This is a genomic window from Flavobacterium sp. PL11 (assembly GCF_035985025.1).
Lineage (GTDB): Bacteria > Bacteroidota > Bacteroidia > Flavobacteriales > Flavobacteriaceae > Flavobacterium.
Window position 1 is genome coordinate 1 of sequence record NZ_JAXCIA010000018.1, and the last position, 57,671, is coordinate 57,671.

General features: G+C 32.2%; 47 protein-coding genes (1 of these 47 running past the window's edge). All 47 read left to right on the forward strand.

Going from position 1 to position 57,671, the window contains the following annotated elements; genetic code table 11:
• Positions 1 to 1,738 precede the first annotated feature (1,738 nt).
• Positions 1,739 to 2,203 (forward strand): UpxY family transcription antiterminator, encoded by a 465-nt coding sequence (locus tag RCH18_RS10495; RefSeq protein WP_326936710.1) that lies wholly within the window; start codon positions 1,739 to 1,741, stop codon positions 2,201 to 2,203.
• 374 nt (positions 2,204 to 2,577) lie between these two features.
• Complete coding sequence (locus tag RCH18_RS10500; RefSeq protein ID WP_326936711.1) at positions 2,578 to 3,582, forward strand: mannose-1-phosphate guanylyltransferase; 1,005 nt, start codon at positions 2,578 to 2,580, stop codon at positions 3,580 to 3,582.
• A gap of 1,078 nt (positions 3,583 to 4,660) precedes the next feature.
• A complete protein-coding gene (locus RCH18_RS10505) occupies positions 4,661 to 5,644 on the forward strand; it encodes an SDR family oxidoreductase (RefSeq protein WP_326936712.1) in 984 nt (327 codons plus the stop codon).
• Between the two features lie 214 nt (positions 5,645 to 5,858).
• Positions 5,859 to 7,133: a nucleotide sugar dehydrogenase gene (locus RCH18_RS10510; RefSeq protein WP_326936713.1), complete on the forward strand. Its 1,275-nt coding sequence runs from the start codon at positions 5,859 to 5,861 to the stop codon at positions 7,131 to 7,133.
• Positions 7,134 to 7,227: 94 nt separating this feature from the next.
• Positions 7,228 to 8,352: a DegT/DnrJ/EryC1/StrS family aminotransferase gene (locus tag RCH18_RS10515; protein WP_326936714.1), complete on the forward strand. Its 1,125-nt coding sequence runs from the start codon at positions 7,228 to 7,230 to the stop codon at positions 8,350 to 8,352.
• The gene (locus RCH18_RS10520) at positions 8,352 to 9,839 is read left to right on the forward strand and encodes an O-antigen translocase (RefSeq protein ID WP_326936715.1); all 1,488 of its coding nucleotides are present in this window, start codon (positions 8,352 to 8,354) and stop codon (positions 9,837 to 9,839) included. Before RCH18_RS10515 ends, RCH18_RS10520 begins: the two co-directional genes overlap by 1 nt.
• Before the next feature lie 156 nt (positions 9,840 to 9,995).
• Complete coding sequence (locus RCH18_RS10525) at positions 9,996 to 10,148, forward strand: hypothetical protein (RefSeq protein ID WP_326936716.1); 153 nt, start codon at positions 9,996 to 9,998, stop codon at positions 10,146 to 10,148.
• A 99-nt stretch (positions 10,149 to 10,247) separates the two neighbouring features.
• Positions 10,248 to 11,117, forward strand: coding sequence for a sugar 3,4-ketoisomerase (locus tag RCH18_RS10530; protein ID WP_326936717.1), 870 nt, complete (start codon positions 10,248 to 10,250; stop codon positions 11,115 to 11,117).
• Positions 11,118 to 11,119: 2 nt separating this feature from the next.
• Positions 11,120 to 11,566: an acyltransferase gene (locus tag RCH18_RS10535; RefSeq protein ID WP_326936718.1), complete on the forward strand. Its 447-nt coding sequence runs from the start codon at positions 11,120 to 11,122 to the stop codon at positions 11,564 to 11,566.
• Positions 11,567 to 11,574: 8 nt separating this feature from the next.
• A complete protein-coding gene (locus RCH18_RS10540; protein WP_326936719.1) occupies positions 11,575 to 12,699 on the forward strand; it encodes a DegT/DnrJ/EryC1/StrS family aminotransferase in 1,125 nt (374 codons plus the stop codon).
• 88 nt (positions 12,700 to 12,787) lie between these two features.
• The gene (locus RCH18_RS10545) at positions 12,788 to 14,227 is read left to right on the forward strand and encodes a lipopolysaccharide biosynthesis protein (protein ID WP_326936720.1); all 1,440 of its coding nucleotides are present in this window, start codon (positions 12,788 to 12,790) and stop codon (positions 14,225 to 14,227) included.
• Positions 14,224 to 15,303 (forward strand): DegT/DnrJ/EryC1/StrS family aminotransferase, encoded by a 1,080-nt coding sequence (locus RCH18_RS10550; RefSeq protein ID WP_326936721.1) that lies wholly within the window; start codon positions 14,224 to 14,226, stop codon positions 15,301 to 15,303. The genes RCH18_RS10545 and RCH18_RS10550 overlap by 4 nt, the downstream gene beginning before the upstream one ends.
• Positions 15,300 to 16,004 (forward strand): WbqC family protein, encoded by a 705-nt coding sequence (locus RCH18_RS10555; protein WP_326936722.1) that lies wholly within the window; start codon positions 15,300 to 15,302, stop codon positions 16,002 to 16,004. Before RCH18_RS10550 ends, RCH18_RS10555 begins: the two co-directional genes overlap by 4 nt.
• A gap of 983 nt (positions 16,005 to 16,987) precedes the next feature.
• Positions 16,988 to 17,809 (forward strand): aldolase/citrate lyase family protein, encoded by an 822-nt coding sequence (locus RCH18_RS10560; protein WP_326936723.1) that lies wholly within the window; start codon positions 16,988 to 16,990, stop codon positions 17,807 to 17,809.
• A 6-nt stretch (positions 17,810 to 17,815) separates the two neighbouring features.
• Entirely contained in the window at positions 17,816 to 18,283 is a 468-nt protein-coding gene (locus RCH18_RS10565) for a MaoC family dehydratase (RefSeq protein WP_326936724.1), read from the forward strand.
• Complete coding sequence (locus RCH18_RS10570) at positions 18,273 to 19,181, forward strand: HpcH/HpaI aldolase/citrate lyase family protein (RefSeq protein WP_326936725.1); 909 nt, start codon at positions 18,273 to 18,275, stop codon at positions 19,179 to 19,181. Before RCH18_RS10565 ends, RCH18_RS10570 begins: the two co-directional genes overlap by 11 nt.
• 6 nt (positions 19,182 to 19,187) lie before the next feature.
• Positions 19,188 to 19,859 (forward strand): acetyltransferase, encoded by a 672-nt coding sequence (locus RCH18_RS10575; RefSeq protein WP_326936726.1) that lies wholly within the window; start codon positions 19,188 to 19,190, stop codon positions 19,857 to 19,859.
• Between the two features lie 153 nt (positions 19,860 to 20,012).
• Positions 20,013 to 21,008, forward strand: a complete 996-nt coding sequence (locus RCH18_RS10580) for a glycosyltransferase family 2 protein (RefSeq protein WP_326936727.1) — start codon at positions 20,013 to 20,015, stop codon at positions 21,006 to 21,008.
• A gap of 23 nt (positions 21,009 to 21,031) precedes the next feature.
• Positions 21,032 to 21,991, forward strand: a complete 960-nt coding sequence (locus tag RCH18_RS10585; RefSeq protein ID WP_326936728.1) for a glycosyltransferase — start codon at positions 21,032 to 21,034, stop codon at positions 21,989 to 21,991.
• Between the two features lie 4 nt (positions 21,992 to 21,995).
• Complete coding sequence (locus tag RCH18_RS10590; protein ID WP_326936729.1) at positions 21,996 to 22,994, forward strand: glycosyltransferase family 2 protein; 999 nt, start codon at positions 21,996 to 21,998, stop codon at positions 22,992 to 22,994.
• A 186-nt stretch (positions 22,995 to 23,180) separates the two neighbouring features.
• Entirely contained in the window at positions 23,181 to 24,836 is a 1,656-nt protein-coding gene (locus RCH18_RS10595; protein WP_326936730.1) for an asparagine synthase C-terminal domain-containing protein, read from the forward strand.
• A complete protein-coding gene (gene wecB / locus RCH18_RS10600; RefSeq protein ID WP_326936731.1) occupies positions 24,833 to 25,924 on the forward strand; it encodes a non-hydrolyzing UDP-N-acetylglucosamine 2-epimerase in 1,092 nt (363 codons plus the stop codon). Before RCH18_RS10595 ends, wecB begins: the two co-directional genes overlap by 4 nt.
• Positions 25,917 to 27,047 (forward strand): glycosyltransferase, encoded by a 1,131-nt coding sequence (locus RCH18_RS10605; RefSeq protein ID WP_326936732.1) that lies wholly within the window; start codon positions 25,917 to 25,919, stop codon positions 27,045 to 27,047. Before wecB ends, RCH18_RS10605 begins: the two co-directional genes overlap by 8 nt.
• Positions 27,040 to 28,290 carry an EpsG family protein gene (locus tag RCH18_RS10610; protein WP_326936733.1) on the forward strand — a complete coding sequence of 417 codons (1,251 nt, stop codon included), beginning with the start codon at positions 27,040 to 27,042 and terminating at the stop codon, positions 28,288 to 28,290. Before RCH18_RS10605 ends, RCH18_RS10610 begins: the two co-directional genes overlap by 8 nt.
• Positions 28,290 to 29,381 carry a hypothetical protein gene (locus tag RCH18_RS10615; protein ID WP_326936734.1) on the forward strand — a complete coding sequence of 364 codons (1,092 nt, stop codon included), beginning with the start codon at positions 28,290 to 28,292 and terminating at the stop codon, positions 29,379 to 29,381. The genes RCH18_RS10610 and RCH18_RS10615 overlap by 1 nt, the downstream gene beginning before the upstream one ends.
• The gene (locus RCH18_RS10620) at positions 29,378 to 30,511 is read left to right on the forward strand and encodes a hypothetical protein (protein ID WP_326936735.1); all 1,134 of its coding nucleotides are present in this window, start codon (positions 29,378 to 29,380) and stop codon (positions 30,509 to 30,511) included. Before RCH18_RS10615 ends, RCH18_RS10620 begins: the two co-directional genes overlap by 4 nt.
• Complete coding sequence (locus RCH18_RS10625) at positions 30,492 to 31,499, forward strand: ATP-grasp domain-containing protein (protein WP_326936736.1); 1,008 nt, start codon at positions 30,492 to 30,494, stop codon at positions 31,497 to 31,499. The genes RCH18_RS10620 and RCH18_RS10625 overlap by 20 nt, the downstream gene beginning before the upstream one ends.
• 7 nt (positions 31,500 to 31,506) lie before the next feature.
• Positions 31,507 to 32,409 carry a GT-D fold domain-containing glycosyltransferase gene (locus tag RCH18_RS10630; RefSeq protein ID WP_326936737.1) on the forward strand — a complete coding sequence of 301 codons (903 nt, stop codon included), beginning with the start codon at positions 31,507 to 31,509 and terminating at the stop codon, positions 32,407 to 32,409.
• Positions 32,410 to 33,474 carry a glycosyltransferase gene (locus RCH18_RS10635; RefSeq protein ID WP_326936738.1) on the forward strand — a complete coding sequence of 355 codons (1,065 nt, stop codon included), beginning with the start codon at positions 32,410 to 32,412 and terminating at the stop codon, positions 33,472 to 33,474. It begins immediately after the preceding gene.
• Complete coding sequence (locus RCH18_RS10640) at positions 33,474 to 34,529, forward strand: glycosyltransferase (protein WP_326936739.1); 1,056 nt, start codon at positions 33,474 to 33,476, stop codon at positions 34,527 to 34,529. Before RCH18_RS10635 ends, RCH18_RS10640 begins: the two co-directional genes overlap by 1 nt.
• The gene (gene asnB, locus RCH18_RS10645) at positions 34,530 to 36,401 is read left to right on the forward strand and encodes an asparagine synthase (glutamine-hydrolyzing) (protein ID WP_326936740.1); all 1,872 of its coding nucleotides are present in this window, start codon (positions 34,530 to 34,532) and stop codon (positions 36,399 to 36,401) included.
• Complete coding sequence (locus RCH18_RS10650; RefSeq protein ID WP_326936741.1) at positions 36,401 to 37,525, forward strand: glycosyltransferase family 4 protein; 1,125 nt, start codon at positions 36,401 to 36,403, stop codon at positions 37,523 to 37,525. Before asnB ends, RCH18_RS10650 begins: the two co-directional genes overlap by 1 nt.
• The gene (locus RCH18_RS10655) at positions 37,522 to 38,601 is read left to right on the forward strand and encodes a CapA family protein (protein ID WP_326936742.1); all 1,080 of its coding nucleotides are present in this window, start codon (positions 37,522 to 37,524) and stop codon (positions 38,599 to 38,601) included. Before RCH18_RS10650 ends, RCH18_RS10655 begins: the two co-directional genes overlap by 4 nt.
• A 4-nt stretch (positions 38,602 to 38,605) precedes the next feature.
• Positions 38,606 to 39,883: a CoF synthetase gene (locus tag RCH18_RS10660; RefSeq protein WP_326936743.1), complete on the forward strand. Its 1,278-nt coding sequence runs from the start codon at positions 38,606 to 38,608 to the stop codon at positions 39,881 to 39,883.
• Complete coding sequence (locus RCH18_RS10665; RefSeq protein WP_326936744.1) at positions 39,883 to 40,488, forward strand: sugar transferase; 606 nt, start codon at positions 39,883 to 39,885, stop codon at positions 40,486 to 40,488. Before RCH18_RS10660 ends, RCH18_RS10665 begins: the two co-directional genes overlap by 1 nt.
• A gap of 1 nt (position 40,489) precedes the next feature.
• A complete protein-coding gene (locus tag RCH18_RS10670) occupies positions 40,490 to 41,113 on the forward strand; it encodes a NeuD/PglB/VioB family sugar acetyltransferase (RefSeq protein WP_326936745.1) in 624 nt (207 codons plus the stop codon).
• Positions 41,114 to 41,136: 23 nt separating this feature from the next.
• Positions 41,137 to 41,883 (forward strand): YdcF family protein, encoded by a 747-nt coding sequence (locus RCH18_RS10675; protein WP_326936746.1) that lies wholly within the window; start codon positions 41,137 to 41,139, stop codon positions 41,881 to 41,883.
• A 274-nt stretch (positions 41,884 to 42,157) separates the two neighbouring features.
• Positions 42,158 to 42,745: a sugar transferase gene (locus tag RCH18_RS10680; RefSeq protein ID WP_326936747.1), complete on the forward strand. Its 588-nt coding sequence runs from the start codon at positions 42,158 to 42,160 to the stop codon at positions 42,743 to 42,745.
• A 582-nt stretch (positions 42,746 to 43,327) separates the two neighbouring features.
• Positions 43,328 to 44,539, forward strand: a complete 1,212-nt coding sequence (locus RCH18_RS10685) for a DegT/DnrJ/EryC1/StrS family aminotransferase (RefSeq protein WP_326936748.1) — start codon at positions 43,328 to 43,330, stop codon at positions 44,537 to 44,539.
• Positions 44,540 to 44,767: 228 nt separating this feature from the next.
• The gene (locus tag RCH18_RS10690; RefSeq protein WP_326936749.1) at positions 44,768 to 46,750 is read left to right on the forward strand and encodes a polysaccharide biosynthesis protein; all 1,983 of its coding nucleotides are present in this window, start codon (positions 44,768 to 44,770) and stop codon (positions 46,748 to 46,750) included.
• Positions 46,751 to 47,911: 1,161 nt separating this feature from the next.
• Positions 47,912 to 48,688, forward strand: a complete 777-nt coding sequence (locus RCH18_RS10695) for a polysaccharide biosynthesis/export family protein (RefSeq protein ID WP_326936750.1) — start codon at positions 47,912 to 47,914, stop codon at positions 48,686 to 48,688.
• Positions 48,689 to 48,701: 13 nt separating this feature from the next.
• Positions 48,702 to 51,098 (forward strand): GumC family protein, encoded by a 2,397-nt coding sequence (locus RCH18_RS10700; protein ID WP_326936751.1) that lies wholly within the window; start codon positions 48,702 to 48,704, stop codon positions 51,096 to 51,098.
• 982 nt (positions 51,099 to 52,080) lie between these two features.
• Positions 52,081 to 54,480 (forward strand): SLBB domain-containing protein, encoded by a 2,400-nt coding sequence (locus RCH18_RS10705; RefSeq protein WP_326936752.1) that lies wholly within the window; start codon positions 52,081 to 52,083, stop codon positions 54,478 to 54,480.
• 87 nt (positions 54,481 to 54,567) lie between these two features.
• Positions 54,568 to 55,632, forward strand: a complete 1,065-nt coding sequence (locus RCH18_RS10710; RefSeq protein ID WP_326936753.1) for a Wzz/FepE/Etk N-terminal domain-containing protein — start codon at positions 54,568 to 54,570, stop codon at positions 55,630 to 55,632.
• Between the two features lie 10 nt (positions 55,633 to 55,642).
• Entirely contained in the window at positions 55,643 to 56,593 is a 951-nt protein-coding gene (locus RCH18_RS10715; RefSeq protein WP_326936754.1) for a GDP-L-fucose synthase family protein, read from the forward strand.
• A gap of 226 nt (positions 56,594 to 56,819) precedes the next feature.
• On the forward strand, positions 56,820 to 57,191 hold the full coding sequence (locus RCH18_RS10720) for a GxxExxY protein (protein WP_326936755.1): 372 nt from the start codon (positions 56,820 to 56,822) through the stop codon (positions 57,189 to 57,191).
• Positions 57,192 to 57,421: 230 nt separating this feature from the next.
• On the forward strand, positions 57,422 to 57,671 hold the start of the coding sequence (gene gmd, locus RCH18_RS10725) for a GDP-mannose 4,6-dehydratase (RefSeq protein ID WP_326936756.1). Its footprint extends 824 nt past the window's final position; 250 of the gene's 1,074 nt are visible here — the first part of the coding sequence; the start codon lies at positions 57,422 to 57,424; the stop codon falls past the right edge of the window.

Consider the following 57,671-nt stretch of genomic DNA (forward strand, 5'->3'; position numbering starts at 1 on the left):
CTATATAAAAACAAATAATATTAATTTTGTTTGTAAAATGGTATGCAATACAACTCTTGAATCAAGACCGCGCGTCCCTTCGAGTTTTTTTGGCTAGCAGGATTATGAATAGAAACGAATGTATGTAGCCAAAAAAATATCGAGAAGTCGATACAATTTTTAAAGCTACAGCAACTCATTGATTGACAAAAATACAATTAGCTTTAAAAATCACTCGAACAGACGCGAGTAAGGTTTGAAAGTCTGAATGTGCAAAAGTCTATATTACCGTCCCTTCGAGTTTTTTTGGCTAGCAGGGTTTTGTTTAGAAAGTGGACTTAGTCTAGCCAAAAAAGTACCGAGAAGTCGATACAATTTTTAAAGCTACAGCAACTCATTGATTGACAAAAATACAATTAGCTTTAAAAATCACTCGAACAGACGCGAGTAGAATTTGAAAAGGCATTAAGTATCAAGTAATTTCAATTAAAGTTTAAATTTAAGTGTTTCTACTTAATATTTGAATCAAGACCGCGCGTCCCTTCGAGTATTTTTGGCTATCAGGGTTTTGTTTAGAAAGTGGACTTAGTCTAGCCAAAAAAATATCGAGAAGTCGATACAATTTTTAAAGCTATAACATTCCGTTAATCATGAACATAGTAATGGCTTTAAAAATCACTCGAACAGACGCGAGTAAGGTTTGAAAGTCTGAATGTGCAAAAGTCTATATTACCGTCCCTTCGAGTTTTTTTGGCTATCAGGGTTATGAATAGAAACGAATGTATGTAGCCAAAAAAGTATCGAGAAGTCGATACAATTTTTAAAGCTACAGCAACTCATTGATTGACAAAAATACAATTAGCTTTAAAAATCACTCGAACAGACGCGAGTAGGGTTTGAACAGATGATAAGTAGCGTTCGAAAGTATGCAATTGGCGACAGAGTAGATGTTAGGTAAATCTATATAAAAACAAATAATATTAATTTTGTTTGTAAAATGGTATGCAATACAACTCTTGAATCAAGACCGCGCGTCCCTTCGAGTTTTTTTGGCTAGCAGGGTTTTGTTTAGAAAGTGGACTTAGTCTAGCCAAAAAAATATCGAGAAGTCGATACAATTTTTAAAGCTACAGCAACTCGTTGATTGACAAAAACACAATTAGCTTTAAAAATCACTCGAACAGACGCGAGGAGAATTTGAACAGATAATAAGTAGTTTCAAAGAAAGTCCAAATTTAAGTGTTTCTACTTAATATTTGAATCAAGACCGCGCGTCCCTTCGAGTTTTTTTTGGCTAGCAGGATTATGAATAGAAACGAATGTATGTAGCCAAAAAAGTACCGAGAAGTCGATACAACTTAATATAGCCATTAAATGTAGTCGCTTGGTTACGTATATAACCTTAATTTGAAAAAAAAATTATCGTTTAATCCTATGTTTTCTGAATATTGTTAAAGATCACATCTAAAACTTAGATGGCTTATATGTCAAAAAAAATGATAATATCTTCCTCTAATTACCTACTTCTTACAATTTAAAAACTTCAAAAAGTCAACAAGAGAATTCTAAACTTTAAAACGTAAAGCTATATCGATTATAATTTGTTAATTTGCGCTAAAAGTTAAATTTGCTGAATTTAATCAGTGCAAGCGCTTAAAAGATAAATAACCAGAAGCGCAATAAGCTTTTGGAGCCGTTTTTTATTAAAACAAGGATAAAATATAAATAAACTTTTGTTTCACCATAAAAAAAGAAAAGGATGAACTGGTATGTAGTTTATACAAAACCTAAATGGGAAAAAAAAGTGGCAGAGCAATTAGCAAAAATTGGGGTCGAATGCTATTGTCCTTTGATTACACAAATACGGCAATGGACTGATCGTAAGAAAAAGGTAGAAGTGCCTCTTTTTAATTCTTATGTATTTGTACAATTAGAGCCAGCACAACGCAGTTCTGTATTTGAATGTTCTGGGGCAATCAGATATTTATTTTGGCTTGGACAACCTGCTATAGTGCGAGATGAGGAAATAAGCGTTATCAAAAAGTGGCTTAACGCCCCAGAAAGTGGCGAATGTATGATAGAAACCTACAAAATTGGCGATGCTATTCAATTAGAATCAGGTCCGTTTTGTGATCAAAAAGCAATTGTCCAAGAAGTCAATAATACACATTATGTATTAGTCTTAGAATCGTTGGGATGTGTGCTGAAGATGAAAATAAAGTAGTCTAAAATATAATTAGAAATTAGAATTAGACTTTACGATTATAAGAGATAAGAAAAGGTTACATTTTTAGAATAATAATCTTTTAAATTTTCTCTAATAGATTATAAATTTAATTTTTTAAATGCATTTTTATTAAAGTTTTAATGAATTAATAAAATGATTAAATCCAAATAGAAAAAAATGATGTAATTAAAAGTAACATTAGAATACTTAAAAATTTAATAAAAAAAGTAACGAGTTCAAAGATCCCTTTATATTTGATAAAATAAATGAATTTGAATTAATAGAATCAATTATTATTTGCTAGTTGACAATAAAAAGTATGTGAAATAGTATAAAATAGTAAAGGAATTTAAAATTGTAAAAAAGCAATTATGGAAAAGCATTCAATCACGCATGTAATACTTACTGGAGGAATAGGAAGTCGATTATGGCCTCTATCACGTAAAAGCCAACCTAAACAATATCTTAATATTTTCGACGGTAAATCATTATTTGAAATTACAGTAGATCGCAATCGTGGTATTGCTAATCAAGTTATGGTTGTAGGAAACATGGACAACTGTCATTTAAGCAAAGCTGTATTAGCCAAATCAGATACAAATTACATTGATATTATAGAATCTACTCCTAGGAATACCGCTGCAGCAATTGCTTTTGCGGCATTTGCATCACAAGAAGACGATATCTTAATTGTTACTCCCTCAGATCATATTATAGGAGAGAAAGAACGTTATAATGAAGCAATGCAAGAAGCAATTCAAAAAGCTGCTGCTGGCGCCATTGTAACTTTTGGAATTGTACCTACTAAACCTGAAACAGGTTATGGATATATTGAACGTAAAGGAGATGAGGTACTTTCCTTTAGAGAAAAACCCGATCATGCCACTGCACTAGATTTTATTGCTAAAGGAAATTTTCTTTGGAATAGTGGTATGTTTTGTTTTAAGGCTAGTGTGTTTTTAGATGAGCTAAAGCAATACGCACCAGAAGTTTATTTAAAATCAAAAATCGTGTGGGAAAATAATAAAGCTGGAAATCTAGATTTAAATTTGTCACTCGATATTCCATCTATAAGCGTCGATTACGCTATAATGGAAAAGTCTAAAAAAATAAAAGTCGTTGCCTCACAATTCCAATGGTCTGATTTAGGTTCTTTTGAATCGGTTTATGATTATTTAATGGCAAACGGTCATCCTGTAGATGAAAATGGAAATATGGTTATTGGCACTTCTAACTATACCGCATTTTTAGGAGTAAAAGACACCATTTTTGTACATACTGCTACTGCTAATTTAATACTTCAAAAAGAATTTTCACAAGATGTTAAAAAAGTATATCAAGCTTTGGAAAAAATAGAATCTCCATTGCTAGAATAGATATATCGATTAAATAATATCGTTAAGATTAACCAAATAATAGGAATCAATTGTTTTTGCAATTAAGATCTAAATAAAAAGTAATCTATCGCTAACGAATTTATCTTTACGTATCACGCTAAATGCTTACCTGAAATTTGATTCCAGTTGTGTTTGAAGCTTACGGTGATAAAAACATTCCAATTTATTAATTTGCGTATAGGCACAGCTATTTTTTATAAGCAGTGCTTAATCTTTACTACACTTCCTTTGACAATAAATAAATTAGTATTTTCAAAATTAAGTGTTAGCAAGCATACAACTAGCGCGTCTTTAACTGCGCTAAGCGAAGAGAAAATGAAACAGTAAATCATTTTAATTTTTCCGTAAAACCAAAAGTTTGTAATCGTTATTTTATCAAGAAAACAATAAGTAGGTTATTACAAACAAATTTAACCCCAACGGTTTGATCTTTGTCAATGGGAATGAAATCTAACGCAAACAATTTAGCGCGCTTCAACTTTGCTCAGTGCGACAAAAAAACTACATCAGATCATTTTCATTATTTGGTTAGTTTGAACAATAAAGTAACTTTATCTGCCAGTTTTCTTCTATAATTTAATATAATTTTCTACTAAAAAGTTTAAACTTAATATATATTAAAAAACTTACAATGTTTATATTTTCTAAATTGCTTCCAAAATAAAAATAAAATATGAATCTTTAAGTAGTCATTTGACTGTTAGATAATTATAAAAATAGTGTATTAAAATAATCTTAAAGTCATATTGTAAAAACTTGTTATTAGTTATGTAACTAAATAATTTACTATTACATTCGCACAAAATTTAAAAAGATCTAGCTACCTAAATGGGAGTTGGAGGGGCGAAGCCGTGAAGATTTTTAATCAAATAGCAACATTTTTTGTTCTTGGTTATGTTATTTTTAAACTAAACTTTTTAAAATTTCAAAAAAAGCATTTTAATTTTTTAAATTTTAGTCATACAGCACAGTAGCAATTTAACCTTCAAATTGTTGCCTAAATTTTCATCTGTCAATTATAATAATTAAGAAACTTACAAACGAGTTAACTTCATAAATGAAACAAATAGAAAACAGTACCATTTTAGTAACTGGTGGAGCAGGATTTATTGGATCCAACCTATGTGAATATTTGTTACAATACAACAACAAGGTAGTTTGTTTAGATAATTTTGCCACAGGCAGAACAGTAAACATTCAACATCTCTTAAGCCATCCTAATTTTACATTAATTGTGGGTGACATTCGTAATTTAAGTGACTGTCACAAAGCCGCGACAGGAGCTGATTATATTTTGCATCAAGCTGCACTAGGTTCTGTTCCTCGTTCTATTAATGATCCTATTACTACTAATGATGTTAATGTTTCTGGTTTTCTAAATATGTTAGTAGCTGCTCGCGATGCCAAAATTAAGAAAATGGTTTATGCCGCTTCCTCATCCACTTATGGCGACTCTGAAAGTTTACCAAAAGTAGAAGATGTGATCGGCAAACCTTTATCTCCTTATGCAATTACTAAATATGTAAACGAATTATACGCAACTATTTTCCAACGTACTTATGGATTAAACACCATCGGATTACGTTATTTTAATGTATTTGGTCGTAAGCAAGATCCTAATGGTGCTTATGCAGCGGTGATTCCAAAATTTGTAATGCAATTAATGGATCATCAAAGCCCAGTTATTAATGGCGATGGAAACTACTCTCGTGATTTTACCTATATAGACAATGTAATTCAAATGAATGTTCTAGCCATGGCTGCTGAAAATCCAGAGGCAATGAATACGGTTTATAACACAGCGTATGGAGATCGAACTACCTTAAATGATTTAATAGCATCGCTTAAAAAATATTTATCTGATTTTGATCCTAAAATTGCAACAATTGAAACTATTTATGGACCTAATCGTGTGGGAGACATACCGCATTCATTAGCTAGTATTGATAAGGCTAAAAATCTTTTAGGCTACCAACCTCAATTTTCTATGCAACAAGGCTTAAAAGAAGCAGTAGCGTGGTATTGGGAGAATTTGAAATAATAGAGTCGTGAGTCGTGATTCGTGATTCGTGAATCGTGATTCGTGAGTCGTGAGTCGTGAATGGTGATTCGTGATTCGTGAGTCGTGATTCGTGAGTGGTGAATGGTGATTTGTGAGTGGTGATTAGTAAGTAGTAAAGATTTAGAATTAAGAAGTAAGACGATAATTGTTTAGAAGTTAGAGATCGTTAAACAAGAAAATAAGAAGTAATAAGATGGAAAAAATAGCAGTAATTGGTTTAGGATATGTTGGATTGCCGTTGGCGCGCCTATTCGCCACTCAATATCAAGTGGTGGGATTTGATATTAATAAAACTAGAATAGCAGAGTTAAATTCAGGTAATGATAAAACATTAGAAATTAGCGATGATGTTTTAAAAGCGGTTTTAGTGGCTGATTTTAGCGACGAGCAGGCAGGATTAATCTGTTCTTCGACACTTACTGATATTGCCGACTGTTCTTATTATATCATTACTGTTCCCACGCCAGTGGATAAAAATAACCGTCCTGACTTAACTCCGCTTTACAAAGCAAGTGAAACTGTGGGGAGCGTATTAAAAAAAGGTGATATTGTTGTTTATGAATCAACGGTATATCCAGGCGCTACTGAAGAGGAATGTATTCCAGTTTTAGAGCGTGTTTCAGGTTTGGTATTTAATGTAGATTTCTTTGCAGGGTATTCGCCAGAGCGTATTAATCCTGGGGATAAAGAACATACTGTAGAAAAAATTCTAAAAGTAACCTCTGGCTCTACTCCAGAGATAGGAATAAAAGTAGATGCTTTGTATAAAAGTGTGATTACTGCTGGTACGCACTTAGCGCCAACTATCAAAGTGGCGGAAGCTGCAAAAGTAATCGAAAATTCACAGCGTGATATTAATATTGCTTTTGTAAACGAACTCGCCAAAATCTTCAATTTACTTAATATTGATACGCACGCCGTTTTAGAAGCTGCTGGTACTAAATGGAATTTTTTACCTTTTAAACCAGGGCTTGTAGGCGGACATTGTATAGGTGTAGATCCATATTATTTAGCTCAAAAAGCACAAGAAGTAGGCTATCATCCTGAAATTATCCTGGCGGGACGTCGCTTAAATGATTCTATGGGAGAGTATGTAGCTTCACAAGTGATCAAAACGATGTTGCGTAAAGACATCAAAGTAAATGGTGCCGAAATACTTATTTTAGGAATCACCTTTAAAGAGAATTGCCCTGATGTTCGAAACACTAAGATGGTCGATGTTATCAAAGCATTAGAAGATTATAATGTAAAACTAACTATTTATGATCCTTGGGCAAATCCTGTTGAGGTGATGCATGAATATGGGTTAACAGCAAAAAATACGATACCTACTCAAAAATTTGATAGTATTGTGTTAGGTGTCGCTCATAATGAGTTTTTAGCATTAGACTTGGTTTCTTTAAAAAAAGAAAATGCAATTGTGTATGATGTAAAAGGAATCTTGAAAGACGCGGATTGTAAGTTGTAAGTAAGGAACACTATAATATATTCAAAAAATCTCTTTTAGTAATCAGTAGAGTAAGAATTTATTAATATAAAATTGTAAATCAGTTGCTTCAGAGATGATTAAATTTTTAGACTTACAAAAAATTAATGCCCAGTACGCTGCTGAATTAAAACAAGTAGCAGCAGATGTTATTGATTCAGGTTGGTTTTTAATGGGAAATCAATTAGCAAATTTCGAAAAGCAATTTGCCGCGTTCAATAATGTAAAACATGCCATAGGAGTTGCAAATGGACTAGACGCATTGCGGTTAATCTTAAAAGCATATATAGATTTAGGTATAATGCGAGAGGATGACGAGGTAATTGTTCCTGCTAATACCTACATCGCTTCACTACTAGCTATTTCAGATAATAGATTAGTCCCTGTTTTAGTTGAGCCTAACGAAAAAAGTTTTAATCTAGACCTCGATTTAATTGAGAAGCACATTACGCCAAAAACCAAAGCCATTATGGTGGTGCATCTTTACGGACAAATTTGCTGGTCAGAACAATTAAGTGAGCTGGCTAAAAAGTATAATTTAAAAATCATTGAAGACAATGCCCAAGCAATTGGAGCTGTTTGGAATGGTATCAAATCAGGAAGTCTAGGCGATGCAGCTGGCTTTAGCTTTTATCCTAGTAAAAATCTTGGCGCTTTAGGCGATGCTGGTGCAGTAACAACTAATGATGATGCATTGGCAACTCAAATTCGTACTTTAGGAAATTATGGTAGTAAACAAAAGTATATCAATGAATATAAAGGGCTCAACAGCCGTTTAGACGAAATCCAAGCCGGATTTCTATCAGTAAAGCTTAAATATATAGATGCAGAAAATCAATATAGAAGACAAATAGCCGAGCGTTATTTAACGGAAATAAAAAATCCTCTAATTCAACTTCCTTTTCCAGTTAATACATCATATATAATAGCTGAAAATCAAGAACATCTTTGGCATTTATTTGTTGTTAGAACTAATAATCGAGAAGCGTTACAAAATTATTTGGTAGATAACGGTATTCAAACAATAATTCATTATCCTACGCCGCCTAATAAACAATTAGCGTACAAGGAACTAAATAATGTAGATTATCCTATAACGAATATAATTCATGATCAGGTATTGAGTTTACCAATAAGTCCTACCCTTACAAATGAAGAGGTTAGTCATATTATAACAACTTTGAATAGGTATCACTTGTAATGTCAGACACAAAGTCATCATATCGGCAAGTGATGAAAGCAACCTCTATTTTTGGAGGAGTTCAAGTATTCCAGATTATTATAGGAATTATTCGGTCTAAATTTATTGCAGTGCTTTTAGGTCCTACAGGGATGGGAATTGCAAGCTTATTACATTCGACTTTGTTATTGATTGCTAGTTTAACCAATTTTGGATTAGGAACCAGCGCTTTAAAAGAAATTGCTGCCGCACACAGTTCGGGTGATGAGAATCGTTTAAGTATAGTTTCAACGGTATTTAAAAGATGGGTTTGGGTTACAGGCCTATTAGGGGCAATAGTAACAGCCATTTTAGCACCATGGTTAAGTGAATTTACCTTTGGAAATAGAGATTTTACCTTTGCTTTTATATGGATTGCAATAACATTATTGTTTAACCAAATCAGTACGGGTCAAGATGTGTTACTGCGTGGCATGCGACAAATAAGGTATATGGCACAATCAGCAATGATTGGAAGTGTAGTAGGTCTTTTTACAACTATTCCTCTTTATTATTTTTATGGAATTGATGGAATAGTACCAGCGATTATAATTTCAGCTATTTCCTCTTTAGTGTTAACATGGTTTTATGCAAGGAAGTTAAAAATAAAATCCGCATTTGTTTCACAAGCTCGTACCATTCTTGAGGGAAAGGGAATGCTGAAAATGGGATTTCTTATCAGTTTGAGTAGTTTAATTACAGTAGGGGCATCTTATATTGTTAGAATTTTCATAAGCAATAACGGGGGCGTTGAACAAGTGGGTTTATACAATGCAGGCTTTGTGATTATTAATACTTATGTTGGGATGATTTTTACGGCTATGGCAACTGATTATTATCCGCGTCTTTCGGCAGTAGCGCATAGTAATTTACAAACCAAAATAGTTGTAAATCAACAAGCCGAAATTGCTTTACTTATATTAGCACCTATCTTAATTGTTTTTTTGATATTTATTAATTGGATAGTAATCATTTTATATTCAACACAATTTTTAGCAGTTTCAACAATGATTTACTGGGCGGCTTTAGGTATGCTTTTCAAAGCAGTGAGCTGGAGTATTGGATTTATATTCTTAGCCAAAAGCGCTACTAAATTATATTTCTGGAACGAATTAATTACAAATATTTATCTGATACTTTTAAACATTGCAGGGTATTATTACTGGGGATTAACGGGATTGGGAATGTCATTTTTAGTTTCCTATTTTTTATATCTGCTTCAAGTATATTGGATTGCAAAATGTAAATTTGAATTTTCTTTTAACAATGATTTTTTAAAGATATTTCTACTACAATTGGTATTAGCGATACTGAGTTTTTTAACAGTTCAATATTTTAATGCTTTTTGGGCGTATGGAATAGGAATTATTTTAATACTTATTTCTAGCGGGTATTCTTGGAATGAGTTGGATAAAAGAATGGATTTAAAAGGGATACTTTTAAATATAAAAACAAAATTTAGAAAATGAAATCTGGGTGCTACAATTAATATTGACATCATCTAAAAATTCATTGTACTAGTTTTATAAGAATATAATTATTTTGCAAAGTATATAAATATAAGTTTTGTGTAGTTAGGATATAGGTTGACAATTTATGATACTTAGACAAACCCTACTTAAGTGATGAATAAGTACAGGATAACTGCAAAAACAGCGAGACCAAATCAAAAATTTGATAGTATTGTTTTAGGTTTAGCACACAACGCTTTCTTAGATTTAGATCTAACTGAATTGAAAAAAGAAAGAGCAATTGTAAATGATGTCAAAGGAGTCTAAAAGACGCGGATTGTAAGATGTAAGTAATCTATAATCCCTAATTTTTACATATTTATAAATATTAATTATTTAATAAAATCATAAAGCGTTAGCTATAAAATGGGAAATGTAAAAATAATTGAACTACCAAAAATTCAAGATCCTAGAGGGAATTTAACATTTTTGCAAAATCCTGATCATTTACCTTTTGAAGTAGAGAGAGTATATTGGATTTATGATGTACCTGGTGGTGAAACTAGAGGTGGGCACGCATTTAAAAAACAAGAGGAACTAATAATTGCAATTTCAGGTAGCTTTGATGTCGTAATAGATGACGGTAAGAAAAAAGAAGTTTTTCATCTTAATCGCTCGTATGAAGGACTACATATTCCCGCAGGAAAATGGCGTAGTATGGAGAATTTTTCTACTAATTCCTTAGCTCTAGTTTTGGCATCTACTCCATTTGATAAAGAAGATTATATTCGTTCGTATGAAAGTTATTTAAAATTTACGACTTCTGCAAAAGAGCAACAAATAGTAGCGCATACTGCAATTAATAAAGTTTTTGTTGATATGGTTAAAACTACAATTAACGATTGTAAAGTTTTAGAATTAGACAAAAACCACCGAGACAAAGGCAATATTACGGTGGTTGAAAACAAAAGTCAAGTGCCATTTGATATCAATAGAGTGTATTATTTATACGATGTTCCTGGTGGTGAAGATAGAGGTGGACATGCTCATAAAGATTTATATCAATTAATTATTGCGGCAGGTGGAAGTTTTGATATTACACTTGATGATGGCGTCAATAAAAAGAAGATCACTCTAAATCGTCCTTACCAAGGATTGTATGTTGTGCCGGGAATTTGGCGCGATATTGATAATTTTTCTTCAGGATCAACTTGTTTAGTTTTGGCTTCAGAAAAATATGATGAGAATGATTACATAAGAGATTATAATGATTTTACAGAAATTAAAAATTTATAAATATGATTCATCCATTATCAGATGTACAAGCAGAAATACCTGAATCTACACGAATTTGGCAGTTTGTAGTCATACTAAAAAATGCAGTTATTGGTAAAAACTGTAATATCTGTAGCCATTGCTTTATAGAGAATAATGTAAAAATAGGAGATAATGTTACTGTAAAATGTGGTGTTTCGCTTTGGGACGGAATTACAATTGAGGACAATGTTCAAATTGGTCCTGATGTTACCTTCACTAATGATAAATATCCAAGAGCAAAACAGTCCTTTGTATTACAAAGAACCACAATCAAAAATGGAGCGTCTATCGGTGCCGCTTCCGTACTATTAGGAGGAATTACTATTGGTACTAATGCCATGATAGGAGCTGGAAGTCTAGTGACTAAAAACGTTCCAGATAATGAATTATGGTACGGTCGACCTGCTAAATTTGTAAAAAAAATATAATTTCGATTATGATTAAATTTCTAGACTTACAAAAAATAAATGCCCAATACGCTGCTGAATTAAAGCAAGTAGCAGCAGATGTAATTGATTCAGGTTGGTTTTTGATGGGGAGCCAACTAGAGAATTTCGAAAAGCAATTTGCAGCGTTTCATAATGTCAAACACGCTATAGGAGTTGCAAATGGATTGGATGCTTTGCGCTTAATTCTAAAAGCATATATTGACCTAGGTGTTATGCAAGAAGGTGATGAAGTGATTGTTCCTGCAAATACATATATCGCGTCGTTACTAGCTATTTCAGATAATCGACTAGTACCGGTTTTAGTTGAGCCTAATGAAAAAAGCTTCAATCTGGATATCGATTTAATCGAAAAACATATTACCACTAAAACTAAGGCCATCATGGTGGTACATCTATATGGTCAGATTTGCTGGTCAGAACAATTAGTTGAATTGGCTAAAAAATACAATCTAAAAATTATCGAAGACAATGCTCAGGCAATTGGAGCCGTTTGGAATGGTATCAAATCAGGAAGTCTAGGCGATGCCGCAGGATTTAGTTTTTATCCTGGTAAAAACTTAGGTGCTCTTGGTGATGCCGGTGCGGTAACTACAAATGATGATGCTTTAGCCACACAAATTCGCACTTTAGGAAATTACGGTAGTAAACAGAAATATGTAAATGAATTTAAAGGCCTAAATAGCCGTTTAGATGAGATTCAAGCAGGATTTCTATCCGTTAAGCTTAAATATATTGATGCAGAAAATCAGTGTAGAAGGCAAAGTGCGGAGCGCTATTTATCTGAAATTAAAAATCCATTAGTTGAACTTCCTTTCCCAATAAATACTTCCTGTCAGGTGTCGGATAATAACGAACACGTATGGCACTTATTTGTGATTAGAACCAAAAATCGTCAAGCACTACAAAATTATCTAGCCGATAATGAAATACAAACACTAATTCATTACCCAACCCCGCCAAACAAGCAGTTGGCCTATAGCGAATTAAATCACCTTAATTATCCATTGACGAATGCTATTCACGATGAGGTTGTGAGTTTGCCTATTAGTTCTATAACGACTGAGGAAGAAGTAACGAAAATTATTAAGATGTTGAATTCGTATAGCAATTAATGAATATAGCTCAACTCATGATATTCTCAAATCAAGATAAGAAGCCATAATAAAATATATGAAACACCTTATTTACAAATATTTTTAAATGTCTTTAAAGAAGCAAGCTTTATCTGGCGTTTTTTGGTCAATTATCCAACTCTTTGGTAATTTGCTAATTAATTTTGGAATATCATTAATTTTAGCAAGATTGCTACTGCCATCAGAATTTGGTCTGATTGCCATGCTAGGGGTATTTATTGGTATTGGAAGTACATTAATATCAAGTGGGTTAACGAGTTCACTCATTAGAACTCCAAAAGTAGATGATTTAGATTATTCAACTGTTTTTCACTTTAATTTAGTGGGAAGTATTATCATTTATTTGGTATTTTATTTTGGGGCTCCCTTTATAGCCGCTTTCTACGATCAAGAATCATTAATAAATATATTGCGAGTTTACTGTATTACCTTTATAATTAATGCGTTTTCAGCAGTACAAAGTACTCGATTAACGAAAATGTTAGATTTTAAGACTCAAGCTAAAATTAGTATACCTTCCTTATTGCTTGGAGGTATAGTTGGTGTTATGATGGCCTTTAATGGATTTGGAGTTTGGAGTTTGGTTGCAAGCGCTGTAGTTCAGTCACTAGCAGGTTCTATGCAGCTTTGGTATTATTCTAAATGGAAACCACAATGGGCTTTTGATGTTACGAAATTTAAACATCATTTTAACTTTGGTGTCAAAATAATGCTGTCAAGTATACTTGATACTATATTTTCTAATGCTTACACACTAATAATTGGAAAGTTTTTTGCGCCAGCACAAGTTGGTTTTTACAATCGTGCTAGCACATTAAGAATGCTGCCCGTAACTTCTATAAGTTCTATTGTAACAAAAGTTTCATATCCGCTTTTTGCAGCAATACAAGATGATGACGTACGCCTGAAGAGTGTATATAAACGTATAATGCAAATGGTCATTTTTTTAGTTGCACCAATATTAATCTTAATGGCAGTTTTGGCGGAGCCTCTTTTTCGATTTCTCTATACGGAGAAATGGTTACCTGCTGTACCGTATTTCCAAATTCTCGCCTTTGGAGCGATCATGACACCGATACACATCTACAATTTGCAAATATTAAATGTGAAAGGGCGCAGTGATTTATTTTTACGTTTAGAAATAATAAAAAAGATTTTAGCTGTTGTAGTGATTACAATTTCCTTCCAATTTGGAATCTTTGGATTGCTATACGGAAGTATTTTTTCGTCTCTAGCATCTTTTTTTATAAATACTCACTACAGCGGCAAATTTTTAAACTATTCAGCTTGGCAGCAAACCAAAGATTTGCTACCCATAATTGCATTAGCGGCATTAGCAGGAGCAGTAGTTTACTTTTTAGACAATTTTATGGTGCAACAATTGTACAACGATTTTACTCGATTATCCACAGGGTCTGTAGTTGGTGTAATGACCTTTCTAATTAGTGCATATTTACTCAAAATGAATTCCTTAGAGGAATTAATAGATATAATTAAACGAAAATGATCAACGTAACTAAAACTTTTTTTCCTCCTATAGCCGAATATACTTTTCAAGTACAACGCGCCTATACTAATGAATGGCTCACCAATAGAGGAGAGCTCGTGAGAGAATTGGAAGAGAAACTAACGGATTATCTAAAACTGGATGTAGCGAAAATGTTTATTACCAACAATGGTACTATTCCACTACAAATAGCTTTGAAACTGTTAGGTGGCGGAGGGGAAATTATTACAACGCCATTTAGTTATGTAGCAACTACTGCAGCAATTGTATGGGAAAACTGTACACCAATATTTGTAGATATTCATCCAGAGTTTTTAACTATTGATGAAACAAAAATTGAAGCAGCAATTACCGATAAAACTACCTGCATCTTAGCAACTCATGTTTTTGGCAACCCCTGCAATATAGAAGAAATCGAGCGCATCGCTAAGAAACACAACCTCAAAGTAATTTATGACGCTGCCCATAGTTTTGCGGTACAATATAAGGGCAAAAGTGTTTTTGAATATGGTGACGTAAGTACTTGCAGTTTTCACGCAACAAAGTTATTTCATACAGGCGAGGGTGGTGCGGTATTTTGTAAAGACCCAGAGCTATACCGTAAAATTTATTATAGCCATAATTTTGGACATAACGGCCCAGTAGATTTTTTCGGACTAGGCATTAATGGCAAAATATCTGAATTACACGCAGCAATGGGATTGGCTGTTTTTCCGTATATGGATGAAATATTAGCGGGCAGAAAAGATGTAGTAGATTTTTATAATACCAATCTTGATTTTACCACATTGGCAAAAATGAAGCTGCGTGACGGTACCGATTGGAACTATAGTTATTATCCCGTAATGTTTGAAAGTGAAGCAGCATTATTGAAAATCCAGAAAGCGCTGAATGAAGCGCAGATATTTCCACGACGTTACTTTTATCCCTCTTTAAATAGGGTGAATTATGTCGAATCTCAAGAAATGGCAATTTCTGAAAGTATAGCAAGTAGAATTTTGTGCTTGCCTTTATATTTATCTTTGGAGAAAAATGATTTAGAGCGAATTGTTGAAATTATTAATTTCGTACAATGAAAATAGCGGTAATGCAGCCTTATCTATTTCCGTATATAGGATATTTTCAATTGATTAAATCAGTGGATATTTTTGTCTTTTACGATGATGTTAACTTTATAAAAAAAGGCTGGGTAAATAGGAATAGAATTTTAGTTAATGGAAAAGATTTAATTTTCACAGTGCCTTTAAATAAAGTTTCACAAAATAATTTAATTAATGAAACATTTATTAATTTAGATATGTTTGGAAATTGGAAAGAAAAGTTTGTTCAAACGTTATTGTTTAATTACAAGAAAGCACCATACTATTGTGAAGTAGAAAGACTGATAAATAGTGTATTGAATAAAAAGTTTAATACAATAAGTGAACTAGCAATTGAGAGCATCACTATTATTTCCAAATACCTTCAATTAGATGTAAAGTTTATTACGTCTTCAGAGCGATATGATAACAAGACTTTAGAACGGGAAGATAGATTGGTTGATATTTGTGTAGAGGAAAAAGCTTCACATTATATTAATGCTCTTGGGGGACAAGAATTGTATAATAAGGAAAGTTTTAAAAATAAGGGAATAGATCTAAGCTTTATCAAAACGCATCCGATAGAGTATAAACAATTTAACAATGAGTTTATACCTTGGCTATCAATAATTGACCTATTAATGTTCAATTCTATTGATGAAGTGAATATAATGTTAGCTAAATATGAATTGGTGTGATAGAAAATAAAGCGATTGTCGGTTATTTTGGATTAGAGTCTTCTAAGGTAAAGAATATCATCCTGCAGCAATTCATCTCAACACTGGACGCAATGCACTTGAATATAATTAAAAAAACAAACGATATAAAAAGATACTTTTGCCTTTTTATACTTGTGAGGTGTTGCTTGAACCGATCAATCGACTGGAGCTTGAAGTAGAGTATTATTCAATATGTGAAAATTTTAGACCAATTTTTGATTTTGAGTTTGAGACAGACAGATGTTTTTGTTTACACCAATTATTTTGGAATCTGCAACATGTAGGTAAGTGAAGTGCATAGAAAATGTAAAAACCTGATTGTAGATAATGCGCAAGCGTTCTATGCGACCACAATTGCGCGAGTAGATACATTTTAATCAACCCGAAAGTTTTTTGAAGTGCCTGCTTGTAGGTATTTATATAAATAATAATTATGAAGTGCGGCGTTTGAAACTGATTTATCGTTTACAAGATTTACAGATTTATTAAAGAGACTAGATGTTTCAACAGAGGGTGGGTGTTCGAATTTTCTATCTAATGACCAACTATTAAATGATCTAAGTATTAAAAAATGTTCGTATTTATCTCAATACTTTTTGCTCAATAAAGTTTGTAACCATTACTAAAAAGAGACAAGAGATTTTTACTTTCCGATTCTGTTTTATTTAAAAAAAATAAATTAAAAATTTATATAAACTCGAGTTTAATTTCAATGTTTCTTCCATTTTACACTATAATACATCTGAAATTATAGTTGTTTAAAAAAAATCTATAAGGCGATTCTCTGGCCAAATTTAGAATAATGGTGCAGACAAGGAGATCAGGAATTCATGATAGTTGATCAAATCATCGAGTTATCAATTGATCAAAGATATTCAATAACAACAATAAAATATTTAATAAAAAATATTTTAAAAGTCTCTACATAATTCTTATTAATAAAACAATAAAAACATAAATATATGTTAGATTCGTATTTTTTTATTCCAGGAGATAAGTCTAAGTATTTACAGAAAATCGATACAATTGACGCTGATTATATTATAATCGATTTAGAAGATGCTGTATCCTTTAATAATAGAGAAATAGCATTAGAATTTGTACTAAACATAATACCTAGAAATAATCACTTTGTTCGAATACCTTTTTTTGAAAAATGTTATTCTGAGGATCAAATTAAAAGTTTAATTAGACATTTTGAAGGTCGGGTTGCTGTTCCTAAAATCAGCGAGTGTTCTGAAGTCGCAATAATTAAAAGTTTTTGTCCTGCTATTGAATTAAATATGATTGTATTAGTCGAAAATCCACTATGTTATGTTAACATAAGAGATATTTTAAAATGTTATTCAAAAGAGATTCACGGGATTGCATTTGGAAGTCATGATTTTTGTTCCATAACAGGAATTAAAAATACTTTTGAAAATTTAAAGAACTTTAAAAGTGAATTAAGTATAAGCGCAAAGGCATTTAATGTAAAATATATTGATGGAGTCGATTTAGATTTACTTGATTTTTCACAATTTAAAAATGAGTGTATCAACGCATTTGATTTAGGATATCATGGAAAATTTTTAATACATCCTAAGCAACTCGAAGAACTAAAAAATGTCGAGTTCATGTCTGATCTTGAATTGCAAGAATTAAAGATTGTATACAATCAGATTAAGACAATTTCAGAAGATTCAATAGAAGTATATACAATCAATGGTAGAGTTTACGAAAAACCACACATAATTAGAGTCAAATCTTTAATGGATAAACTTAGGAAATTTAATAAAATTTAAAAGATTATGGAAGCAAACAAAATGGGTAACTATTTCGAAGAGTTTACTGTCGGGGAAGTAATTAAGCATTGTCAATCAAAGACAATATTTGAATCGGACAATAATTTATTTTCAATGTTAACTATGAATCATCATCCTGTTCATACAAATATAGATTATTGTAAAAATAATCAGCATGGACAGGTTTTAGTGCCAGGAACATTGGTATTCTGTCTAGCTGTACACTTAACAGTATTAGATATCAGTGGCAAGGCTATCGCTAATTTAGCTTATGAAAGTATTGATCATTTGAAACCTACATTTATTAATGATACTATATATAGTAGAACCGAAATATTAGATAAAACAGAATCAAAATCAAAAAATGATAGAGGAATTGTATACGTTGAAACCACAGGTTATAATCAACATAATGAAGATATAATTCGATTTAGAAGAAAAATATTAATAAAAAAAATGAGTCATGAAGAATAATTTGCAATTATTACGGAGTATGATGTTCGTACCTGGACATAATGAAAAGTTAATTGAGTCTGCGGCAAATTCGAAAGCTGATGCACTGATTTTCGACCTAGAGGACAGTGTTCAACCCAACGCTAATAAACTCCTTGCTAGAAATATTATTGTAAACAGTTCTAAAAATAAAAAATTTGATTGCTTTCAAAAGTTTGTAAGACTTAATGAAATTGAAACCGAATTTTTTTTACAGGATGTTTTGCAATTGACTGAGGGTAACATAGACGGTTTTTTATTGTCTAAAACAAATACGAAAGAAGATGTTCAATTCTTAGATAGTTTATTAACCTCTATCGAAAAAGAGAGGCATTTACAACTTAATACATTCTCAATTATCCCCATTTTAGAAAGCGCATTATCAATTGTAAATATTAATGAAATTGCGGTTTCTTCTAAGAGAATTATTGCCTTAGGTTTTGGTTCAGAGGATTATGTATCAGACATAAAAGGCATCAGAGACTTTGAGACCAATCAGAGTATTTCATTTCCTAGACAACTCGTGCCAATAGTTGCAAGAGCACATAAATTAGAAGCTATTGATGCTGCATATATTCACGTTCATGACTTAGATGGTTTAGAAAGGCATCTTGAGATGGGAAAAATATTGGGTTACGGTGGAATGTGGGTTTTACATCCGAAACAAAATGAAGTTGTAAATAAAATATTTAGCCCCACTGATAAAGAGTACCACGATTCTGTCGAATTTTTGAGATTATATGAGGAGGCAAAAAGAATCAATAAAGGAGTAGCTATCATTGAAGGTAAATTTGTTGGGCCGCCTTTGATAACTAAGTCAAATGATATTATTGCTCGAGTAGAATTAATAGAAAGGCGTAAAAAAGAGATCAATAATTAAAACAAAATGATGCAAAAAGTAATAATTATCGGAGGAAAAGGAACAGCTGTAGTTGTTGCAGAGCAAATTTACGATGCTCAGGTGAAACATAATGCAGATATAGAGTTTCTAGGATTTGCATTTGATGATGAATCTTTTGGAAATGAAATAAATGGTTTTCCAATCTTAGCTAAAACCAGACAAATTTATGAGAAATATGAGAAATATGAAGACGTAAAATTTATATTTCAAATGTATAGACAAGATATTTTGCCCGACAGGATTGCTTTAAAAAAGAGTTACGAAATACCTGAAGATAGATACTGCACATTTATTCATCCTACTTGCACTATTGCTAGAAGTGCAACAATAGCATCTGGAACAGTAATCATGTCTAATACTGTAATTAACTCAAATGCAAAAGTGGGAAAATATTGTACCATTCAAACAAACGCATTAATAGGACATGACGCAATAATAGGAGATTACAATTTTATCGCAGCTCACGCAATTGTTGCAAATTTAACAATGGGTGATAGAAATTTTATTGGTATAAATGCCTCTACAAATAATTTTATAACAATTGGTGATGATTGTTTTGTGGCAATGGGGTCAAATGTTATCAAAAGTATTGCTTCAGGAATGAAAGTAATGGGAAATCCCGCTAAACCATTTCAAAGTAAAATAAGAGCTTTTTAACTATGTGCAGATCTAAGTTAAACAATAATTTGATCCACTTACATTTGTAAATATTTAAGCTACTTAAGGAAATTGCTAATAGTAATTAAATAACTGAAGAAGCTATTAATTTTTATTAACAGAAATTACACAGAATCTAAATTTTTTTATTAAATGTACACCCCATTACCACACGCCACCCCTATTTCTGAACAAGTTTGGCCTCTAGGTACGGTTCCACTTGTTTCTGTTGCAACACTTTCATATAACCATGAGCCATATATAGGGAGGTGCTTAGAAGGGATATTAATGCAATTGACAACTTTTCCTGTTAAGATTGTAATATTTGAAGACTGCTCCACTGATAAAACGGCAAGTATAATTTTATCTTATGAAGAAAAGTTTCCAAATCTTTTTATAACCTTTTTTCAGCCCATCAACAGCTTTGGTACCCCTAAATTTAGAGAGGCTTTAAAGCCATTTTTCGCTGCAAGAAATATTGCTAAGTATATTGCACTATGCGAAGGTGATGACTTTTGGACCGATCCATTAAAGTTACAAAAGCAGGTGGATTTAATGGAAAAATATGATAATGCCAGCCTGTGTGTTGCGCTTAATATGCAATATAACAATGATCTATGTGTCGAGAAAATTGATGAAAAGTATGAGGGAGATAATTTTCCGCTAATTTACTTTGAAAATCTTCATACCTATTTTCATACTTCTACCTATCTAATTCGTAAGACAGCTTTAATATTTGTAATGGATAAGTACGAAAGTCTACTTTTAGGTGATACATCTTTGCGTTTCTTATTGATAAACGAAGGACCTTTTGTAGTATTAAATGACGTAGTATCTGTCTACAGAATTACTGGATCGGGTATTTGGACATCTCTTGATGATTACACTAAAGATTTGCAACATCACAATATTTACAATAAATTTAGGAAACTTCACGTGAAGGAACGCCGACAATTTTACGCCAAACGAGAAATTATGTTCTTATTGAGATTGATAGAAGCAGAGCTCGAGCGAAAAAATTATAAGGTAGCAATACCACAGATAGGCCAAATACTAAAACTTACTTTACAATATGATCAATTGCATCTGCCGAAGTATTTTTATAATAAAATTAAAAGATTATTCTCTGTATCAAGAATTTCAAAATAATGGTCAACAACCAGACAAATAAAATGTTAAAAATAGAGCATACCCCATTAGTTTCCATTATAGTTATTACTTATAATTCTTCTAAATACGTACTAGAAACTTTAGAAAGTACAAAAGAGCAAACCTATCAAAATATTGAGCTAATCATTACAGATGATTGTTCTACTGATGATACAGTGGAAGTTTGTAAAAATTGGTTGGCGATTAACAAAAGCAGGTTTATTAACACTGAATTAATTACTGTGCAGAATAATACTGGAATACCGGCCAATTGTAACAGAGGAATCAGAGCTATGAAAGGAGAATGGCTCAAGCTGATTGCAGGCGATGATATTTTACTTGATAGCTGCATTAGTGATAATGTACACTACATAAATGAAAATAGTAAAGCAACCATCGTTTTTTCTCAAGTAAAAACTTTTTCAGATAATGTTAATAATGGTGAAATTAGGCCTAAAAACGGCAGCTATTTTCATTCTTTAGAAGCAGAGCAACAGTATAAATTATTATTAATTGGTGATGTGATTTCTTACACTCCATCGGCATTTATTCAAAAAAAACAAATTGAATCTCTAAGTTTTTACGACGAAAAATATACCTATATAGAAGATTATCCATTCTGGTTAAAAGCAACAAAGAATAATGTAAAATTGCATTTTTTCGAAACTGTTACAGTTTTATATAGGATTCATTCGGCTTCGATTTATCATAGCCTTAAAGCAAATAGTAAAAAATCTGTTACTGGTAAAAGGCTACATTTTCTACAATTAAGAAAAGATCTTGTCTATCCCCATTACTCTCAATTAAAATTATATCGCGAGCAGTATGCAGATTATTTAGCCTTCAAATTTAAAAATGTAAATGCAAATTCATTTTCATCGTTTTTATATAAGTTAGCCACTCTTTATTTGAATCCTTTTATTCATGTAAGCCTTATCTTAAAGAAAATTTTTCGATTGAAAAATATTGACTTTAATTTTTAATAATATGAAACTAAGTGTAATTATCCCCATCTACAACGTAGCGCCATATTTAGAAGCGTGCATTAAGAGTTTAGCTACTCAAGGTATTGCATTTGAGGACTATGAAATTATTTGTGTTATTGATGGTTCTCCAGATAATAGCGCTGAGATTGTGCGTAGATTACAAAAAGATATACAAAATATTATTTTATTAGATCAAGAAAACCAAGGTGTTTCCGCCGCCCGGAATAATGGTTTAGCCATTGCAAGAGGTAAATATGTCGCTTTTATTGATGGAGATGATCAGATAGTGACGAATGCACTAGCAGTTTTTTTACACTATTGTTCTACGGAGAATTTAGATATCTGTAATGCAAAATATTCTGATTTAACTAGTGTCTTACAGTTAAATTGTAATTCTATATTACAAAATAAGAATGCAGTAAATGCATATTTGAAAGGCAGAAATGACACTATAGATAGTTCATGCACCCATTTGTATTCTCGGCAGCTATTACAAGAAAATAAGATTTTGTATAATACGTCGTTGTCCTACTTGGAAGATGGTGAGTTTTTAGCTAAGGCTTATTTTTTTTCTTCGAGAGCAGATTCAACTACTTTAGATTATTATGTACGAACTAAAAGAGAAGGCTCAGCAACAAGCAGCAACCTAAAAAATTCAAACAAAGTTTTTGACGGGTATATTTTAGCTACCAGAGATTTTGTTAAATTCAAAGGTAATTTTAATCATTCGGCTAATAGAATTATCATAGATCAGGTAATTATAAAATATTTTATACACGCAACTTATTTTTTTATAAAAAATCCGAGCTATGGACGGTACAAAGTTTTAAGGCAAAATTTCCCACTTCATAGTATTGGAGAGGATGCAGATCTAAATCTTATATCTAAAAATTATGTATATTTTTATAAATCTATGAAAAGAGGCTTGACATTTTTAATTTTGCAACTTTCTTTAAAATATAGCATTGATTATATAAAGGCTAAAATTAATACATTATAAAAGATCATCTTTGTATCCTAACAGTTTAAATTATAATGCTACAGGTATTATTTAAAAAAGAATTTAAAAAATCTTACGATTATATAAGATAGTCGTGACTGTGTACGAAGGATGTTCAAAACTATTTCAATTTAAAATTCCTATCAAATTTTTAAAATGCTTACTTGTAAATCACATTTTTAATTAATGAACGAACTAAATTTAAATCTACTATCTTTTAAGTCCATCAAAATTGACGAGAAAACCGAAATCTATTATAGAGGAATTCCTTTCTATGATGGTCAAGTAATTGATTTTATCTCTAAAAATTCACAATTTTTTTTACGAGATTTATGCATTCTTACTCATGAGTCTGTACTAGAATTCTCAGAAAAAATTAAAGGCTCATTTACGTTTTTAATTGTAAAGGAAAGTAGCATAATTGCTCTTTCAGATATTATCAGAACATTTCCGTTATTTTATAAAATAAATGGAAGTGCAATAGAAATTTCAGATTCTATTACAAATTTTAAAGGTTGTTTAATTGATGAAAATAAATTAAGCGCCTTCATTACATCGGGCTATTCATTTGGAAGCAGTACCATTTATAAAGATGTTTTTGGTATTCAAGCTGCAGAAATAGTTTTTATATCAAAAATAGATTTAGTCATTAAATCTTCAAGATATTTTAAATTCATTCCCGAAAAAAATACCAAAGCAGTTGATAAAGAAGTTTTTGTAGCATCGTTTAACGCCCAAATGGAAAAGGTCATTGAAGCAATGATAATTTCTACTCCTCAAGTGAATAATTGGATAGTTCCTTTATCAGGCGGACACGACTCGAGACAAATTGTAAATTTTCTTTATAAAAAAGGCATCAAAAATGTCATTTGCTTTAGCTATGGCAAGCCTGGAAATACTCAGGCTAAATTGAGTAAACAAATTGCAGAAGCACTTAACTATGAATGGCATTTTATAGAATATTCTGAACAAAAATGGAATAAGCTACACAAAAATGGTGTAATTGACCATTATATCGATTTTGCTTTTCAAGGGGTATCCACTCCTCATTTGCAGGATTTTTTGGCTATTTATGAATTGAAGCAACTTACTATTATTACAAAAAATGATGTCATTATTCCAGGGCATACATTAGATATGTTGTCTGGTGGACATTTTTCAACATTAGACCAAAATTGTGCTAACAAAGTTGATTCAATATTGAGAACAGCTAAAAGGCACAGCAAACTATATGAAAATAGTTTGATACTTAAATCTCATTTATATGAGTCATTAAACGAAATATATGACGAAATTTTACTAGAGCCATCCCAATTTCAAGAGTATATCAATTGGCAAGAGCGGCAAGCAAAGTTTATTGTGAACAGTTGTCGGGTATATGAGTTTTTTGATTTTGAATTTAGATTGCCTTTTTGGGATATAGATTTAGTAAAGTTTTTTATGAAGCTTAACGCAGAGCAAAGAAAAGAAAGATTATTTTTTAAAATATCTGAAAGAGAAGGAATTTTAATTCCTGAGCTTGCCGCAATACCTTTTGAAGACGAAATTATTGTTAAACAAACCAAACAATCATTTAAGAATAAAATAGCTTCTCGAATCCCTAATTATATAAAAGCAAGAATGGCTAAATGGTTAGGAAAGCAGTACGAAGCGGAATCTCTAAATCAAATTTATGCTTTAAAAGCAGATACGGTTGAAGGTCTTATTGGATCGATAAATCAATTTCCTAAACAAACGCATCCATTTCTAATAACTGTACTTCCAAGACCAACACATCGAGCTGATTATCATCTTCTCTCGGGATTATATGCGGTGTCTAGAATTTTAAATAAAACAAAATGAAAATTACCTTAATAGCAGGAGCACGTCCCAATTTTATGAAAATTGCGCCAATCCTCCACGCCATCAAAAAAGTACAAAAGCAAGGACAAAACATACAGTTTCGTTTGGTCCATACCGGACAGCATTACGATGCTAAAATGAGTGATACATTCTTTCGAGAACTAAATATTCCGCATCCTAATGTAAATCTGGAATGTGGTGGTGGAACTCAAGCTGAGCAAACAGCTTCAATTTTAATAGCTTTTGAAAAAGAGCTTTTGGCACATCCAGCAGATTTAGTTTTGGTAGTTGGTGATGTCACTTCTACTATGGCCTGTGCTATTGTTGCAAAAAAGCTAAATACCAAAGTAGCACATGTAGAAGCAGGAATTCGATCCTTTGATCTTACAATGCCTGAGGAAATTAACAGAATGGTGACCGACAGCATTACTGATTATTTTTTTACGACTTCTAAAACTGCAAATGCGAATCTCTTGGAATATGGCACAAAAGAAGAATCTATTTTCTATGTAGGTAATGTTATGATTGATACCTTATTAGCCAATCAGGATCAGTTTCAAAAACCACTATTTTTTGAGGAATTGAAATTAAAAGAAAAGGAATATTTTGTGTTAACCATGCACCGCCCGGCAAACGTCGATGAAACACAAAAGCTGAAAGAAACGATGACTGAGATACTCTCTAATGTAAATGGGCTACCTGTTGTTTTCCCTATTCATCCACGAACAGCTAAAATCATAGAAAGTTTAAATATAAGTGCAAGCAATTTGCATATTGTTGAACCTTTAGGATATTTGGAATTTAATTATTTGGTTCAATATGCCAAAGCAGTTGTTACTGATTCAGGAGGTATTACAGAAGAAACCACCGTGATGGGAGTACCTTGTCTGACCTTACGCGATAATACAGAACGACCAGAAACTATTACCATTGGTACCAATGAATTGGTAGGAACGAATCCTAAAAATATTAAGCCAGCATTAGATAAAATATTTAGTGGTACGTGGAAAAAAGGTGGAATTCCTGATTTATGGGATGGAAAAGCTGCAGAGAGAATTGTGAAAGAAATAATTAATATTTATGGATAAGAAAAAGATATTAATTGTTGCACGAACTTTTTTCCCAGAGCAAAGTCCCCGTTCTTTTAGGACTACTGAGCTAGCCAAAGAACTTGCAAGACAAGGGCATCAGGTAGACGTTCTATTACCAAAAAACATGCAAGAAAAAATCGAAAATGAATTTGATAATTCACTGGGTATTAAATTTTTGTATTTTGGACTTTTGACTTGGAAACCTTTTGAGCGCTCTAAAATAAGTTGGATAGGTGATTGGAAACGTAAGTTCGGACGACTGTTGTTTTTATTGTTTGAATATCCGAATATTGAAATTTATTATAAATTACCCAAAATATTAAAGACCTTAAAAGGGTATGATTTAATGGTTTCTATAGCTGTACCACACGAAAACCATTGGGCGATAGCTAAAGTTCGAACAGCAAAACATCCTATTGCTAAAATTTGGGTAGCAGATTGTGGTGACCCATTTATGACCAATGTACTAGAAACAATTGCTCCGCCTTTTTATTTTAGGGCTTTAGAAAATAGTTTTTTGAAAAAGGCCGATTTTATAAGTGTGCCTACGGCTACTTCTGCCGATGCTTATTCAAATAAATATCATGATAAATTTCAAGTGATTCCACAAGGTTTTAATTTTGAGGAGGTTGATATAGCAGCTATCAAACCTACACATAAGGCACCAACTTTTGCTTATGCTGGTGGCGTTTCGGCTACAGGCATTAGAAGTCTGCATGAAGTAATAAAAGTATTAAAAGAAATTGGAAAGCCTTTTACTTTTCATGTATTTGGAGCAAACGCTAAAGCTGTCCTCCAAGCTGTTGCAATAGGATACGAAGAACAAATTGTTTTACATGATGCAATTCCCAGAAGAAATTTACTTTATAAATTAAGTGAGATGGATTTTTTGATCAATCTAGATAATGGTACACATCTAAATACGCCAAGTAAATTAATAGACTATGCGCTCTCCCAGAGACCTATTTTAAGTATTGATCCTTTACATCCAAATAGATCAAGAGTGACATCATTTCTTAAAGGCGATTATAGAGATGCCACTATAATAAATGATATACAAGTTTACAATATAAAAAATGTCGCCTCTAATTTTTTGAATTTACTTTCGAGCGATGTTTAGTATTAATAATAATAAGTCGATAGGTGAGAATCAAGAAAATTCAGGATACCTATTATTAGTTTTTTTAATTTGGCCTTTTATAGCTTTTGCAATGGCTTGTTCAAATTTTAAAAATAATTTAAACAAAAAGATCATTCTGGCTTTCTTTGCTCTGTATGGAATTCTATATTTTTTAAATCCTGCAATGGATGGACAAAGACGTGCCGATGGTCTGAAGATAATTGCTCAAGAACCTCTCGAAAATTTATTCTATACATTTGAGAATCTTTACGAAGAAACCTTAGATTTTGCCGAGCCGCTTTTAATGTTTCTAATTTCTAGATTTTCAGATTTTCACGGTGTTTTATTTGGCATTTACGCCTTGATATTTGGTGTTTTAATGTTGTATTATCTTAATAGGATGTATCTCTATTATCTAGATAAAAAATCTATAACAACTTTATTGTTTTTTACGTTATTGGTTTGTGCCAATCCAATAAATAATATCGGAGGATTTAGAATGTGGGCTGCTGCTTGGATTTTCGCAATTGGATTACTTGGTTATTTACAAAATCCAAAAAACAAGTATTTAGTCTTAGCTGCATGTTCCTTCTTAATCCATTTTAGTTTTCTGCCTGTCGTTATATTATCAGTCATTTATTCAGTTTTTAAAAATAGGCCTAAAATTTACGGTCTGGGTGCTATAGCAACGTTCTTCGTGGCAGAATTAAATATTGAGTCAGTGAGACAGTATGCTGCATTTTTTGGAACAGCTTCTCAAAACAAGGTTGGTGCATATACTGGAGAATCATACATAGAAAATCTTGCAGAATTAGCAACCAAGTCTGCATGGTACATTGACTTTATTAATTATGGCTTGAAATATTTTGTCTTAATTTCATTATTAGTAGTATTTTTAAAAACAAAAGGGCAATTCAAAAATAAAATTATTGCAAATTTCTTTTCTTTTACTCTCATGCTCTTGTCTTTCGCCAACATAAGTTCCTTATTGCCCAGTGGAAGCAGATTTTATGTAGTTTTTTATATTTTTGCTTTTTCGACACTACTTCTTTATTATGCTTATGAAACAGATTATAGGAAAACAGAACTTATTAATAGAATCGGAATTCCTATCGTAGTGCTATATGTTATATTTACTTTTAGATTATTTTCGGACAATGCATCAGTTTACTTATTTGGACCTAGTTTTATGATGCCTTTTGGAATCTTAGAAAATGTATCATTACAATCTATACTATTCTAATGAAGAATTTTTTTAAAAAAATAGCTAATCTACCCGCTCTAAAAACCAATAGAAAATTAATTATATTTCTATCAGACGATTGGGGTTCAGTGCGGATGCGTTCTTCAAAACATCAAAAGCAACTAGAGGCAAATGGGTTGAGAATTAGTAGTCGTTTTGACCAATTTGATACACTAGAGAGCAACGCTGATATGGAAGGTCTTTATGAGGTGCTTTTAAAACACAAGGACTGCAAAGAAAATAATCCAATAATTACCGCTGTATCTAACGTTGCTAATCCAGATTTTAAAAGAATTCAGCAAGAAAATTTTCAAAATTACCACTTCGAAAGCATTGATAAAACCTATCAAAGATATCCTGATTCAAACAAAGTTTTAGAGTTGGTTAAACAAGGCATAGAACAAAATATATTCATACCTCAGTCACACGGTAGAGAACATTTACAGGTCAATTGGTGGATGAAAGATTTAAAAGATGAAAATTCTTTTGCGCGTAAAGCTTTTGAAAATGAATTTTTCTTCTTGGGCGCGGATTATCTCAATGATCCAAAAAGAGGAAGAGGTATTGGAGCCGCATTTGATATTTGGGATGAAGAAGATATTCTGTCAAGTAAGGAAATTGTTAAAAGTGGTTTAACGATTTTTAAAAATTTATACGGTTATAATTCTAAGATTTTCACTCCACCTGCAATGTTTTACAATCCAGGTATAGAAAGCAATTTAGTTGAAAACGGAATTGACTGGCTTGATGTTGGGCGATTTTTTAAAATTCCCTTAGTCAATGGTAAACAACGTGCTCAATTCAACTATTTAGGTAGAAAGAAAAAATCAGGGCTTAAAGTTTTAGTACGTAACGCCGTCTTTGAAGCTAATATGTCTGCAAATGATAATGGCGTAGCACGATGTATGTACGATATTGAACAAGCATTTCAATCAAAACAACCAGCCTTAATATCAAATCACAGAGCTAGCTTTGTTGGTGGAATCGATGCAAATAATCGTGATACAGGATTGAAATCTTTGGACGTACTACTGAAATCTATTTTAAAAAAATGGCCAGATGCTGAATTTTTAGCTGGTAGTGAACTATGATAAATTCAATATTAAAAACAGTAGCCTTTTATAAAAATTCTTTTGGCGATTTTAGTACCAAAAGAAAATTAGTGGTTTTTGAATCGGATGATTGGGGAAGTATAAGAATGCCTAATAATAAGGTATATCAGAATTTAAAAGATAGCGGTTTCGATTTGACAAATAGGCCGTTTGAAAGGTTTGATTCCGTAGCAACTAATGAGGATCTATCATTACTTTTTGAGCTATTAGCTAGCTTTAGGGATAGTAATAATAATCATCCTGTAATTACTGCAAACGTTATAACAGGAAATCCGGATTTCGTAAAAATAAAAAAAAATGATTTTCAAGAATTTTTTGTTGAAGAATTTATAGAGACCTTAAAAAACTACGATACTAATTTTGCTCTTTGGGAAGAAGGAATAAAAAATAAGGTTTTTTTTCCACAGTTTCATGGGCGAGAGCATCTCAATGTGCCAAAATGGATGCACGCTCTGCAGGAACGAGAAGAAAATGTTTGCACTGCTTTTGACTATGGGTTGATGGGAATACCACCGAAAGGCAACCCTTCGATCGGCAATTTATATCAAATTGCTTTTGATTTAAACACAGAATTAAAAACCAATCGAATTTTTCTAAATAAATCAATAAAAAACGGAATTGAAATTTTTGAAAAAGCATTTAATTATAAACCATTATCGTTTATAGCTCCAGTTTATACTTGGGATTCTTTCATAGAGAATGAACTAGAGAGCAGTAATGTGAAGTATATACAAGGGGGGAGATTCCAAACCCTCTCTAATTTACAAGGGACTATAAAACATAACATAGGTGAGAAAAAAAACGGGTTTATGTACAATGTAAGAAATGCTTTTTTCGAGCCATCAACTATTCTTGAATTTGATCATCGAGCAGCTAGTTTGGAACAGCTTAAGACTCAAACTAAATTTGCGTTTCTGTTCAATAAACCTTTGGTAATTAGTGTGCATAGATTAAACTTTGTAGGTAGAATAGATACGAGAAACAGAGATGTAAATTTAGAATTATTTAAAAATTATATAAAATGGCTTTTAAATAAACATCCAGATGTAGAATTTTTAAATACTGTACAACTCATGGAAATCATTGAAAATGAAAATAGCTATACATAAATCCTCTTGGGGGTTTAGTCCAGAATGGATTAACTACTGCGAAAAAAACAGTATTCCATATAAAATCGTCAATTGTTATGACACAGACATCATCAGCCAACTAGAAGATTGCGAAGTGCTGTTTTGGCACCACCATCATTCCGATGCTAAAGATGTATTGTTTGCAAAAGGCTTATTATTTGCATTGGAACAAACAGGCAAAAAGGTATTTCCTGAATTTAACTCGAATTGGCATTTTGATGATAAAGTAGGACAAAAGTACTTGTTAGAAGCTATAGATGCGCCATTGGTTAAAAGTTTTGTTTTCTATGAAAAGAAAGATGCGATGGCGTGGATAGAGAAAACTTCTTTTCCTAAAGTATTTAAGTTAAGAGGCGGTGCTGGTTCTGCTAACGTAAAGTTGATTCGTTCAAAAAGTCAAGCACACAATATAGTTAACAAGGCGTTTGGAAAAGGATTTCCTGCTTATGATAAATGGAACGATCTTAAAGAGCAGTATTTACGATTTACACAAGGAAAATTAAATAGAATAGAGGCACTAAAAAGTATTCGGAGAGTATTTGTTTCCACTCGATTTGCAAAAACAGTAGGTAATCAAAAGGGATATGTGTATTTTCAGGAGTTTATTCCTAACAATGATTCTGATATCCGAGTAATTACGATAGGAGAAAAAGCATTTGCTATCAAAAGAATGACGCGTCCCAATGATTTTAGAGCGTCCGGCGGTGGCGTAATCAAGTTTGAAAAAGAATTAATTGACGAGCGATGTGTTACAATAGCATTTGAAACCTCAAAGAAGTTAAATGCAAGCGTAGTAGCTTATGATTTTGTTTTTGATTCAGAAAATAAGCCTTTAATCGTAGAAATAAATTATGGTTTTGCTCACCAACCTTATTATAATTGTCCCGGTTATTGGGATAAAAACTTAAATTGGCACGAAGGTAAATTCAATCAAGTCGAATGGATTTTAGAAGAATATTTAAAATAGTTAAGGAATGAACTTACAATACGGTAGTTTTTTTAAATACCCTAGAAAAGTGTTTAAGCACTTTTTAAGCGCAGTGTTTCCTTTGGTAACTAAGATATATCCTCTTCCCATTGTAAAGTCAATTCCTGAAACAATTGATAAAATTTTAAAGGATAAAGTATCTATATGCCGATTTGGTGATGGAGAACTTTTGTATATTTCGGAGCAAAGGTCTCTACCTTTCCAAAAACAAGATAGTCGATTAAGAAATTATTTTATTGAAATTTTACAATCTGAAAATAAGAATATTTTGGTTGGGTTGCCTGTTGGCTATCAATCATTAAATAATTTAAAAAAAGAAGCGAAGGTAACATGGAGAGCCATCATATCATGGACCTACCCTAGTATAAAAAAAATACTAAAAAAAGACAAAATTTATTATAATGCCTCGATGACCCGTCTCTATATGGATTATGAAGACACTTCTCATAGTGGGGAATGGTTCAAAAAAGTGCAATCGATTTGGAATGATAAAGATATTTTATTGATAGAGGGTGAAAAAAGCCGTTTAGGAGTTGGAAATAATTTGTTTGCAAATGCCAATTCAGTGAAAAGAGTATTGGGCCCAGCTCATAACGCGTTCGATCAATTTGATAATTTATTGAATTTTGCGAAACAACAATCAAAAGAATATCTAGTTTTAGTGGCAATGGGTCCAACTGCTAAACCTTTGGCTTATGAGTTAGCCTTAGCCGGATTTCAAGCCTTAGATATAGGAAACCTAGATGTTGAATATGAATGGTTTTTAAAAGGCGCTACTACAAAAGTAATAATTGAAGGTAAATATACCAGTGAAGCTAAAGGAGGAAGAATTGTTGCCGACATTATTAATGAAGAGTATGAAAACCAAATTATAGCGAAGTTTTTATAAATGAAAAAAAAAGTATTGATTATTGGCCCATGTCTTTCTATGGGAGGTATGGAAAGAGCTGCGGTCAATACGGCTAATAGTATAGAGGATTCTAATATAGAAGTTGTATTTGTGGCGATGTTCAAAAAAGACCATTTTTTTAGTTTAAATACAGCTATCAAGTTATGGGAACCAGAAGGCCTTAATGCGAGTTCACTTTCATTTATTAAGACGATTAGGTGGATTCGATTGCTAGTTAAAATGGAAAAACCAGACACGATTCTGGCATTCAATAAATTCTATGCTGCTCTGACTGCATTTGCACTCTTTGGAATAAAAATTCCTTTCTTTATTTCAGAGCGTTCTAGTCCTCTATTTGTGTGGAAACAACCTTTTAAAACAATAAACCGTCTGGCTTTCTGGTTAAAACCACCTACAGGAGTAATCGCTCAAACTTCTATAGCCGCATCTTATCAAAGGAAGTACTTTAAGAAATCTAAAATTAAAGTGATTCCTAATATTCTTCGACCTATAATGCTGTTTCCTGAGATTGAAAGAAAAGATATTATTTTAGCGGTAGGAAGATTAGGAGATCATTTAAAAGGATTTGATCTATTAATTGAAAGTTTTAGTTTATTGAAAAATAAAAGTTGGGAGCTGCATATTGCGGGTGGTGATGAAAACGGACAAGAATTAAAAGAATTAGCAACAAAGCTAGGTGTTTTAGAACGTATTAATTTTTTAGGAAAAGTCCAAAATATTGATAAGGTATATGCTTCCGCAGGAATTTATGTCATTCCTTCCAGAAGTGAAGGTTTTCCTAATGCGCTAGCCGAAGCAATGGGTGCCGGTTGCTGTTGTGTAGCTTTTGACTTTATTGCAGGACCGAGAGATATGATCGAGCACAATAGTTCGGGAATTATTGTAGAAAACGCAAATACAAAAGAAATGGCAAGTGCCATTGATGAACTTATTGATAATCCTGTAAGAAGAGGACAATTAGGACAACAAGCTAGTAAAATAGTTGATCGATTAAATCCAACAATCATTAGTGGAGAAATAATTGAATTTTTAGAATTAAAATAATGAGTGATAGTCCTTTGCTTTCTATAATTATTCCTATTTATAATGTGGAAAAATATCTTAATAGATGTATCGATAGTTTAGTAAAACAAACTTATCAGAATTTAGAAATTATTTTAGTAATCGACGGCTCGCCAGACAATTCTATTAAAATAGCTCGTGATTATGCTATTTTAGATAAACGAGTAATTGTAGTGGAGCAGGAAAATAAAGGTTTATCAGGAGCTAGAAATTCGGGGGTTTCACTTTCTAAAGGTGATTATATAATGTTTGTCGATTCTGATGACTGGATTGATCTAAGAACTTGTGAATACGCTATCAATTCTGTTAATAGAGATGAGTGCGACTTGGTTTATTGGTCAGGAGCTAAAACTTTTAGTGATAAACCAATTCAGAATTTTTGGCTTTATGATAAAGATTTTTTATTCTCGGGAAAAAGCCTTGATTGGTTAAAAAGAAGAACTGTCGGTCTTTTAGAAAAAGAACTTTATAACCCAGTAAAAACGGATAACTTTAATTCTGCATGGGGAAAATTATATAAAACAGCTCATATAAAGAATAATAATTTAAATTTTGTAGATACAAAAATTATTGGAAGCGAGGATGTGCTTTTTAATATTGAATATTTTCAATATGCAAATAAAATATCTTACCTGCACAATTCTTTCTATTTTTATTGGCAAGAAAATGAAAACTCATTAACAAAAAATCACGGATCTACATTATTTCCGCGCTTCTTAAATATGTTTCACGCTATTGCAGATTTACTCCTAGCTTATAAACTACCTGCAGAATATTATCATGCTTTGGAAAACAGAAAAGCAGTTTCTATTATTAATAATTTACTAAGTATTACTTCTGTAAGAAATGCTCAAAGTAGAGTACAGATGATTAAAGATATAAACAGTATTTTGTCAAATAATGAAATTGCAAAAGCATTGCAATCTTTAGAATTGCAGTATTTGCCTGTCCATTGGAAACTGTTTTTCTTTTTAGCAAAGCGCAAAATGGCTACATTGTTATATTTTATGATGATGGTAATAAGAAAAATCAAATAAATGTGCGGAATTTTCGGATTTAGTGCCAAAGGCATTACAGAACAACAACTAACTGCAGCAACCGATAAACTCATTTTAAGAGGGCCGGATGCCGCTGGCTATTTCTATAAAAGTCCTGTTGGCTTAGGACATAGGCGTCTTTCGATCATTGATTTAAGTACAGGCGAACAACCGATGTTTAGCAAAGATAAATCAGTCGTACTGATCTTTAACGGAGAGATTTATAATTTCAAAAATATCAAGAAAGAATTAGAATTTGAGGGAGTTCAGTTCAATACACAAAGCGATACCGAAGTAATAATACAAGCGTACCAAGCTTGGGGTATTGACAAATGTCTTGAAAAACTAGAAGGAATGTTTGCTTTTGCACTATGGGACGAGAAGCTGCAAAAAACAATTTTAGTTCGGGATCGTTTTGGCGAAAAACCTTTGTTTTATACTCAAAATGAGAATGGATTTTTTTTCGCATCGGAGTTAAAAGCATTAAATGGGTTTTACGACCGAAAACAAATATCTAAAACGGCTTTAAACTTATATTTTAGCTTAACCTATATTCCCGCACCGTACACAATCTACGAAAATGTTTTTAAGGTCGAAGCTGGATGCTATCTTACAATTGATGTGGATGGAAATTTTATATCAAAACAATATTATGATTTTGAAAGTATCTCATCTAATAATCAGCAGCATCAACTGCGCAATTATGAAGAGGCGAAAGAAGAATTGCGAACAAGATTGTTTGACTCTATAGAAGAGCGAATGATTTCGGATGTGCCGTTAGGCAGTTTTTTGAGTGGGGGAATTGACTCTAGTGTAGTTTCGGCTATTATGGCAAAACTGTCACCTCAGCCAATTAAAACTTTTTCGATAGGTTTCAAAGAAAAAGAATACGATGAAAGTGAAAGAGCGGCGTTGGTGGCAAAGCATATTGGGGCAGATCATACTTTGTTTATAGTAGGTCATAAAGATTTATTAGAAATCGTTGATGAAACCTTATCATACTTTGACGAACCATTTGGTGATTCTTCTGCAATTCCTTCTATGATGGTCGCAAAAAAAGCCAAAGAAAAAGTAACCGTAGTCTTAACAGGAGATTGTGCCGATGAACTTTTTGGCGGGTATGATAAATATTTAGGGAAGCATTATGCAGACCAATATAACAAATATCCAAAACCGCTGAGAAAGCTATTTGAAAAAATAATTGGAATTATTCCGCATACCAGTACCACAAATCAAATTCTTAGAAAAGTAAAAAAAGTAGTTCATTCTGCCGGTCTCAGCCCTGATCAAAGATATGCCTCTTTATCATCTTTGGGTTATACCGAGTTGCAAAAACAAGAACTGCTAAAGCTAGAATTTCAAGAAAATTCTAATGCCATTATTTTAAAATATTTTTCAGATCTTAATGGTGACGAACTCAACAAAACGTTTTATAGTGATGCTAAATTAGTGTTAGAAGGAGATATGCTTACCAAGGTAGATCGCGCTTGTATGCTCAATTCGTTAGAGGCGAGAGTACCATTTTTAGATTCTAAAATAGCAGAGTTTTCCACTCGTCTACCACACGATTTTAAAATTGATGGAACCAATAAGAAAAAGATTTTAAAAGATACATTTCGTGATTTGGTGCCCGTTGAAACAATGGCATTTAGTAAAAAAGGATTTGGGATTCCAATACGTCTTTGGTTTCAAAATGAATTAAAAGAGGAATTAAATGCTTTACTTTCGAGACAAATTATAGAACAGCAAGGAATATTTAATTTTGAAATGATAGAGAAATTAAAATCGGAACATTTTTCTGGTAAAGAGAATCACTCTACTAAATTGTGGTTGCTTTTTGTATTTCAGAAATGGTTTAAAAATCAGAAATAGTGGCAAAGAAACGATTAATTTTAGGAGTAACAATTGGTGGAAGTTCAAGATTAATGGATGGTCAAGCTGCCTATTTTAAGAGCTTGGGTTATGAAGTATACTTAATTTCTCAGGATCATTATAAAGAGAAGTTGTTTTGTGAAAGAGAAGGAATTACTCATTTACCAGTAACAATAGATAATGAAATAAGTCCATTAAAAGATCTATTAACATTATTCCAAATAACAAAGCATTTTAAAACGATAAAACCAGATATCGTAAATCTAGGAACTCCTAAAATGGGGTTACTTGGTATGATTGCGGCAAAATTTTTAGGTATAAAAAAACGCATCTATACTTGTCGCGGATTGCGCTTTGAAACCGAGACTGGTCTTAAAAGGCGGATATTAGTTGCAATGGAAAAATGGACAGTATCGATGGCTCATCAAGTGATTTATGTCAGTCCTTCTTTACTGAAAGCTGCTAATAGAAGCGGAGTGGCTCAAATAAATAAATCAATAGTTATAGAGTTTGGTAGTAGCAATGGTGTAAATACTTTAGATTTTGATTTTTCAAAAATAGATAAACAGCAAAAAACAGCATTAGTAGATAAATACCAATTGGCAAACGTTATTACTATAGGTTTTGTAGGTCGAATTACACAGCACAAAGGTTGTTATGAATTAGTAGAAGCTTTTGAAAATATTTATCAGAATCACCCCAATGTGCGTCTGATAATGATGGGGCATATTAAGTGCGATATAGTATTTGAATCCCGCTTTCGTAAGCATCCTGGAATTATTCATATTCCTTTTCAAGATGATGTCCCACTTTATATGTCCTTGTTTGATATATTTGTATTGCCATCTTGGCGCGAAGGTTTCCCTAACGTTCCCATACAAGCAGCAGCAATGAATATTCCAATTGTAGTTAGCGATGCTACTGGCTGTGTAGATTCAGTAAATAATAACATAAACGGGATGGTGTTTCCAGTTAAAAACACTAAAGAATTAGAAATCACACTACTTAAATACATAGAAGACGAGAATTTAAGGAATATTCACGGCCTTGCAGGCGAAGATTGGGCAAATAAATTTACGAATAAGATTATTTGGGACGGTATAAATAATATTTATAAATTATGATAATATTAGGCGATGTTGCTTCTCCAAATTCAATAACAACAGATGTCATTAACACGGCACTTGCAAATGCAAAATTTAAAACCAATCAGACAATCCTATTTAATCTTGAGGGTTTGATTACAGATTCTTTTTCGTCTAAAATAGAAAAGCCAATTTTATTTAATCACTCATCAATAATAAGAGTATTTCAGAAATTTGATACAAAAATTGCTGCCTTGGCAAATAATCACACACTTGATTTACCGGAGCTTCTAAAGTCTACAAAAGATCTTCTTTTTCAAAATCATTATAAAGCTGTTGGAGCAGGAAGTACATCTGATTCTGACTTTAAGTATGTGGTTGCAGAAGAATCTGAATATAATGTTTATGTATTGAATTCATGTTGGGATTTCTTATTGTACAATCAAAATACGAGAGATCAAAAACAGACCGTTCATACAATAGATGAAATGAAAACCCTTAATTGGGTCAAAGAAATAAAAGCTAAAGATGAAAAGGCAAAAGTTGTATTATACTTTCATTGGAATTTTGATTTAGAAACATTACCATTTCCTGCTCATCGCCGCTTTTCTAAAGCATTAATAGATGCAGGAGCTTCACTTATTATCGGGGGACATTCCCACTGTATACAAGGTGGAGAGACATATAAAGATGGATTTATAATATACGGTTTAGGTAATTTCTTTTTACCAAATAACATCTACGCTAACGGAAAATTGGCTTTCCCAAAAATGTCCGATAAGGGATGGGTTATTGAATGGGATATTACAAACAACTCAGTTATAAACCATTGGTTTAGTTATTCATCAAAAGAATCGAAACATAGTTTAAGCTATTTGGGGAATGAAGATTTTAAAGATTCAAAAACGCTTCAGGATTATTCTAAATTTTCGAATTTGTCTGATAAAGAGTATGATTTATTTTTTAAAAATAACAGACGAAAAAAATTACTAATTCCTATTTTTTATAAATTTGAGCCTTCATTGCTAAATAGTTTTAAAATGACTGCTCTGAAAATTAGGGCGAAAGTCGCAAGATTTTTGGCAGAAAGAGGAGTAATAGGATGGCAAAATTAAAAATATGAATCTAAGAAAAACAGCTTTTCAGTTACAGGATTTCGTAAAAGGAAATACCGTTACGTCTCATCTTAATCAAATATTTGAATTTTATAAAAATAGAGCAAGTTCAAGTGATGCACTCACCAATTTAATTAAACACGCTAAAGCGAATGTTGAGTTTTACAGCAAAATTACATCTACAAATGTCTCCGATTTTCCTATAGTTGATAAGATAGTTATAAAATCATCAATCAATAAATTCAGAGCTCAAAATTACTTGGATAAGAAAGTCGTATCGATGACTACTTCAGGTTCTACAGGCACTCCCTTTACTGTATATCAGGATTTTAACAAAAAAGCTCGCAACCACGCTGATACCATTTATTTTGGTAATTTGGGAGGCTACGGTATTGGAAATAAATTATGGTACTTGAAAATTTGGGTTAGGGAGAAAATGAGTAAGCCATATTTTTACAAATTGCAAAATATCAAACCGATAGATGTCATTACTTTATCTAATGTACAGATTAGAGATATTATTACAGAAATTCAAAAGGGAAATGGAAGTAAGTATAATTTTCTGGGATATGTTTCAGCGTTGGAACAAATAATTCGTTATTGCGAAATAAATAACATTAAGCAAATAAAAGGAAATTCGGCTGGAATAATTACAATGTCAGAAGGATTAAGCGCGGAAACGAGGCTAAAGTTAGAAAAATTATTTACTTGTTCAGTAGTGTCCAGATATAGTAATTTAGAAAATGGCATTATTGCACAGCAACTTTTTGGCGAAGATGCTTTTCTAGTTAATACCGCGAGTTATTATTTGGAAATTCTTTCACGAGAATCTAATGAAGTTTTAGAGGAAGGAGGCCTAGGGCGAATCGTAGTTACAGATTTGTACAATTATGCGATGCCGATGATAAGATATGATACTGGGGATCTCGGAAGTATTGTTAGTAAAGATGGTAAGACCTATATAGAAAGAATCGAGGGAAGAAAATTAGATGTTTTGTTCGATACTTCGGGTGAGATTGTTTCGTCTTATATAATGTATAAAAACATGTGGCAATATAGCGAAATCGTACAGTATCAATTAATTCAGACTCATCAAAAAAGTTATTTGTTTAAAATTAATTGTGAGACTCAATTTACTAAAGAAAGTCAATTAATTGGTGAATTCAAGAAATATTTAGGAGAAGATGCAGATTTTAAAGTAGAATACGTTAACGAAATACCACTGTTGGAATCTGGAAAAAGACGTAAGACAGTTAATTTATACAAAACATCAATTAACTAATGTATAAGAATTTTTTTAAAAGAATTTTAGATTTACTTATTGCCACTATTGGATTAATATTGACTTTCCCATTCCTATTCATTATTTATATAATTTTATATAAACAAAATCGAGGAGCTGCATTCTTCTTTCAAGAGCGACCTGGGAAAAATCAGATACCATTTAATATTATTAAATTTAAAACGATGTCTGATGCTAAAAGTATTGATGGGAAATTGTTGCCAGACAATCAGAGAATTACCAAAGCAGGAAAAATAATTCGAAAGCTATCCATTGACGAATTACCACAGTTGCTAAACGTTTTTAAAGGAGATATGAGCTTAATTGGTCCTAGACCGCTTTTATATAAATATATGCCTTTGTATTCTGAAGAGCAGCTTCGCCGTCACAATGTTAGACCTGGAATTACTGGTTGGGCGCAAGTAAATGGTAGAAATGCTATCAGCTGGACACGAAAATTTGAGTTAGACATCGAATATGTAAATAATTTATCTCTTTTTTTAGACATAAAAATTCTTTGGCTTACGTTTATAAAAGTAATTAAAACAGAGGGAGTAAATCAAACTGACGATCGTCCAATGATGCCTTTTGATGGGAGTAACTAATATGAAGCAAAAATTAATCATTGTCGGCGCTGGAAGTGTGGGAAAGTATATTGCCTACAATCAAAATATCTTTCAACAAGAATTTGAAATTATTGGGTTCTTAGATGATGATGTGAGCAAGCATAATACAACAATTGCAGGAGTTCCAGTTTTAGGAAATGTGAATGCCATTAATGATTATGCCAACCAAGGTTTTGCTTTAGTATGGGGAATTGCATTTCCAACTATAAAAAATACTTTATACGAACTATACAAACATTTAAACTTTGATTATCCCAGTTTTATTGCCAAAAGTGCTTGGCTTTCCAATGCAGTATTTTTGGGAAAAGGGTGCATTATTTATCCCGGATGTAGTATCAACTACGAAACGGAAATTCAAGATTTTGTAGTAATGAACATGAACTGCGCGGTTGGTCACAATTGTAAGATTGGATCTTTTACTTCACTTTCCCCTGGTGTCAATTTGGGAGGAAACACAACTATTGGAAATCAGGTAGAACTTGGAATTGGTTGCGCAACTTTACAAGGCATTTCTATTGGCAATAATGTGAAAGTTGGAGGGCAAGGCATGGTTACTAAATCGCTAGCATCTGGTCAAATTGTAAAAGGAATTCCTGCCAAATAAATAAATTATATAAAAAATTTAACGTGCTAGATTTCCTCAAAGACAGTATACAACTTACCAATTTCTTCCTTTTTGCAGTAGCGCTACTCGCATTTACTACTTACCATTATTCTTTCAAAAAAATCTGCTTCTACTGGTCCATCCTGCTGCTTTTATTTTTAGCAGCTTCAACAAATATATTGCCCACTTATTTAGTTGCACATTACGAAGCCAAAACGCCTATTTGCAATCCCACTATTCTAGATAAAAATGAAACCTATTACCTCCACGTTTTAGGAGCTGGCTATAGTTTAGATTCTAGATTACCTGCAACCTCGCAGCTTAGTAATACCACTTTAGCTAGATTAATAGAAGCCATTCGCATTTCAAAACCTTTACCAAACTACAAAATTGTCACTTCAGGAAATTCGCGTTTAAATTTAGAATCTCAGGCAGAAGTAGCCAGAAGAGCCGCAATAGAATTAGGCATTCCTTCCGAAAATTGCGATGTTCTCACAACTCCGACCACAACAGCTGAAGAAGTAAAGGCTTTTGTAGCAAAATTTGGCACAAATAAAAAAGTAATTGTAGTTTCTGATGCGATGCACTTACCACGGGCTATAATGCTGTACAAAAGAGCAGGAATAATTGCTATAGGTGCACCAACTAATTTTCAAGTAAAAATGGGTGTAAATGACTATAATGGGATTTCATTTCCTTCGATGGGATCTATTAACTTAATGAATAACTATTTACGAGAGCGGTTAAAGTATTGGAAAGATAGTTTATAAACTGAAAATTTTATCCGATTTAACAATCATAAAAATTTAGAAGTTGGTTAGTTAATTAAAAAAGATTAGCTTGTTCATCTTCTTTATGAAATCTATAATTGCCACAAAGCTGATGAGTTGGAATTTGAGTATCAGATGGTAAAAAATTTGTAGATCAGTAGTGAGGATAATTCAATAGGACATTGTGACTACTGATAGGAGGTGAAGCATACTTGTTTCTGTCCTTATGATGCTGTTACGGTTTATAGATAACAATAATCTTCAAAAAAAATTAATGACTAAACGCTTGTTTGATATTTTTTTCTCTTTAGTGGGCCTACTTTGTTTAGGCGCTGTATTGATGATTTGTGTTTTAATCGCCAGTATCGATACAAAATCCTTTGGACTTTTTTGCCAAAAACGTATTGGTCAATATGGAATTCCTTTTACGATATACAAAATAAAGTCGTTACTGGATGGCTCAAAAAAAATAACTGCTTTTGGAAGTTTCTTACGAGCCTATAAACTTGACGAATTGCCGCAATTGATTAATGTGCTTTTAGGCGATATGTCTTTTGTAGGACCTAGGCCCGATGTTGCGGGATATGCAGATCAATTAATAGGAGAAGATCGTATGGTATTAAATGGTAAACCAGGCATCACAGGTTTAGCTTCCATTAAGTACCGCAACGAAGAAGAGTTACTGCAGCAACAAAAATTTCCATTAGCTTATAATGACGAGATCATTTATCCAGATAAAGTGCGTATTAACAAATGGTATTTGGAAAATCACAACTTTAAGATGGATCTGCTTATTGTATTATATACTGTATTTCCTTCAGGTTTTGATGTAGAACACTATATAAACAATTATCAAATTTAAAATTTATTATTTTTAACTGTAGATTTTAAAGAATAATTTTCTCTAAGGAAACTGTCTTATTGTTTTGATTACAAATTTTTAAATACAGCTTTACTTACCAAAGTATTAAGTTGGACAATCCTAAAAATGTTTGATATAAAATTATGTTTAAGAATTGTAATGTTGCTTGTGCTGCGCATAAATATTTATAATGACTTTCTAGTTTATAGCAAAAGTCACACTTATGAAGAAAAATCAAGTTAAATACTATTTGCGCATAAAGTAAAATAATAAATTACCTAAATCCCTAATTACATTTTAAGTACGATTGTAATTAGTCTGCTAGACACCATTTTTTTTGAGAAAAAAAAACAGTACCTATTTGAGTTAATGTGAAATAGATAAAATAAAGTAAAACAAATTTGCGTTTTAAAGTAGATTGTTTTTATCTTTGTCAACAGTATTATTTACTGATTTTTATCTAATTGTTAAGATTTTTATTGTTATTTACTACATGCAATTAAAGCATTTTTTTACTGCCATACTAATATAAGAACGCAGCTCAATTCTAAAATACACCTACTAACATAACAATAAAAGAGAATGAAAACATCCAAAATATGGCTATCGTCTCCGCACATGGGCGGTAATGAACAAGTATTTGTTCAGGAAGCTTTTGACACTAACTGGGTAGCACCGTTAGGTCCTCACGTAAATGGACTTGAAGATGATTTGGAGATCTATTTAGGCAACGATACTCACGTTGGTGCGTTAAGTACGGGTACTGCGGCAATTCATTTAGGGTTGATTTTATTAGGTGTAAAGGCAGGCGATGAGGTAATTTGTCAAAGTATGACTTTTTCCGCTTCGGCAAATCCTATTTTATACTTAGGAGCTACTCCTGTTTTTGTAGATAGTGAAGAACTAACTTGGAATATATGTCCTGCGAGTTTAGAAGAAGCGATCACAGACCGAATTGCTAATGGCAAAAAGCCTAAAGCGATTATCGCTGTACACTTGTATGGCGTTCCTTATCAAATCGAGAAAATAAAAGCAATCTCAATTCAGTATGGAATCCCAATATTAGAAGATAGTGCTGAGGCACTGGGAAGTACTTATAAAGGTCAAAAATGTGGTACATTTGGAGATATAGGAGTTTTATCGTTTAATGGGAATAAGATTATTACCACTTCTGGTGGTGGCGCTATAGTTACCAAAACAAAAGCGATGAAAGACAAAGCTATATTTTTTGCTACTCAATCGCGTGATGATGCTCCTCATTATGAGCATAGTGAAATAGGGTATAATTATAGAATGAGTAATATTGCTGCAGGAATTGGTCGTGGGCAGATGCAAGTTTTAGATAAACATGTACAATTGCGAATTGCTATGCATCAATTCTATGTCGATTTATTTAAAGGTATTGAAGGGGTAACGGTTTTTACTGCACCTAATATTAATTACATTCCTAATTATTGGTTAACGGCGCTATTAATTGATCCTATTGTTACTAATGGTATCGATCGTGAACAATTGCGATTGGCTTTTCAGCAAGATAATATTGAGTCTAGACCTTTATGGAAACCGATGCATCTGCAGCCTGTGTTTGAAAAATATCCTTATTATGGTGGAACAGTAGCCGAGTCCTTATTTGAAAATGGCCTTTGTTTGCCGTCGGGTTCCAATCTTACTGACCATGATAGAGAAAGAATCAAAGCTGTAGTCAACGCATTATTTTCAACAACAACAAGTGCTACATCACGTGAAATCGCTGTAAAAGGCAATATTGAAAGCAAGAATGTCTTAAGCCAATAATAATGACCTTTTTTTAATATGAATTAGTTTTATTAATCTGGTGGTAATCGTTAAAATTGTGGTAATATTTAATAAAATAGCTATTTTAAATAGAATCATAAAACAGGAAATTAGTACTGTGTTTAATTCATGAGCTGCTTTAATAAGATAACATTCTGTGATAGCAGCACTATAAAATTATGTCTCAAGCTAATGCAAACGCAATAGCTGGATCAGCCAAAACCTAATATGAAAATCAACTCCTTTTTTGATAATAATAACAGTAACGACATTATTAATAATGATTTTTTTGCGAAGAGGTTTCTTAAAAAATATATTGGTAATTTAGATTATCTTCCGCGTTGGATCATTTTTAGTATCGATGTCATTATTTTGTTAATTGCTAATGCTATAACTTACGCATTACTTACAACATTAAAAATAGATTTTTATCCTACTATCAATACACCATTGCGATTTAGTATTATCATAATGGTCAATATCATCTTCTTTTTAGTATTACGTACCTATTCAGGTATCATTCGACACTCTTCCTTTATTGATGTTTTAAAATTATTGCTTTCAACAGGTTTTTCATTTTTATTTTTAGTGGCTTTTCATTACGGAGCCTATCTTTTTTATAATGTAAAAATATACGTGGTTCCGTTTTTATTTATTAATTCCATAATCACTTTTGTGTTACTATTTTTATTTCGAATATTCGTCAAAAAATTATTTGAAATATTTAAACGTGAAAATAGTACCTCAACAGTTTTAAAGGCGTTAGTTTATGGTGTTGATGGCAATGCTATTTTTGTGGCCAATGCGTTGAAATCAGAGATTCCTTCACGTTTTAAGCTGGTTGGATTTATCAATAAGTCACAAAACAAATCATCCAAAACGATTTATGGTTTACCTATAGTAGATTTAAAAAGAAGTATTCCTGTTTTGATGCGATCTATGAATGCCAATGCCTTAATATTAGCCGACAAAAGCTTGACTATTCAAGAGAAAACTGCAATCGTGGATTTGTGTTTGGACTTCAATCTTAAAGTTTTTACACTTCCAGCGATTACTGATTGGGAAGATGCCAATGAAATCTCTCAGAAAGTTAAAAAGATTGAAATAGCTGATTTATTAGAGCGCAATCCAATTGTACTGGATAATAAATTAATATCACAACAAGTAAAGTGCAATACCGTTTTAATAAGTGGGGCTGCAGGTTCTATAGGCAGTGAGATCGTATGGCAGATTTTATCATTCCAGCCTAAAACCATTCTGATTTTAGATCAAGCAGAAACTCCATTACATCATTTATCACTAGAACTAAGTAAAAATAATTCGACCGTTAAGATACATTCAATAATTGCTGACATTAGAGATTTAAAAGTTATGGAAGCTGTTTTTCAGCAATATGGCCCTACCATTGTGTATCATGCAGCTGCTTATAAGCACGTTCCTTTGATGGAGGAAAATCCTGCCCAGGCGATATTTACAAATGTAAGAGGAACTAAAAATTTAGCTGACTTATCTGTGAAATACAATGTGGAGCGCTTTGTAATGGTTTCTACAGATAAAGCTGTAAACCCAAGTAATGTGATGGGAGCAAGCAAGCGTATTGCCGAAAAATATGTACAATCACTATTTTGTAGAGATAAAAAAGAAGGTTTGAACGGGACAAAGTTTATTACCACTCGTTTTGGAAATGTATTGGGGTCTAATGGATCAGTAGTGCCGTTGTTTAGTAAACAAATTGCAGCAGGTGGGCCTGTAACCATTACTCATCCTGATATCATTAGGTATTTTATGACTATCCCTGAAGCATGTCAGTTAGTCTTAGAAGCTGGTGCTATGGGAAATGGTGGGGAAATCTATATTTTTGATATGGGAAAACCTGTAAAAATTATAGACCTGGCACGTAAAATGATAAAATTAGCAGGGTTTGTACCTGACCAGGATATCGAAATAAAAATTGTAGGATTAAGACCTGGTGAAAAATTATACGAGGAATTGTTAAACGATGAATCTAAGACAGTCCCTACTCACAACGAAAAAATAATGATCGCAGAAGAAGATCACACCGATTTTGAAAATTTACATCATTCAATAGATGCGTTGCTATCACTTGCAAGCTTATTTGATAATGATGCTCTAGTTTCAAAAATGAAAGAAATTGTGCCAGAATTTAAAAGTATGAATTCTACTTATGAATTATTGGATAAAGTACATTAATTAATTCTTAGCGCGTTTTTTGTGTAAGTAACTTATCATAAGGACTAAGCATTATATGATGTCGCATTTTTAAATTAAAAAAAATTCATAATATTGTGATTTTGAATATAATGCAATATCATTAATTCGTTTGACTTTACGATATTTAAACTTTCGACTTACTTATTTTGCGGCTAGTAACAGTAATGCTATTTTGTCTAGTTAAGCTTTTCAACAAGTGCTAGTTGAAGCGATTATCTTTGTAAACCTTCGATTGCGGTTAGGACGACCAAAATAATGTTCCTAAAATAACTTTTAGTAAAAATAAGTATTGCTAATGAATATCTTTTTTTAGCATCAAATCACTTTTAAGATTTAATGCTTTTTGATCTAAACTTTTGTTCAATCAGCTTAAAAACTAAGTGATGCCACTTCATATTCGAATACACTGTAGTAAGGTATTGATTTTTTGTCCGGTTGAGCGTAGTCGAAACCCTTTACCTATGTCATATTTAATCTCAACTAGAGCCTGCCCTGAGCGCAGACGAAGGGCCTGTCCTGAGCGCAGACGAAGGAGCCTGATTTGACAAGAAATAAAATAGTAAATTCAATACACAATTCTTATAATCTATATTATTTGCGCCTGAATTTTGTTAAGAGTACAAATTGTTCTGCATAAAAAACCACTTTATTTTGAATATACCCTAGGAAGGGCATTGATTTTTTGTCCGGTTGAGCGTAGTCGAAACCCTTTATCTATGTCATATTTAATTTCGACTAAAGCCTGTCCTGAGCGCAGGCGAAGGAGCCTGATTTGACAAGAAATAAAATAGTAAATTCAATACACAATTCTTATAATCTATATTATTTGCACCTAGATTTTGTTGAGAGTAAAAATAGTTCTCCTTGAAATTTAAAAGTAGTGTCATTCATTATTTAAGCTTTATAAAGTGGTGTGAATTACTGCAATTTGTATCGAATGATAGTTTAACCGAAATGATTGATATTTATTTCATCTTAATTATTATTTTTACCGCTAATATCTTAAGTTGTCATTCTGTATTTTAAAATTGTAGTATCGCTCTTATTTTGTTTTGTTTAATGATGCTATTTAACTTTATATCTAAAATTAAAGTACTAACTTCGCGGACTTTAAAAATCAAGTTTAAATCCATTTTTTTGATGAAAAAAATAATCTTTTTTTTAATTACGATATTTCTATTTTCTTGCACGCCAAAAAAGGATGTGGTTTACTATCAAAACATTGATAATTTGCCTCCTCAAGCCTACTCTAATTCGTACGAGATACAAATACAGCCAGATGATTTATTATCTATTATAGTATTTGCTGAAGATCCTGAAATTGCCAGTCCTTTTAATTTGGCAACTACTAATTTGCAGAAATCAATTAAAAGCGGTCAATCTGGTGGTCAAGGAGCAATGCAACTTTATTTAGTTGACGCAGATGGAAATATTGAGTTTCCTGTTTTAGGCAAAATAAAAGTTAGCGATTTAAGTAGAACTGACGTTTTAAATATGTTCAGATCTAAAATTGCAGTGTATATAAAGAATCCTATTGTCAATATACGGATCGCAAATTTTAAAGTGGCTATTCAAGGTGAGGTAAAATCAGCTGGAGTTTATAACATAGAATCAGAACGAATTACGTTGATAGAAGCCCTATCGATGGCGGGAGATTTGACTATTTATGGCAAAAGAGATAACATATTAATTATCAGAGAAATCAATGGTGTGAAATCTTTTAATAGAGTAGATATTACAAAAGGTGATTTTATTAATTCTCCTTTTTACTATTTGGCTCAAAATGATGTGGTTTATGTTGAACCTAATAAAAACAAAGTGAGAGCTGCTGCTGTAAATCCTAACACAACATTAATTTTTTCAGTGACCTCTATATTGATCACTATAGTGAGTTTAATTATAACAATTACAAAATAATCTTTTTTAGAACATGGTAAATAATGAGTTTGATAACGATTTAGAAAATGATTTTGATTTAAAAAAAATTATAGGCAAATATTTAGTGCACTGGAAATGGTTTTTACTTTCTTTGGTTGTATGTGTGTCCATTTCCTTTTTATATTTAAGATATACATTGCCACAATATCAATCGAGTACTACTGTTTTAGTAAAAGATGATAAAAAAGGAGGCATGCAATCTGAATTAAGTGCATTTTCCGATATGGGTTTAACAAGTGGCTTTAAAAGTAATTTGGATAATGAAATTCAGATTATAAAATCTAGAACTTTAATTGAAAGCACGATCAAAAAACTAGATTTAAACGTTAGTTTAATCTCTCAAGGAAAATTTGTTGATAGACCTGTTTACAAACAAGCTGCCATTGCGGTTGACTTGTTAGGCTCGAAGAGTAAATTTTATCAAAACAGTTTCAAATTAAATTATAAGTCTTTATCAAAAGAAACTTTTGAATTGACAGAGGATTTGAACGATGGTAAGTCAAAAGTGCTTTTAAATGCAACGGCAACTTTTCGTTATGGACAAATCATTAAAACCGCTTATGGTGAGATTATCATAAATAAAACTGGCTTAGTTTCTAATTTTGAAAAAAGTGATAATGTACTAAAAATTATAGTAAGTTCGCTGGAGAATGCAACTGCAAGTTTTAAAGCTAGGTTAAAAGTAGAGGCGTTGAGTAAAACTAGTAGTGTAGTTGAAATATCATTAGTAGATGCCACTCCCGCAAAAGCAGTCGATTTTCTTGACAATTTAGTGCAAGTTTATAATTATGAAGCTGCAGCTGACAAAAACTTTATATCAGAAAACACTTCTAAATTCATCAATAATAGATTAGAAATTATTACTGATGAATTAGATGGTGTAGAACAAAATGTAGAAAAATTCAAGACTTCTAATAAAGTAACAAATATAAAATCTGAGGCCGAAAATTTTATTTCTGCCTCTAGTGAGTACGATAAGCAAGGGCTTGCTACTGATATACAATTGAATGTGGTTTCTTCTTTATTAAGTTTTATAAAAAAAAGTAATGCAACTGATTTACTACCTACAAATATAATATCAGGTGAAGGTGACGCAAGTGGTCTTATAGGTTCGTACAATCAATTAATTTTAGAACGTAATAGGATTTCGCAATCTGCGACCATAAACAACCCAACTGTAGTTAAGCTAGATCAGCAAATAGCTTCATTAAAGGATAATGTGATTGCAAGCTTGATGCGTATGCAATCTGCATTAAATATACAAAAAAGAGACATAAACAATAAGGAAGGTGTTTTAAACTCAGAACTGGAGCGAATTCCAGTAAAGGAACGTCAGTTTAGAGTTATCGAAAGACAACAAAAAGTTAAGGAAGAACTTTATTTATATCTACTACAAAAAAGAGAAGAAAATGCTATATCTCTAGCAGCCACTGCGCCAAATGCCCGTGTGGTTGATTCTGCTAAATCGAGTGGTGGTCCAATATCGCCAAAAAGTAATATAATATATTTAGCGGGGTTAATGTTAGGATTATTGATCCCGTTTGGTATAATATATTTAAAAGATTTATTAGATACAAAAATAAAAGGCAGATTCGACTTAGAGGGTGCCAGTCAAATTCCATTTCTTGGGGAAGTACCTACTTCAGATTCCCCTTCAGAGCTAATCAAGCCTGAAAGTCGCAGTAGTTCGGCAGAATCTTTTCGTATTATAAGAACTAATTTAGAATTTGTTTTGAGTAATGCTGATGAAAGTACAGCTAAAACTATATTTGTTACCTCAACAATACCTAAAGAAGGGAAGACTTTTGTATCTGCTAATCTAGCTGCAACTTTCGCCTTATCAGGTAAGAAAGTCTTATTAATTGGAATGGATATTAGAAATCCTAAATTAGCTGGTTATTTTACTATCCCTGAAAAAGGGTTTACCAATTATTTGTCCTCTAATAATTTACTAATTGACGATTTAATCATCAAACAAGATGGATATTCTAATTTATATTTATTGCCATCAGGGGTGATTCCGCCTAATCCAGGTGAACTTTTAATGAGTAATAAAGTAAATAGTATGTTCAAAGACTTAAAATCAAAATACGATTACATTATTGTAGATACAGCGCCGGCAAGTTTAGTTGTTGATACCTATTTAATTGCAAAGCATGCTGATTGTTTTGTCTATGTAGTACGAGCTAATGTATTAGAAAAGAGTATGTTAGGTTTTGTTAAAGGAGTAAATGCTGAGCAAAAATTACCAAATATGTGTCTGTTACTAAATGACGTCAATTTGAATAAAGGCTATGGATACGGCTACGGCTACGGATATGGCTATGGTTACGGTTATGGTCAAGAGGTTGAAAAGAAGCCATGGTATAAAACATTGTTTAAAAAGTAATATTATTTATTTATAGATAAATTTGAAAACGGTATGTATATTTATTACATATCGTTTTTTTATTTAATCTATTGTTTTGTTTGCTTATCAATATTTTGCAGTTATACCAATTCATCTTTAAATATACTGGAAAAGGTTCTGATTTTTGTGAGATTGAGGGTTGACGACACCTTTTTTATAAGTCATATATAATTTTGACTAAAACCTGTCCTGCGCGCAGATGAAGCCTGTCCTGAGCGTAGACGAAGGAACTTGTCCTGAGCGTAGACGAAGGAGCCTGATTTGACAAGAAACAAAACAGTAGAAACAAAACCCAATTGGGGATAGATTTCTAAACATTATATTATTGAATTTAACAGCCTATGGTTATTAATTGATAAATCCTTAATTTGAGTAAAAAAATAATTATCGTTTAATTATGTAATTTCTACATATCATTAAAGATAAGACCAAAACTTAAATGGTTAGTAGCGGAGATATTATTTACTTCTATATAGTTAAGCGTTTAGAATATTGATTAGCTTTTTATTATCGTCTGTTTTAAATGTTTTAAAAATGTATAGGTGCTCTGTAATAATAAAGTGTTTGCTATGATTATAAGAATCAAAGATTAGTATAAATTTATTAAATAGGTCATTCGTGTAATCGTTACTTTTTGCTTAGCTCAGCAGAAACAGGTTAATCGCTGTAGGAATAGTTTGAAAAGTCACTATTGAAATTTTATTGCTACTGAACTTCCTCTGTTTATAAGAATTATTTAAAGTATCAGGCGGTGCACATCATAAAAGACAACAATTAACTAAAAGTAGTTTTTAAATTATAATTACTGTATTTTTGCGCAAATTGAAAAAAAGCTATTTCCCAGAATTATGGGATTTAGTGCGGCGAAGCCGTTGGTATTCCTTTTATTTCGAAAAAATATAACGTTACAAAAATGAATTATATAATACACAATTTAAAGACTATAATAACAGGAAATAATATGAAAAAAGTAATTTTTGCTATAGTATTTTGTTTGTCATTTTTTCAGTCAACAACAGCCGTTGCTCAAGACTTACTTAAAAGCTCAAATTTAAGTACTCTAAAAATAGATTCTCTATCAGATACTGATATTGTAAATATTAAAGCGCAATTACAATCCAATAGTGTTTCTATAGATCAGGCAGAAAGTATTGCATTATCAAAAGGACTACCTGCAGCTGAGTTTGTTAAATTAAGACAAAGACTTTCGAGTCAGCAAGGCAATATTATTACTAAAACCAATTCAACAGTAAAAAAAGATGCTGCTAGGAGTCAGGAAAAAGTTGTCAATACTAAAAGTAAAGATCTAGCAAATAGTCTCGTTTTTGGGTCTGAACTTTTTGATAATCCCACATTAAATTTTGAACCTGATTTAAAATTAGCTACGCCGGTCAATTATATTCTAGGGCCAGGCGATGAGTTACAAGTTAGTGTATATGGTATTCAAGAATTCAACGCGACTATTCCTGTGAGTGTAGAGGGAAAAGTATCCTTACAATATGTAGGTGAAATTCCTGTTGCAGGAATTACTATTGAAGCAGCCACTCAAAAAATAAAAATAGCCTTTGCAAGGGTGTACAGTACGGTCAGTTCAGGACAATCACAAGTGAGTGTCAGCTTAAGTCGTATAAGAACTATAAAAGTTACCATAATAGGAAGCAGGCAACCAGGTAATTATTCCATATCATCATTAGCAACTGTTTATAATGCCTTATTTTTAGGTGGCGGTCCTGCCGTAAATGGAAGTTATAGAAATATTGAATTGTTACGAAACAATAAAGTGTTTAAGATAGTTGACATTTATAACTTTTTAGTCAAAGGCGATCAGTCTGATAATGTGGGTTTAAAGGATAATGATGTAATTAGAATTCCAGCCTATAATCAACGCGTTACGGTTGAAGGCGAAGTAAAACGCGCTGGTATATTTGAAATGAAAAAAGGCGAGACATTCTCAGATTTATTGAATTTTGCATCCGGTTTTACTGAGTTTGCTTATACAGCGTCAGTAAATGTATTGCAAAAAACCAGTAAAGAATTTAAGGTAAAAGATATAAAGGCCGATGAATTTAATACCTATAAACCATTATCTGGTGATGTATTTAGAGTGACAAAAATTTTAAATCGTTTTGAAAACCGTATTACAATCAAAGGCGCTGTTTTTAGACCAAATACGTATTCATTTAGTGAGGGAATGAAAGTGTCTGAAATAATTACTCGTGCAGAAGGTCTTACAGAAGATGCCTATAAGCAAAGAGGAACTATCATTAGATTAAAATCAGATTTGACCACTGAAATTATAAATTTTGATGTATCGCAAGCGTTAACTGGCGATATCCGGCAAGATATAAGCTTAAAGAGAGAAGATGTCATAACAATTTATTCTATATTAGATTTCAAGGAAAATTTTACCATCAGCATAAATGGTGAAGTAAAAAATCCTGGGCAATACAATTATTATGATAATTTGACTTTAAATGATCTAATTGTTCAAGTAGGAGGATTAACGGGCTCAGCTTCTAAAAGAGTTGAAATAGCACGGATGATTATTTCTGATGAAATTGACGATAATAGTCTATTGAAAGCAGAACTATTTACTATCGAAATTACTCCAAATAATAATGAACAAGCTCAAAATTTTGAATTAAAACCGTTTGATGTAGTTAGCATTCGCAAAATGGCAATGTATGATAGACCAGAGTCCGTTACGCTCTCAGGCGCTGTTAATTATCCTGGTAATTATGCATTAGTGAATAAAAAATCAAAAGTATATGAACTCATTCAGCGAGCAGGCGGATTAACAGCTTTAGCAAATAGTGAAGGTGTACGAATTAAAAGACCGATACAAGCAAAACAAATAGAAGATCTTGAAAATATAAATTTGAATTTAGGTCAGAATGATAGTATTCAAAATGTATTAAAGGCAGGTAATCAGTACTCTACTATTCCGCTAGATTGGAAAGCGATTGTAAAAAATCAAGATGATAATGCGAATGTAACATTAATAGCAGGTGATCAAATTGAAGTAGCTCTTTTTAATGAAGGCGTAAAGGTTGCAGGAAATGTACTTTTAACATCTGAGATTCCTTATGTGAAAGGAAATTCTTTTAACTATTATATTAATGCGGTAGGTGGTATAAATGCAAAAGGATGGAAGAAAAAAGCATATATCATTTATCCTAATGGTAAAGCGGCTGTGGCTAAATCATTTCTGTTTATAAGATCCTATCCTAAAGTGAAACCAGGTTCGCAGATCATAGTTCCTGAAAAACCAGAGGTAAAAAAGGCTAGTGTAGGGGAATTTGTCAGCATAGCAGGAATCTTAGCGAGTTTAGCAGGAGTAATTATTGCGATATTAAGATAAGAAATAGTTTATTCCACAATATAAAAGCCTTTTCAAACAATTATTTCAGATCGAATATAATGAAAGGGAAAAAATGAGAACAAAAATATGAGCGGACAACCCCAGAACGATGAAATATCATTAAAGGAATTAATAAACAAAATTGCTGAATGGTTTAATTACCTCTTATCTCAATGGAAGATAATTTTATTAGTTGGAATCATTGGAGGTTTATTAGGCTTAGGCTATTCATTTATTAAAAAACCGGTTTATACGGCTACTTTATCTTTTGCTCTTGAGGATGAAAAGAGTGGCGGTGGTTTAGGCGGTGCATTGGGGTTGGCTAGTTCTTTTGGTTTTGATTTAGGCGGCGGCGGAGGAAGCATATTTACTGGTTCAAATTTAAATGAATTATTTAAATCGCGCTCTATGGTAGAAAAGACCTTATTAACTCCTGTTGTATATCAAAGTAAAACGATTTCACTCGCTGAAATGTATATTCAAGAAAAAGAGTGGAGGGAAAAATGGGAGAATAAACCAAAATTGAAAAATATCACTTTTTTACCAGAAACTAGTCGCGCTAGTTTTACTAGAGTTCATGACAGTATTATGGGAGTCATGTATGATAATTTATCTAAGTCAGGACTTAGTGTCGGGCAAAGAGATAAGAAAATTGATATTATCACCATTGACGTCAATTCGACTAACGAGTTGTTCGCTAAATTTTTTATTGAAGCTTTGGTAAAAGAAGTGTCTGATTTTTATATTGATACTAAAAGTAAAAAAGCACGCCAAAATATGGCTATTTTACAAAAACAAACCGACTCCATTCGCGGTGAATTAAACAGCGCTATAACTGGAGTTGCAGTTGCTAATGACAATACATTTATGTTGAATCCAGCACTGAATGTTCGCAGAGCGCCTTCTGCTCGCAGGCAGGTAGATGTGCAGGCCAATACGGCTATCTTAACAGAATTAGTAAAACAAACGGAACTAGCCAAAGTTACATTGCGTAAAGAAACGCCATTAATACAAGTAATTGATAGCCCAATTTTACCTCTGAAAAAGGAAAGATTAGGAAAGGCAAAAGGAATTGTTATTGGAGGAATTTTAGCTGGATTTTTGGTAGTGATATATTTGCTTACTAGAAGAATATTATCACAGTTAACTTAACAAAATACAGATGAATACTGGTACTAAAATTTATATAGCAGGTCACAACGGAATGGTGGGTAGTGCAATTTGGCGCACGCTTACTGCAAAAGGATATACAAACTTGATTGGTATTTCAAGCAAAGAATTAGACTTAAGAAACCAGCAATCGGTTAAAGATTTTTTCGCTAAAGAAAAACCAGAAGTAGTAATTGACGCAGCTGCTAGAGTAGGAGGTATTCTTGCAAATAATAATTTTCCATACCAATTCTTAATGGAAAATATGCAAATTCAAAATAATCTTATTGATACCGCATTACAATCAGGTGTGGATAAATTTATATTTTTAGGGAGTTCTTGCATCTATCCTAAATTAGCTCCACAACCACTAAAAGAAGAATATTTACTTACGGATTCTTTGGAGCCAACCAATGAATGGTACGCTATTGCAAAAATTACGGGTGTCAAAGCGTGTCAGGCTATTAGAAAACAATTTAATAAAGATTACGTTAGCTTGATGCCAACCAATCTATATGGGACTCATGATAATTTCGACTTAAATTCTTCGCACGTTTTGCCAGCAATGATCCGTAAATTCCATGAAGCAAAACTAAAGGGCAGTGAGCCTGTCGAACTGTGGGGTAGCGGAACACCAATGCGGGAATTCCTTTTTGTAGATGATATGGCTGAAGCTGTGGTTTTTGCATTAGAAAATAAATTACCCGAATATCTTTATAATATCGGGACAGGAGAAGACTTAATCATAAAACAATTAGCAGAAACCATTCAAAAAATCACAGGACATCAGGGAGAAATTATTTGGGATGCTACAAAACCTGATGGAACACCACGAAAATTAATGGATGTTTCAAAGATGCATGCATTAGGCTGGAAACATAAAATACAGTTGGAAGAAGGAATCCAGAAAACATACAATTGGTTTTTGGAAAATTTAGATAGTTATAAGGAAGTGAAGTTATAGTTTTGTTACACAGAGTAGCGCAGAGTATTCCACAGTGTAACTCAGTGAAACAAAAAATTATATATTTAAAACTTACACAGTGTAACTCAGTGTAATACACAGTGTAACTCAGTGAAACAAAAAATTATATATTTAAAACTTACATAGTGTAACTCAGTGTAATACACAGTGTAACTCAGTGAAACAAAAAAATCCACAGTGAAACAAAATAAATCACAGTGAAACAATGGAACTAGATACAATAACCGGTAAAATTTTATCTGCTGCATTTAAAGTCCATTCCGCTTTAGGACCAGGACTTTTAGAATCATCCTATCAGGCATGTTTAAAGTATGAGCTACAAAAAGCTGGATTGTTTGTAGAAACTGAAAAGGCACTTCCCTTAATATACGAAGAAGTGAAGTTAGATTGTGGTTATAGAATTGATATACTGGTAGAAAATCAAGTTATTGTAGAACTAAAAACGGTGGATCAATTTACAGATGTTCATATAGCACAAGTATTAACTTATCTAAAATTTTCAAATAAAAAAATAGGGTTATTATTAAATTTCAATACCAAAAGTTTAAAGAGCGGAATAAAAAGAGTTATTTTATAAAATTTTTAATTTTGATTTCTATCTCAAATGCCTTTAACATTTGTAAAAGTTTAATATTACCCTACAATAATTAGAAACAGAGTCGGTGTAGTTTTATAAATTTTTATAAAACAATACTACGATTTTAGGTATCATACGGTACTAAAAAATTCAATAACCAAAAATTAATTTCTAGAAAACTTTGAGTAACTCAGTGCATAACACAGAGAAACTCAGTGAAACCAAAAAAAATGAAAGTAGCACTAATCACAGGAATAACAGGTCAAGACGGATCCTATTTAGCAGAATTACTGTTAGAAAAAGGATATATGGTTCACGGTGTTAAACGACGTGCATCCTCTTTTAATACGCAGCGTATTGATCATATTTATCAAGACCAACATGAAGCACATGTGAATTTCAAATTGCATTACGGTGATTTAACGGACTCTACTAATATAATACGAATTATTCAAGAAGTGCAGCCTGATGAAATTTATA

Bases quoted from the DNA above. Each gene is read 5' to 3' on its own strand.
- RCH18_RS10495 (WP_326936710.1), top strand. From the start codon at position 1,739: ATGAACTGGTATGTAGTTTATACAAAACCTAAATGGGAAAAAAAAGTG.
- RCH18_RS10500 (WP_326936711.1), top strand. From the start codon at position 2,578: ATGGAAAAGCATTCAATCACGCATGTAATACTTACTGGAGGAATAGGA.
- RCH18_RS10505 (WP_326936712.1), top strand. From the start codon at position 4,661: ATGAAACAAATAGAAAACAGTACCATTTTAGTAACTGGTGGAGCAGGA.
- RCH18_RS10510 (WP_326936713.1), top strand. From the start codon at position 5,859: ATGGAAAAAATAGCAGTAATTGGTTTAGGATATGTTGGATTGCCGTTG.
- RCH18_RS10515 (WP_326936714.1), top strand. From the start codon at position 7,228: ATGATTAAATTTTTAGACTTACAAAAAATTAATGCCCAGTACGCTGCT.
- RCH18_RS10520 (WP_326936715.1), top strand. From the start codon at position 8,352: ATGTCAGACACAAAGTCATCATATCGGCAAGTGATGAAAGCAACCTCT.
- RCH18_RS10525 (WP_326936716.1), top strand. From the start codon at position 9,996: ATGAATAAGTACAGGATAACTGCAAAAACAGCGAGACCAAATCAAAAA.
- RCH18_RS10530 (WP_326936717.1), top strand. From the start codon at position 10,248: ATGGGAAATGTAAAAATAATTGAACTACCAAAAATTCAAGATCCTAGA.
- RCH18_RS10535 (WP_326936718.1), top strand. From the start codon at position 11,120: ATGATTCATCCATTATCAGATGTACAAGCAGAAATACCTGAATCTACA.
- RCH18_RS10540 (WP_326936719.1), top strand. From the start codon at position 11,575: ATGATTAAATTTCTAGACTTACAAAAAATAAATGCCCAATACGCTGCT.
- RCH18_RS10545 (WP_326936720.1), top strand. From the start codon at position 12,788: ATGTCTTTAAAGAAGCAAGCTTTATCTGGCGTTTTTTGGTCAATTATC.
- RCH18_RS10550 (WP_326936721.1), top strand. From the start codon at position 14,224: ATGATCAACGTAACTAAAACTTTTTTTCCTCCTATAGCCGAATATACT.
- RCH18_RS10555 (WP_326936722.1), top strand. From the start codon at position 15,300: ATGAAAATAGCGGTAATGCAGCCTTATCTATTTCCGTATATAGGATAT.
- RCH18_RS10560 (WP_326936723.1), top strand. From the start codon at position 16,988: ATGTTAGATTCGTATTTTTTTATTCCAGGAGATAAGTCTAAGTATTTA.
- RCH18_RS10565 (WP_326936724.1), top strand. From the start codon at position 17,816: ATGGAAGCAAACAAAATGGGTAACTATTTCGAAGAGTTTACTGTCGGG.
- RCH18_RS10570 (WP_326936725.1), top strand. From the start codon at position 18,273: ATGAAGAATAATTTGCAATTATTACGGAGTATGATGTTCGTACCTGGA.
- RCH18_RS10575 (WP_326936726.1), top strand. From the start codon at position 19,188: ATGATGCAAAAAGTAATAATTATCGGAGGAAAAGGAACAGCTGTAGTT.
- RCH18_RS10580 (WP_326936727.1), top strand. From the start codon at position 20,013: ATGTACACCCCATTACCACACGCCACCCCTATTTCTGAACAAGTTTGG.
- RCH18_RS10585 (WP_326936728.1), top strand. From the start codon at position 21,032: ATGTTAAAAATAGAGCATACCCCATTAGTTTCCATTATAGTTATTACT.
- RCH18_RS10590 (WP_326936729.1), top strand. From the start codon at position 21,996: ATGAAACTAAGTGTAATTATCCCCATCTACAACGTAGCGCCATATTTA.
- RCH18_RS10595 (WP_326936730.1), top strand. From the start codon at position 23,181: ATGAACGAACTAAATTTAAATCTACTATCTTTTAAGTCCATCAAAATT.
- wecB (WP_326936731.1), top strand. From the start codon at position 24,833: ATGAAAATTACCTTAATAGCAGGAGCACGTCCCAATTTTATGAAAATT.
- RCH18_RS10605 (WP_326936732.1), top strand. From the start codon at position 25,917: ATGGATAAGAAAAAGATATTAATTGTTGCACGAACTTTTTTCCCAGAG.
- RCH18_RS10610 (WP_326936733.1), top strand. From the start codon at position 27,040: ATGTTTAGTATTAATAATAATAAGTCGATAGGTGAGAATCAAGAAAAT.
- RCH18_RS10615 (WP_326936734.1), top strand. From the start codon at position 28,290: ATGAAGAATTTTTTTAAAAAAATAGCTAATCTACCCGCTCTAAAAACC.
- RCH18_RS10620 (WP_326936735.1), top strand. From the start codon at position 29,378: ATGATAAATTCAATATTAAAAACAGTAGCCTTTTATAAAAATTCTTTT.
- RCH18_RS10625 (WP_326936736.1), top strand. From the start codon at position 30,492: ATGAAAATAGCTATACATAAATCCTCTTGGGGGTTTAGTCCAGAATGG.
- RCH18_RS10630 (WP_326936737.1), top strand. From the start codon at position 31,507: ATGAACTTACAATACGGTAGTTTTTTTAAATACCCTAGAAAAGTGTTT.
- RCH18_RS10635 (WP_326936738.1), top strand. From the start codon at position 32,410: ATGAAAAAAAAAGTATTGATTATTGGCCCATGTCTTTCTATGGGAGGT.
- RCH18_RS10640 (WP_326936739.1), top strand. From the start codon at position 33,474: ATGAGTGATAGTCCTTTGCTTTCTATAATTATTCCTATTTATAATGTG.
- asnB (WP_326936740.1), top strand. From the start codon at position 34,530: ATGTGCGGAATTTTCGGATTTAGTGCCAAAGGCATTACAGAACAACAA.
- RCH18_RS10655 (WP_326936742.1), top strand. From the start codon at position 37,522: ATGATAATATTAGGCGATGTTGCTTCTCCAAATTCAATAACAACAGAT.
- RCH18_RS10660 (WP_326936743.1), top strand. From the start codon at position 38,606: ATGAATCTAAGAAAAACAGCTTTTCAGTTACAGGATTTCGTAAAAGGA.
- RCH18_RS10665 (WP_326936744.1), top strand. From the start codon at position 39,883: ATGTATAAGAATTTTTTTAAAAGAATTTTAGATTTACTTATTGCCACT.
- RCH18_RS10670 (WP_326936745.1), top strand. From the start codon at position 40,490: ATGAAGCAAAAATTAATCATTGTCGGCGCTGGAAGTGTGGGAAAGTAT.
- RCH18_RS10680 (WP_326936747.1), top strand. From the start codon at position 42,158: ATGACTAAACGCTTGTTTGATATTTTTTTCTCTTTAGTGGGCCTACTT.
- RCH18_RS10685 (WP_326936748.1), top strand. From the start codon at position 43,328: ATGAAAACATCCAAAATATGGCTATCGTCTCCGCACATGGGCGGTAAT.
- RCH18_RS10690 (WP_326936749.1), top strand. From the start codon at position 44,768: ATGAAAATCAACTCCTTTTTTGATAATAATAACAGTAACGACATTATT.
- RCH18_RS10695 (WP_326936750.1), top strand. From the start codon at position 47,912: ATGAAAAAAATAATCTTTTTTTTAATTACGATATTTCTATTTTCTTGC.
- RCH18_RS10700 (WP_326936751.1), top strand. From the start codon at position 48,702: ATGGTAAATAATGAGTTTGATAACGATTTAGAAAATGATTTTGATTTA.
- RCH18_RS10705 (WP_326936752.1), top strand. From the start codon at position 52,081: ATGAAAAAAGTAATTTTTGCTATAGTATTTTGTTTGTCATTTTTTCAG.
- RCH18_RS10710 (WP_326936753.1), top strand. From the start codon at position 54,568: ATGAGCGGACAACCCCAGAACGATGAAATATCATTAAAGGAATTAATA.
- RCH18_RS10715 (WP_326936754.1), top strand. From the start codon at position 55,643: ATGAATACTGGTACTAAAATTTATATAGCAGGTCACAACGGAATGGTG.
- RCH18_RS10720 (WP_326936755.1), top strand. From the start codon at position 56,820: ATGGAACTAGATACAATAACCGGTAAAATTTTATCTGCTGCATTTAAA.